The sequence below is a fragment of the Xanthomonas sp. Leaf148 genome (assembly GCF_001423585.1).
In the GTDB taxonomy this organism is placed as follows: Bacteria; Pseudomonadota; Gammaproteobacteria; order Xanthomonadales; family Xanthomonadaceae; genus Xanthomonas.
In genome coordinates this window covers 688981-746651 of the sequence record NZ_LMOP01000001.1, presented here as the reverse complement: position 1 = coordinate 746651, position 57671 = coordinate 688981, and the positions used below count along the sequence as shown (strand labels likewise).

The following is a 57671-nucleotide window of genomic DNA, read 5'->3' as shown; positions in this document are numbered from 1 at the left end:
TGCGCCGCGGTGCCAAGGAGGACGCCGAGGACCTGGTGCAGGAAACCTATCTACGCCTGTTGCGCGCGCAGCAGGATCAGGGCGAGGGCATCGCCAATCCGGAAGCCTATCTGTACACGGTGGCGCTGAATCTTGCGCGCGAGCAGGCGGTGCGCCGCAAGCAGGCGCCGTTGCAGATCGAAGAAATGGAACAGTTTTCGCAGTTGCTGGCCGCAGGCGAGGATGTGGAAGACGCCGCGCACCGTCAGCAGCGCCAACAACGATTGCAGGCCTTGCTGGCCACCTTGCCCGAGCGCACCTGCGCGGTGCTGGTGATGCAGTACCGCGATGGGCTCAGCTACAAGCAGATCGCCGAGCGCATGGGCGTGTCTGCACATATGGTCAAGAAACATGTGGTACGTGGTTTGTCGGCGTGCAGGCAGGCGGTTGCCGACAGCGGTGAGAGCTGGTGAGCACGCGTCTTTGGGCCACCCGCAGGGCTGCCAGCGAGGCCGCGCACTGGCATGCGCTGCAACGCATGCAGGCGCTGGACGCACAGCAGCAAGCAAGCTTCATGCAATGGCTGACCGCATCGCCACTGCATGTGCGCGAATACATGGCCGTGCTGCGCGTGGCCGGTGAGCTGGGCGATGCCTTGCGTGGCATGCAGCTGGATGTGGATGCCTTGCTCGATGGCGATCGCCGTACGCGTGCAGCTGCAGCCTCGCGCAATGTGATCGTGTTGCCGTTGCCGTCGCGATTACCGCAACCACAACCACAACAGCCTCGACATACGCCGCCGCCGGGCCGCGCCGATGGTCAGCGCAGTGCGCGCGTCCGCGGCTGGAGCCTGGGTTTGGCCGCAGCGGTGTGCGGTGTGGCGGTCTTGACCGGCTGGGCGTGGCCGCGCACGCAGACCTATGCCACCGCGCATGGCGAGCAGCGTCGCGTGCAATTGGCCGATCGCAGCGTAGTGCATCTGAACGCGCTCAGCAGCGTGCGCGCGACCATGACGCCGTGGAGTCGTCGCCTGCAATTGCTGCAGGGTCAGGCCAGCTTTGAAGTGGCCCAGGACCGCCGTCGGTTGCAGGTGTATGCGGGCCGTCTGCGTGTTGAAGATATCGGTACCACCTTCGATATTGCGTTGTATCGGCAGCAGGCGCGCATCGAAGTCACCGAGGGCCGCGTGCACGTGTGGCGCGATGACCGCAAGCAGCAGCCGATGCTGGCGAACCTGGGCGCCGGGCAGAGCGCACGAATCGACGCTGTGTCCGGCCGGGTCGACGTGTCCAACGAGGATGTCGCCGCGATGCATGCGTGGTGGCAGCGGCGCATCGTGTTCCGCGATGCACCGCTGACCACCGTTGCCGAGGATTTCAATCGGCTCAATCGCACCCGCTTGCTCATCGACGATGCCGCCGCCGGCGCGTTGCGGCTCACCGGTAACCTGCGCGGCGACGATGTCGCATCCCTGCGCGCGTTTCTCGACGACCAACCCAACCTGCGCGTGGTCGCTGCGCCGGGCGTGTTGCGCGTGAGCAGCCGACCAGCGCAGGGCGCCGCTGCGCACTGACGACAGCGGCGGGGAATGGCACCAATAGCACCGTCGTGGCCGACCTGACATACCCGAGCCAGGCGCGCCCGGCTGGGCGGCATCGTGTGTGTGCCGCGCTCTGACAGCAGCCATGTCCCTTTCAAGACTGGCCAGTCTGCGCACGCGCGCAGATGCACCCGCATCGCTCACTCAGCGTCGTGCACCTGCGTGCCTGCGCGCCGGCACCAAGTGCGTGTCACAGAAAATTCATCAAAAACCGGTGCCCGATCGTCGCTGTCGTCCCTCGTAGTCCGGGTACAACGCAGCATTCCCGCCTGTGCGTGGCGCTGCGCATTGCTTCCTCCCCTACTGGATTCTACGATGCGTCGTACGTTGGTTCTTTCGATTGCTCTCGCGTTGCATGCCGGTACTGCCGGTGCCCAGACCACGCCGGTGGCCGTGTCGGTCGATGCGATTCCCGCCCAGCCGTTGGCACGTGCACTCAATGCCTTGTCGCGTCAGACCGGCCTGCAATTCGTGTATGCCGCAGGCGTTGCCGGCAACCCGCAAACCCGTACCACCACTGCCGGCATCGCGCCGGAGCAGGCCTTGCAGCAATTACTTGCCGGTACCGGCCTGCGCTACCGCTATCTCAATCCGACCACGGTGACCATCGAAACAGCCCAGGACGCGCCTGGCGCGCAGACGCAGGTGTCCCCGACGTCGGCGGCAGTGGCGAACGCGCCAGTACCACGCGCAGACGCACCGGTGCAGGAGCTGGACAGCATCCAGGTACTAGGCAGTTATGCCGGCAGCCTCAGCGCCGCGTTGCGGCAGAAGCGCTATGCCGACAGCGTGGTGGATGTGATTGCGGCAGAGGACATCGGCAAGTTGCCGGCACAAAACGTGGCCGAAGCGCTGCAGCGGGTGCCTGGCGTATCGATCGTGCGTGACCGCGGCGAGGGCGTGTACGTGCGCGTGCGCGGCCTGGGCCCGAACTTTCAGGTCACCACGCTCAACGGCCAGACCATGGCGGTCAACGAAAACGTGCGCACCTCCGGCCAGACCGGTCGGCAGTTTCGCTACGACACGCTGCCGGCCGAACTGGTGTCCGGGCTGGACGTGATCAAGAGCCCCACTGCGGATCTGGATGAAGGCGCCATCGGCGGCATCGTTAACGTGCGCACGTTCCGCCCATTGGAACTGGGCAAGACGCTGGCCAATGTGTCGCTGGAATCGAGCCAGGCGCAACGCACCCATGCCAACGATCCGCGCGTGTCCGGCCTGTTCAACTGGGTCAATGCCGAAGGCACCTTCGGCATGTTGATCTCTGGCGCCTATGCGCAACGCACGCTGCGCCAGGACCGCGTCAACGAGGTGAGCTGGGACTACTACCGCAGCGGTGTGCCGGGCGTGCCTGGTGCCAATTACGTGCCGACCGGTCTGCGCCCGACGCTGGAGCTGGAAGAGCGCGAACGCACCGGCGTTGCGGCGTCGCTGCAATGGAAGCCCAGCGCGCAATGGGAAACCACGCTGGATCTGCTCTACGCCAAGCAGACCGTGCATTACGACGAATACAGCATGGGTGTCGGCTTCGACAACCTGTCCAGGATGAGCAGCCTGCGCGTGGAAAACGGCGGCATCACTGGCTTCGACTACCGCAATGGTCAGGTGCAGATCTCGCGCGAGACCTCCGGTATCACCGACGACAACCGCAGTGCGCGCCTGTCCAGCACCTGGAGCGGTGACCAATGGACGCTGGGCGCGGTGGCGTTCCACTCGCAGGCGCATAGCTACGATTCGGACCCGATCCGACGCACACGCCTGCGTAGCGGCACCAACCTGTCGATGCGCGTGGACATGCCGCAAGCCGACGGCGACAACGTGCCAGACTGGAGTTTCACCAACGGCTTTGATCCGACCAACCCGGCCACCGTGGCAGGACGCCGGCTGGAATGGCGGCAGATCGATGCGCGCGACAAGGAAGACGCACTGCAGTTCGATGCCAAACGTGTGCTCGACGGCAGCTTCTTCCGCGACATCAAGGTAGGCGCCAAATATCGGGAGCGCTCACGCACCTACGACCGTGCCGACCTGCTGCTCAATAGCATCGCCGGGGTGCGCTTCCCGGCCACTAACTTCACCGCGTTGCCGGTCAACGACATGCTGGCCGACGCTAACGGCAACCTGCCCCGGCAGTGGCTGGCACCGGTCGAGTCCGCGTTCTGGGGCAATTGGCCCACCAGCGCCGATCTGCGCAATACGCCCAACAGCGCGGATCTGCAGAATTCCTATGAGGTGCAGGAAGAGATCGCCTCGGCCTACGCGATGACCGATTTCGGCACCGATCTGGCCGGCCGCGAGCTGCGCGGCAACCTCGGTGCGCGCGTGGTGCGCACCGAGCAGGCCACCGATGGTCATGCCGACGTCAACGGCACGGCCCAGCCAGTGCATTTCGAACGCAGCTATACCAACGTGCTGCCGTCGTTCAACGCGGCCTGGGATGTGCGCGATGACATGGTGTTGCGCACCTCCGCAGCGAAGGTGATCACACGCCCGGATCTCACCGACCTGTCGTCCAAGCTCACCTTCAATTCCAGTGGCGAAATCCTCACCGCCAGTGGCGGCAATCCCGCGCTGCAGCCGTTCGAGGCATGGCAGTACGACCTGACCTTCGAGTGGTATATCGATGGGACCTCGGCGCTGACCGGCGGGCTGTTCTACAAGGATATTTCCAGCTTCATCCAGACCCAGATGTCCAACCTGGTCTACGAAGGCCAGACCTATCTGCTGTCGTCCAAGACCAACGGCAGCAAGGCGATGGTGCAGGGTGCGGAAGTGGCGTATCAGCAGGTGTTTACCGGCTTGCCGTCGCCGCTGGATGGCCTGGGCATGCAGCTCAACTACACCTGGACCGACAGCAAGGCGACCTATCACGACGGTAGCAGCAGCTTTACCGACAGCCTGGAAGGCGTGGCCAAGAATACCTACAACGCCGTGCTGTTCTACGAGAAAGGCCCGTTGATGGCGCGTGTCAGTTACAGCTGGAGCGACGAGATTCTCAATGCCGTCGGCACCGCCAATGTGGCCACGCTCAACAGCGACAAGTTCGGCAGCCTGGATGCCAACGTGGCTTACAAGGTCAACGACACGCTGTCGGTGTTCGTCAACGCGATCAACCTCACCGGGGAAGTGCAGCGTCAGTTTGTCGGCGATCACCTGTTCGGTGGCTATACCGACTACGGCCGCACCTGGTCGTTGGGGCTGCGCGCGCGTTTCTGAGTGTGGCCAAGGCAGGCCGGTGAGCTGGAATAAATTGGGCGAGGACGCTTCGCTCGATCTGGCACGGGTGCAGCGCGACATGCTGCAGCCGCCGTCTGGTGGCGCAGCCGTTCCGATCGCCGATCCAGCGTTGCCGGCAACGACTGAGGCCACAACCGGGTGTCTTCCAGCAAGGCGTCCTCTGCACCTGCAACGGCGCCCGCTGTGGCGTTGTTGCCACTGCACGCCGCGCCCTATCGCGTCATACGGGGCGCGCCACGATCGAGATCGAATGCATGTCATCACTGCCGCGTCTGTGTTTCGGATTCTTTGCTGCTGTCGTTGCTGCGCTGGTTCCACTGGGAATCGTGCACGCCGCTGCAGTGCCGGACACGCTTGAAAAAGTCGTCATCCTCAAACGCCATGGCGTGCGTGCGGCGATGTCCAGCCCGGAAGCATTGGGCCGGTATTCCGCACATCCCTGGCCACGCTTCGGCGTGCCGGCCGGTCACCTGACCGAGAACGGCGCACGTCTGGAAGCATTGTTCGGTAGCTACTATCGCGCGCATTACGCACCGCTCGGCCTGTTCGATGGCGATGGCTGCGACAGCGTGTATTACTGGGCAAATCGCACCCAGCGCACCATCGCCTCGGCACAGGCGCTGGCACGTACGCTCACGCCGGGGTGCACGAACACGGTGCACCACGTTGCCGATGGTGCGTCCGACCCGTTGTTCGATGGCGCGCCGGCGGTGCGCCAGCCCGCTGCCGCCGACCTGATGCGCGCTGCCATCGCCGGCCGCGTCGGTGGCGATGTCGCGGGCTGGAATGCGGCCCAGCACGATGCGATCGACACCTTGCAACAACTGCTATTGCAGTGCGCGCAACGGCCGTGCCCGGCGCAGGCCGGTGCCGGCAAGCGACGCCTGGATGCAGTGCCCGCACGCATGGGCGATGCACATGACGGCATTGCCGGAGTCGAAGGCCCGGCACCGGCCGCATCGGGTATCAGCGAGAGTCTGTTGATGGGCTGGGCCGACGGCCAGGACTTTGCCGCACTGGGTTGGCAAGGCCTGGACGAAGCCAGCCTGCTGCGCGCATTTGCACCGCATCAGTCCGAGTTCGCGTTGCGCCTGCGTGCGCCGACGGTAGCGCGTATGGCCAGTTCGCCATTGGCGGCGCGGCTACTGGCAACCCTGCAGCAAGGCAGCGAAACCAAGCGCAGCGCACACACCAATACCGCGCATGCCACGCCGATTGGTGGGGATGCACGGCTGGTGGTGCTGTCCGGTCACGACGGCACGCTGACCTTGCTGTCCGGCATGTTGGATCTGCATTGGCAGCTGCCGGGGTATCAGCCCGACCAGACCGTGCCCGGTGGTGCGTTGGTGTTTGAGCGTTGGCGGCGTGCCGACGGGCAACGCGTGATCCGCGTGCGCTACACCGCGCAGACCCTGGCGCAACTGCGCGAACGCCGCGCGCTCACAGCGCAGGCGCCACCGCCGTCTTCGCCGGTCTTCATTCCCGGCTGCAGCAATGCCACGCCGGAGTACGACTGCCCGCTACCGACCTTGGCGACATTGATCGACGCGGCGATCGACCCGCAGTACCTGAGCGAATGACGCTGCGCGCACCGGCCGATGGCCGTCGCACGTGGTCGCATCGGCGTCGTTGACGCCGCTTTTCTGGCCGCCGTGCCAGCCGTTTTTCCTTTCTGCAAGAGGTGATCCATGCTCCAGCATTTAGGCACACTCGTCAGTCTCGGAATCGCTCTAAGCCTTGCCTGCGCCAGCACTGCCCAGGCACAAACAACCGTCGGCGTGCTCGACGTGCTGACCTACAACGTCGCCGGTCTGCCCGAAGGGCTGTCCAGCGGAACGCCGGCCACCAACACCGCATTGCTGGCACCAAAACTGGCGCCTTACGGCCTGGTCCATGTGCAGGAAGACTTCAACTACCATGCCGCGCTGTACGCCGGCGATGCGCATCCGTATCGCACCGCCACCAGTGGTGGCGCCGCGTTGGGCGACGGGCTCAATACGCTCAGTAACTATCCCTTCAGCGACTTCACGCGGGTCAAGTGGAAGCAGTGCAACGGCACCGACTGCCTGACCCCGAAAGGTTTCAGCTATATGCGCGTCCGCCTGGCCGATGGCGTGTTGCTGGACGTCTACAACGCGCACCCCAATGCCGGTGTCGAAGCGGGCGATCTGTCCGCACGTCGCGCCAATATCGGCCAGCTCTCGCAGTTCATCCAGACCTGGTCGGCCGGTAACGCGGTGTTGGTGATGATGGATTCCAATACGCGCTACACCCGCAGCGACGACAATATCCGCGAGCTGATCGCCTCCAACGGGCTCACCGATGCGTGGGTGGAATTGATCAAGGGCAGCGCACCGGCGGCCGGCGCCACGCCGTTGCTCTGCGGCACGCCGCCCACCAATAGCTGCGAGGTGGTCGACAAGATGTTGTACCGCGATGCACCGCAACTGACCCTGGTGGCCAATCGCTATCAGCTCGATGCTGGCGGCTTCTACGACAGCGCCGGCAAGCCCTTGTCCGATCATTACCCGGTGTATACGCAGTTCGGTTGGGCGGTAGGCGATCAACTGCGTACCAGCGATCAGTTCGGTGGCCCGCACGGCATTCCGTTCAACGACCTGGCCGGCAATCCCGGCGCTCGCCGACTCAGTGGCGTGACCTTGCGCGGCGGTGAGCGCCTGGATGGCGTGGGTGTGATCCTGGACAGCGGCAAACTGCTGGCGCATGGCGGCAGTGGCGGGCAGGCAACGACCTTGTCGCTGGGTGCCAACGAAACGCTGTCTTCGGCCACCTTCAGCGTGGGCAAGTACAACGACAGCACCCGCGTGTTTTCGCTGAGCCTGCGCACCAACACCGGCCGCAGCGTACAGGTGGGTACCCCGAGCAACGAGCGCTATACGCTGACCGCTCCCAACGGCTGGCACATCGCCGGTTTCACCGGCCGTGCCGGCGACGAGATCGATCAGTTGGGTGTGGTGTATGCGAAAGATTGAGTAGCCAACAGAACGACTGTGCTCACCGCCAGGCGGGCCTGGCCGGTGCTTGGTGCGGCATGTACCACGCGTACACGCCGCTTCTGAGCGCGCTGTCCACGCCCACCTGGCGACTGCTCGCTACGTTTTTTGAGCCGCTCTTCGGCGCGTTGTCAGGCAGACATCACGCAGCTGCAACTTAGCGATGCACGGCCATGGAGGGCCACGATGCTCAAGCTGCCAAGCGATGCCGCAGGCGATGGGTCGCGGCGTCGCTGTTGTTGTGTAGAGAGATACAGTTGTGCATGCAAGACGTCGCAGCTGTAGGGAAGGTCAGTACACCCATCGCATGCGACCCGCATGGCGCCGACAACGCATCAACCGTACTGACCCTGCGGCTCATGCACCTGCGTGTCCGCGCGCAAGCGCACACGTGGGCGCAACCAGTGGGCAAATTCGGCCTCGCTCCACGCACCATCTGCTAATCCCATCATGGCGACATACTTCTCTTCCTGCGACGCCATGAGCTCGGCACCATTGAGCATCAGGAACACGCGATAGCAGACATGGGCAGTGCGCTTGTTGCCATCGACGAACGGGTGATTGCGCGCCAGCCCATAGGCCAGGCTTGCGGTCAACTCCACCAGGTCCGGTGGCGGATCGCCGTAGGAAAATAGCTGTTGCGGACGTGCTAGTGCCGAATCCAGTAATGCCTCGTCGCGCACGCCAGCAGCGCCTCCGTGTTCGCTCAATTGACGCTCATGGATGGCCGAGGCAAGTCCGCGCGTGATCCACACGACCATGCGCGTGTTCATTTGGCCAGCTTGTTGAGCACCTGACGATCCTCGCGCATCACTTGCTCGGCCACTTCCATTTGCGCGGCCAGGGTGGGGTCGAAGGCGGTCAGCTTGATGCCGTCGGGCGTTTCCAGCGCATACAGCTCGTCGCCTTTGCCCAGGCGCAAACGCGCAAGCAGATCCTTGGGCAGGATGACGCCGGCGGAGTTGCCGATGGCAGTGATCTTGAGCTTCATGGCAGTCCTTTCGCGTTATTACGTAAGTTATAACTCCTTGATCGTACGCTCGCAAGCAGCCGTGCTGAGCGGCTCAGCAACCTGCACCAGCCAATCTCGCCTGCTGCGACCGATAAGTGTACAAATGTACACCTTGTCCCGCGCAGTCCTTGTTCTCCATGACGCTCTTGTCCCCCAAACGTGCTGCGGTGCTGGCCTTCCTGCAGCAGCAGGCCCAGGCCGGCGTGTCGCCCAGCCTGGCCGAGATCGCGCAGGCGTTCGGCTTTGCCTCGCGCAATGCCGCGCAAAAGCATGTGCAGGCACTGGCCGAGGCCGGGTTGATCGAATTGCTGCCCAACCAGAAGCGCGGCATCCGCGTGCCAGGCGGGGCCGGGCGCGATGCCTTGCTGGCCTTGCCGGTGCTGGGTCGGGTGGCGGCCGGTGTGCCGATCGGGGCGGATATCGGGCTGGAGCGGCAGCTGTGGCTGGACCGCACGCTGTTTTCGCTGCGTCCGGATTACCTGCTGAAAGTGCAGGGCGACTCGATGATCGACGACGGCATCCTGGATGGCGACCTGGTCGGCGTGCATCGCAGTAACGACGCGCGCGATGGGCAGATCGTGGTGGCGCGGGTGGATGGCGAAATCACCATCAAACGCCTGGAGCGCGGCGCCGAGCGCATCCGGCTGCTGCCGCGCAACCGCGCGCATGCGCCGATCGTGGTGGCGGCCGACGCCGACTTCGCGATCGAAGGACTGTACTGCGGCCTGATCCGGCAGGGTTGAGATGAGCGAGCCCGTGCAGCTGCGACACCACGGCAATGCCGCGCTGGCCATGCCGCTGGATGCCTTGCTGGCCGCGCGCACGGTATGGCGTGCGGGCCACGGCACCGCCACGGCCAATGGCGGCGAATCCACCGGGCATGTCGCCCTGGATGCATTGCTGCCCGATGGCGGCTGGCCGCGGCGGGCGCTCACCGAGTTGCTGTTGCCCGCACATGGCATCGGCGAGATCGCCTTGTTGTTGCCCACGCTGGCGCGGATGACCGGCGCCAGCAGCCGGGTGGTGCTGGTGGCGCCGCCCTTCATCCCGTACGCGCCGGCCTGGCAGGCGGGCGGGGTGGTGCTGGAGCATCTGGAAGTGGTGCAGGCCGAGCCGCGCGACGCCTTGTGGGCATTTGAACAATGCCTGCGCAGCGGCGCCTGCGCGGCGGTGTTGGGCTGGCCGCAGACCGGCGATGCGCGCGCCTTGCGGCGGCTGCAGGTCGCGGCCGACAGCGGCAATTGCTGCGCGTTTGCGTTGCGCGATCGTCGCCACGCGGTCAATGCATCGCCGGCGGCCTTGCGGCTGGAATTTCTGCCTGAGCGCGATGCCTGGCAGGTGCGCAAGTGCCGCGGCGGCCAAGTGCCTTCGCAGCCGTTGCGGCTGGCGCATTGAGCCGCGCGCATGTTGTGGGCCTGCATCTTATTGCCGCAGCTGGCACTGGACGCCGTTCTACGGCGGCTTGAAGAGCCGCAGGCGCCGCTGGTGCTGGTGCAGGGGCCGGCGCAGCTGCGCAGCTTGCATTCGGTCAATGCCGCCGCTGCCGCTGCGGGATTGAAACCGGGCATGCGCCTGTCTGCGGCGCACGCCTTGATGGCGCAGGTGCGCACGATCGATTACGACGCGCAGAACGAAGCGCGCACGCAACGCTTTCTTGCGGCCTGGGCGTACCGGCACAGTTCGTTGGTGAGCCAGCAATGGTCGCGCGCCATCGTGCTGGAGGCGGGCGCGAGTTTTCGCTTGTTCGGCCCGTGGCCACGTTTCGAGCGCCGCCTGCGCGACGAGTTGCAGGCATTGGGATTCCAGCACCGGCTTGCGCTGGCACCCACGCCACGCGCGGCGCGCGTGCTGGCCGGGTTGCGCGATGGCATGGTGGTGACCCAATTGCCGGACTTGCACAGCACCCTCGACAAGGTGCCGGTGCGCCGTGCCGCCTTGCCCGGCGATGCTGGCGAGCGCCTGCAGCATATGGGCGTGCGCACGCTCGCCGCAGTACGTGCCTTGCCGCGCGACGGGCTGCAGCGGCGTTTCGGTGCCAGCCTGCTCGATCATCTGGACCGGCTCTACGGCAACGCCGATGACACGCTGGAGTACTACGCGCCTCCGGACCACTTCGACCAGCGCGTGGAGCTGGGCTACGAGGTGGAAACCCATCTGGCGTTGCTGTTTCCGCTGCGCAGATTGATCGGCGATCTGTGCACCTATCTGTCCATTCGTGATGGCGGCGTGCAACGTTTTTTGCTGCGTCTGGAACACGAACAAGGTGCCACCGATGTCGAGATCGGTCTGCTGACACCGGAGCGTGCGCCCACGCTGTTGTTCGAGCTGGCCCGCAACCGGCTAGAGCGGGTGGAGATTCCGCGGCCGGTGGTGGCGATGCGGCTGTTGGCGCGCCAGTTGCCGCCGTTCGTGCCGGCGATGCGCGACTTGTTCGACCAGCGTGCGCAGCAGTCGGTGGACTGGCCGCAACTGCGCGAACGGCTGCGTGCGCGCCTGGGCGATGAGGCGGTGTACCGCGTGCTGCCGGCCGACGACCCGCGCCCGGAACGCGCCTGGCGCCGCGCCATCGGCGATGCGGTGCGCGAAACCGCCGCGCCGCCACGTCCGCCGCGGCCCACCTGGTTGCTGCCGCAGCCGGTGCCTCTGCACGATCCGCACCTGCGCATCGTCTCCGGCCCCGAGCGGCTGGAAAGCGGCTGGTGGGACGACGACGAGGCGCGTCGCGATTACTACGTGGTGGAGACCGCACGCGGCCGACGCGGCTGGGTCTTTGCCGCGCCTGGCCATGTCCAAGGCTGGATGTTGCATGGGTGGTTTGCGTGATCCGGCGCATGCCACTGCCAGAGCGCAGCGTGGGGTGCCTGGGGGGGTCATCGCAGCGCTACCGCAAGCGTCCGAGACAGCATGACGCGAAGGCGCTGTTGCAACCCAACGATCTGCCGCGCATTGCAAAGACGCTGCGCTGGCAGCGCGATGCTTGAAGGGATGCGCGCATGAGCTGGGATGACGCTGTCGATGGCGTGGACCGCGACACGCCGGGCGGGCGCATGCCGCGCGCCTGGAATGTCGCAGCACGGCTGCGCGCGGCCAACGACGACATTACCCATACGCATCTCGCCGATGGCCTGCCTGCCTATGCCGAGCTGCATTGTCTGTCGGACTTTTCGTTTTTACGTGGCGCCTCCAGTGCCGAACAGTTGTTCGTGCGCGCGCAACACTGCGGGTACAGCGCACTGGCCATCACCGACGAATGTTCGCTGGCCGGCATCGTGCGTGGCCTGGAAGCGGCGCGCGCCACCGGCGTGCGGCTGATCGTCGGCAGTGAATTCACCCTCGTCGATGGCACCCGCTTTGTGCTGTTGGTGGAGCATGCGCAGGGCTATCCGCAGTTGTGCAGCTTGATTACCACCGCACGACGCGCGGCGGGCAAGGGCGACTATCGTTTGGGGCGTGCGGAGGTGCAGGCGCAGTTCCACGATGTTGTGCCCGGTGTCTTTGCGCTGTGGTTGCCTGGCGTGCAGCCGCAGGCAGAGCAGGGCGCCTGGTTGCAACAGGTGTTCGGCGCGCGCGCGTTTCTGGCAGTGGAACTGCATCGCGAGCAGGACGACGCGGCGCGTCTGCTTGCCTTGCAACAGTTGGCGCAGCAACTGGGCATGACCGCGTTGGCCAGCGGCGATGTGCACATGGCGCAGCGCCGCGAGCGCATCGTGCAGGACACCTTGACCGCCATCCGCCACACCACACCGCTGGCCGAGTGCGGCGCGCATCTGTTCCGCAATGGCGAGCGCCACCTGCGCACGCGGCGCGCCTTGGGCAACATCTATCCGGATGCGTTGTTGCAAGCCACGGTGGAGTTGGCCGCACGCTGCACCTTCGATATTTCCACCATCAACTACGCTTATCCGCGCGAACTGGTGCCCGAAGGCCATACGCCCGCCAGTTATCTGCGCCAGCTTACCGAAGCCGGCATGCGTGAGCGGTGGCCGGAGGGAGTGTCGGCCAAGGTGCGCGAAGACATCGAAAAAGAACTGGCGCTGATCGCCAAGAAAAACTACGAGGCGTTTTTTCTTACCGTGCAGGATGTAGTGCGGTTTGCACGGTCAAAGCACATTCTTTGCCAGGGGCGTGGCTCCTCGGCCAATTCGGCGGTGTGCTATGCGCTGGGGATCACCGCAGTCAATCCCGACGAAACCCGTCTGCTGATGGCGCGCTTCCTCTCAGAAAAACGCGACGAGCCACCGGACATCGACGTGGACTTCGAGCACGAGCGCCGCGAAGAAGTGCTGCAATACGTCTACAGCAAATACGGCCGCGAGCGCGCCGCGCTTGCCGCCACGGTGATCTGCTACCGCGGCAAGAGCGCGGTGCGCGATGTGGCCAAGGCGTTCGGCCTGCCACCGGACCAGATTGCGTTGCTGGCCAATTGCTACGGATGGGGCAATGGGGAAACGCCGATGGAGCAGCGTGTTGAAGAAGCCGGGTTCGATCTTGCCAACCCGCTGATCAACAAGATTCTTGCGGTCACCGAGCACCTGCGCGATCACCCGCGTCATCTGTCGCAGCATGTCGGCGGCTTCGTGATTTCCGATGAGCCTTTATCGATGCTGGTGCCGGTGGAAAACGCCGCAATGGCCGACCGCACCATCATCCAGTGGGACAAGGACGATCTGGAAACCATGAAGCTGCTCAAGGTCGATTGCCTGGCGCTGGGCATGCTGACCTGCATCCGCAAGACGCTGGACCTGGTGCGCAGGCAGCGTGGGCGCGATTACAGCATCGCCACGCTACCGGGCGAGGATGCGCCCACCTACAAGATGATCCAGCGCGCCGATACCGTGGGCGTGTTCCAGATCGAATCGCGCGCGCAGATGGCGATGTTGCCGCGGCTCAAGCCTGCGGTGTTCTACGACCTGGTGATCGAAGTGGCGATCGTGCGGCCCGGGCCGATTCAGGGCGATATGGTGCATCCGTATCTGCGCCGGCGACAGGGCCGCGAAGAGGTCAACTATCCCTCGCCGGAGGTGGAAGACATCCTCAAGCCGACCCTCGGCGTGCCGCTGTTCCAGGAGCAGGTGATGGAGCTGCTGATGCATGCGGCCGATTACACCGAAAGCGAAGCCGATAATCTGCGCAGATCGATGGCCGCCTGGCGACGCGGTGGCGACATGGAACAGCATCGCGCGCGGGTGCGCGAGCGCATGCAGGGCAAAGGCTATGCCTCGACCTTCATCGACCAGATCTTCGAACAGATCAAAGGCTTCGGCTCCTACGGGTTTCCGCAAAGTCATGCCGCCTCGTTCGCCAAGCTTGTCTATGCCAGCTGTTGGCTCAAACGCCACGAACCGGCGGCATTTGCCTGCGGGCTGCTCAATGCGCAGCCGATGGGGTTTTATTCGGCCAGCCAGATCGTGCAGGACGCACGCCGCGGCAGCCCCGAGCGCGCGCGCGTGGAGGTCTTGCCGGTGGATGTGCTGCACAGCGACTGGGACAACACCTTGGTGGGCGGCCGGGCCTGGTGCAGCGATGCCGACCCCGGCGAACAACCGGCGATCCGGCTGGGCATGCGCCAGGTCAGTGGCGTGTCGGAAACGGTGGCCACCCGCATCGTGGCCGCACGCACGCAACGCGCCTTCACCGACATCGGCGACCTGTGCCTGCGCGCGGCACTCGACGAAAAGGCGCGCCTGGCCTTGGCCGAAGCCGGTGCCTTGCAAAGCCTGGTCGGCAATCGCAATGCCGCGCGCTGGGCGATGGCTGGCGTGGAAGCGCGCCGGCCCTTGCTGCCCGGCAGTCCGGAAGAACGCGCGGTGGAGTTTGAGGCGCCACGGATGGGCGAAGAGATCCTGGCCGACTACCGCTCGGTCGGCCTGAGCCTGCGCCTGCATCCGATGGCGCTGCTGCGCACGCAGATGCAGCAACGGCGCATCCTGGGACTGCGCGACCTGCAGGGCCGTCGCCACGGCAGCGGCGTGCATGTGGCTGGGCTGGTCACCCAGCGGCAGCGCCCGGCCACTGCCAAGGGCACCATCTTCGTCACCCTCGAAGACGAGCACGGCATGATCAACGTCATCGTCTGGTCGCATCTGGCGCTGCGCCGACGCCGTGCATTGCTCGAATCGCGCCTGCTCGCCGTGCGTGGCCGCTGGGAGCGCGTGGACGACGTGGAGCATCTGATTGCCGGCGACGTGTACGACCTCAGCGATCTGCTCGGCGAGATGCAGCTGCCATCGCGCGACTTTCATTAGCGGCGCCGAAGCAAGCACGCAGCGACAATGCAACGATGCGTCATGTCCATGCGCCTGATGCGGCTGCGCGCAGTACAACCGTGCAGCGCCGCGCGCCTGTCACCCCCACTGATCCACAGCCAAACCGCATCCCGACTGGCATCTGCGCAATCGCCTGCGCATCACTGTCGAGTTCGCTGGCGGCCATGATCATCGCCCGGCGGCGTGCGGGATGTCGCCTCAAGCGCAAAAATCCACACGCATGCATAAATAAGCCCGGCCTCGGTCACCGACAGCCAACCGGTCTGTGCTACACCATGCAGGTCTGCGCAACCGCGCTGGCTTATCCGTTCACCCACGAGGCGATCATGAAGTTGGAGGCGTTGTTCGACCAGTTGCACACCTTGCCCACCGTGCCCAAGGTGGCGCAGGACCTGATCCGTCAATTCGACGATCCGCAAACCGATATCGATGCACTAGCGCACACCATCGAGCGCGATCCGGTGATCGCTGCCAAGGTGTTGCGCCTGGCCAATTCGGCGCGATTCCACGGCTTGCGCGATTCCACCAGCGTGGAAGACGCCGCGATGCGCCTGGGCTTCAACACGCTGCGCACCCTGGTGCTGGCCTCGGCGATGACCGGTGCCTTCCGCGCTGGCCCGGGCTTCGATCTCAAGGCCTTCTGGCGGCACAGTTTCGAGGTGGCCGGCATCTGCCGCCTGCTGGCGCGCCAGCACGGCCTGGACCCGGAAACCGCCTTCACCTGCGGGATGATGCACAACATCGGCGAACTGCTGATCCAGTCCGGCGCACCGGATTACGCCAGTCGCATCAATCACGACACCTCATCGGCCGGCCATGCCGCCGAAGAAACCCTGCAACTGGGCTTCGGCTACCCGGAAGTGGGCGCCGAGCTGGTGCGTCGCTGGCAATTGCCGGTGGTGATCCAGGAAGCCATCGCCTACCAGGTTCGCCCGGCCGCCGCGCCCGAAGGCGCACGGATGCCGTTGCTGGTGGCCCAGGCGGTGCAGGTTTCCGACGCGCTCCACGCGCACGGCGGTGCCACCCCGCAGGCATTGGACGCGCTGCGCGCACCACTGATGGACGGCGTCGACCTGGAAGGCTTGTTCGCCACCTTGCCGGACGTCATCGAGGCCGATCGCGCATTCGCCGAACTGCTGCACTGACGCTAGACAGTGCGTGCCGCTGCGTCATTCCTCCAGACGCAGCGGTTCGAACGCGCAGTCCTCTGCACTCCGAGTGCATGTGTAGAACTGGACCGTTCCTGCTACCGGCGGCTGATCGAGTTGCCAGTGCGTAGGGTGTCTGGGGGTGACGAACAGGTTGCGTTGCATCTGTGGCGTGCGACTGTCGAAATACGCCAGGTCCACTTCCTTGCCGCCGCGCATGGAGTAAGTGCAGTTGACCAGCACGCCCATGCTGGACGCTGTCTCGGGTGACTCGCCGTAATAGAGCACCGAGGCCAGGTGCCGCGGCTTGCCATTGTTGGCTTGTAGTGTGCTGGACCAGGCCCCGCTTCCTGACGCCACCCCGAGTCGTACGTTGGCGCGATAGCGGCCCGCCTCGTAACGCACCTCTGCTGGGTCAGGGCATTGCGCGCCGTGCTCGGCGGGTGGTGTGGCGAATGTGGCGGCTGACGATAACGACAGCAGCATGCCGGCCATCAGGGCGGCGGTCAGTGGATGTTGCATGGTCTGCACCTCTGGTTACATGGCGGTCTTAGAGCAGCTAACAAAACGACTGTGCGGCTGCCAGGCGGGCGTGGTGGGTGCTCGGTGCGGCATGGTCCCCTCGTACACGCCGGTTCCTCCGCGCCGTCCACACCCACCTGACGCCTGCTCGCTAGGTGTTGTTAGCCGCTCTTGTGTGTGTATGGCGCTTGCCCATGGGCTTTACTCAGTACAGACAAAAAGACTGAACACGGGAACGCGTTCCCCGCAGTGCGCGGCGATGTGACAAGGATGCGTGGTCGTCGCGGTCTTGGTGAGGTTTAAAGCGCATTGATGCTTACGTAAACGCACCGATGGAGCCGCACCGCGGTCAAACCGTCGCACCACAGGCCATGGCAGCCGCACTGTCACGCCGCGCCGCAGCTGGACTCGCATCGGCGCAGGCGCTAGCGTGGTACGGATTTTTTGCCTACAGGGGAATGCCCAATGAGCCAAGACGCGCAACCGCGCCAGCTCACCTTTCGCGCCATCGTGCTGGCCATCGTGCTGGCGGTGGTGCTTTCGGCCGCCAACGCCTACCTCGGCCTGTTTGCCGGTTTGACCATCGCCACGGCCATCCCGGCAGCGGTGGTGTCGATGGGCGTGCTGCGCTTGTTGGGGGGCGGCACCATTCTGGAGAACAACATCGTCCAGACCGGCGCCTCGGCCGGTTCGTCGATCGCCGCCGGGGTGATCTTCACCATCCCCGCGCTGGTGATCATGGGCTACTGGCCGGACTTCAAGTACTGGTGGGTGCTGGGCATCGCCGGCATGGGCGGGCTGCTCGGGGTGCTGTTCTCGGTGCCGCTGCGGCGCTCGATGATCGTCGAAGACCCGCTGCCGTTCCCCGAAGGCAAGGCCGCCGCCGAAGTGCTCAAGGCCGGCGAAAACCCCGGCCCGGGCCTGAAAATCCTGGCCGCCTCCGGTGCCATCGGCGCGCTGGTCAAACTCGCTGCCGCCAGCGGCTTGCGGGTGATCCCGGACACCTGGGCGCAGGCCACCTACCTGGGCAGCAGCCGCCTGGTGGGGTATCTGGGCACCAACCTGTCGCCGGCATTGCTGGGCGTGGGCTACATCGTCGGCTTGAACGTCGGCATCGTGGTGTTGTCCGGTTCCATCCTGTCCTGGCACATCGCCATCCCGCTGTATCAGCAGTTCTTCATGGGCTCGGACCCGGCCCTGGCGCAGAGCCTGGTCGGTGCGCCGGCGGCCGATGCGGCCTTCGGCATCTGGGGCGCGAAGATCCGCTACCTCGGCGTCGGTGCGATGCTGATCGGCGGCGTGTGGACCTTGTTCTCGCTGCGCAAATCGCTGTTTTCCGGCGTCAAGAGCGGCTTTGCCGCCGCGCGCAAGAGCGGGGGCGGCGTGGTCGCCGAAACCGAGCGCGATCTGCCGATGAAGTGGATGCTGGTGGCGCTGGTGCTGTGCACCTTGCCGCTGCTTGGCCTGTATCAGGCCATCGTGCAGCAGTGGCATGTGTCGATCCCGATGACCATCATCATGATCGTGGCCGGCTTTCTGTTCGTGTCGGTGTCCGGGTATCTGGCTGGCTTGATCGGCTCGTCCAACAACCCGGTATCGGGCATCACCATCTCCACCATCCTGTTCGCCTCGGCGGTGCTGGTGCTGTTGCTGGGTAAGGACGGGCTGGTGCCGGTGGGCATCGGTGCCGCACCGCTGGGCGCGGTGGCGGCGATCATGATCGGTGCGGTGGTGTGCTGCGCGGCGGCGGTGGGTGGCGACAATCTGCAGGATCTCAAGGCCGGTTATCTGGTCGGCGCCACGCCGTGGAAGCAGCAGCTGATGCTTGGCATCGGTGCGTTCTCGTGTGCGTTGATCATGGCGCCGGTGCTGAACTTGCTGGCGCAGGCGTATGGCATCGGCCCGGCCACCCCGCAGCATCCCAACTCGCTGGGCGCGCCGCAGGCCACCTTGATGGCCTCGGTGGCCAAGGGCCTGTTCGGCGGCCAGTTGCCGTGGACCATGATCGCCATCGGAGCGGTGGTGGGCGCGGCGATCATCGCATTGGACGAATGGTTAAAGGCCACCGGCAAGCGCTTCCGCGTGCCGGTGCTGGCCGCGGCGATCGGTATCTACCTGCCGCTGGAGCTGATGGTGCCGATCTTCATTGGTGGCCTGATCGCGCATCTGGTCGAGCGCTTCCACAACATCCGCGCCGATGACGAAGACGGCCGCGACCGGGTGCATCGTCCGGGCGTGCTGTTTGCCGCCGGCCTGATCACCGGCGAAGCGCTGATGGGTATCGCCATCGCGGTGCCGATCGTGCTGTCCAGCCGCGCCGATGTGCTGGCATTGCCAGCTGCCTTGCAACTCAATCAGTGGGTTGGCCTGGCCATCCTCGCCGTGGTCGGCTGGCTGCTGTATCGCGTCGGCAAGCGCGGCGAACAGGCGGCCTGAGCCTGGCGACAGACACGGCGCATGCGATGCATGCGCCGTTCTGGCAGGCGCGCAAGGCGACCTGCCCGCAGCGCATGCCGCTGCCATCTGCACCATCCACACGCATCGCCGCTGCAGACCCCGTCGACCGTCCGTGACGGCACTTCCTTGTCTGCCCGTCTTTGCGCCGGCTTTATGCCAGGTCCAGCGCTCATGCATAGCGCCTTTATGCCGCCGCTCCGTATCGTGCCGTCTCCCGCACGGATGATGCGTTACGGCTGCCGCATGCCTCGATCGACCCTGCTGATCTCCGCGCCCTAGGCCATCGCGCCGCCGCTGCTGCCGACAAAAACGTTAGCCCAATCACACTGCGCCGCTTCCACGGTGCGGTTGCGGTCGCTTTTTGTCTGGCGAGCTCGACAGTTCGATAGGATCGAGCAGACGCCGATGTTTCAGCGTCATGCAGTCGATCCACCTCTCCACGCGCATTCCCCCTCCCTCACTGCTGGCCTGTCGTGTCATCGGTCCAGCGCTCTGCCATGGAGTTACTGCAATGCTGACTGTTATTCCCCGTTTCCCATCCCGTGTACGGCGTATCCCCCTGCTGACCATCGCCATGGCCGGCGTGCTGTGCGGCCTGGCGACGCAAGCGCAGGCACAAGACGCCACCGAACCGGCGCTGTGCACCGATCGGCCGACCAAGGCCAATTCCACCTGTACCGTGCCGACCGGCGCCTGGCAGCTGGAAACCGACATCGGTAGCTATACCCGCGACAGCCAGCCCGGCACACGCATCGAAACCTCGGTGTTCACCAATCCCACGCTCAAATACGGCGTCAGCGACCGCATCGATCTGCAGCTCAACTGGGCGCCGCAGCTGCAGGTCAAAACCACCGATCGCGCTACTGGCGCACGCAGCAGCCTGAGCGGCGGTGGCGACATCTATCTGCGCATGAAGGCGCGTTTCTACGAAAGCGACACCGCCACCGTCGCGGTGCTGCCGTTCGTCAAGGCGCCGACTGCCCGCACCGGTCTGGGCAACGACGAGTGGGAAGGTGGCGTCGCGTTGCCGATCAATTTCGTATTGCCCAATAGTTTCTCGCTGACCTTCGGCCCGGAGGTGGATTGGCTGGCCGACAGCGATGGCAGCGGCAAGCATGTCGCCATCGTCAATGCGATCAACCTGGCACGTCCGCTGACGCCGAAGTTGTCGATGGCAGTGGAAGTGTGGTCTTCGATCAATCGCGACCCGGCCGAGACCATCGAACAGTATTCGGCCGATATCGCGGCTGCGTATCTGATCAATCCGCTATTGCAACTGGACGTGGGCGCCAACTTTGGGCTCAACGACCGTACCCCGGACGCGCAGGTGTATGTGGGCATGGCGCACCGCTTCTAAGTTGTGTGGTGAGCCAAGGGCAGGGTGTGCTGTCGTACATGCACGCCCCGCCTTGCAGAGAGTGGTCAAGGTTGTGAGGCGCCAGGTCGACTGGCGCCTCGCAACGCCCGTCCGCGACACACCAAGCGTGGCGGATACGTGAGCAACGCTGAGCTGCTGTCGCCGCATGGGAAGCTCGCCTCGGCGTAGCGACGACCAGTAGGCACACTGTCGCAATCATCTGTCCAAGGCAGCGCGCATTCCTCAAGCGGACCTGGGCGGTGTGATCCGCCTTGTTGGCCGCATGAGCCATGCCGCCACACGCGCCGGCCATCCGCGTTTGACAGTACGTGCCTCAGGTTCTGGTCGCCGTATTGCGACGCGCAATTCCATCCACGAGGCGACGCCCACGCAACCGCGCAGGCAGGCGCAAGCGCAAGCCTTTGCGCGTGCGCTGCAGCAACGCCTACCATCGACGTTTTGCCGTTGCAGGAACTCTCGATGAAGCTGCGTCACGCCGTGCTGCCCCTGTGTCTATTGGCCGCCTTGCCAACCCTTGCCGCCGCGCGCGGTTTCGATGTGCGCGATATGGTCGCGCTGGATCGAGTGTCCTCGCCCACGCTCAGCCCCGATGGCGGCGTGGTGATCTTCGCCAAGCGCCAGGCCAAGACCGCCAATGGCAAGCCGGCCACCGGCCTGTGGATGCGCAACCTGCGCACCCGTGATTTGTCGCCGCCCAAGCGGCTCACCCCGGAAGGCTGGAACGTCAACAGCCCGGCGCTGTCGCCCGATGGCAAAACGGTGTACTTCCTCAGCAGCAAATCCGGTATCCAGCAGCTGTACGCGCAGCCGCTGGCCGGCGGCACTCCGCAGCAGCTCACCGCGTTCGCGGTGGACCTGGACAGCTACAAGCTCTCGCCAGACGGCAAGCGCATCGCCTTCAGTGCGGGCGTGTTTCAGGACTGCGGTTCTGACCTGGACTGCACCAAGAAAAAGCTCGCCAGCGTGAAGAATGCCAAGGCCAGCGGCGTGGTGTACGACCAGCTGTTCGTGCGCCATTGGGACACCTGGAACGATGGCCGTCGCAACACCTTGTTCGTCTCCGAGCTGCCCGCAACCGGCGCCAAACCGGTAGTCGGCGCCTCGGCGATCAGTGCCACGTTGGCCGGCGATGCGCCGTCCAAGCCGTTCGGTGGCAACGACGATTACACCTGGTCGCCCGATGGTGCCAGCGTGGTCGCCAGCGTGCGTATCCCGCAACCGCATGGCCCAGAGGCCGGTAAGAACGCCAAGGCCGCCACCAAGCCGACCGGCAACGACGAGCCGTGGCAGACCAACTTCGACCTGTATCGCCTGGATGCGGCCGGCAAATCCGCGCCGGTCAATCTGACCGCCGCCAACCCGGCCTGGGATGCCGGCCCGGTGTTCAGTGCCGATGGCAAGACGCTGTACTACCGCGCGATGAAACGCCCCGGCTTCGAGGCCGACCGCTTCGGCCTGATGGCGATGGACGTGGCCAGCGGCAAGACGCGCGAGATCGCGCCGAAGTGGGATCGCTCCGCCGGCGAAATCGTGCTGGGCGATAACGGCAGTAGCATCTACACCAGTGCCGACGACCTGGGCGAGCACCCGCTGTTCAAGATCGACATCGCCAGTGGCGACGCGACCAAGCTGGTGGGCGAGGGCAGCGTGCATGCACCGACGCTGGCTGGCAGCACGCTGGCGTTTACCCGCAACTCGCTCAAGAGCGGCGATCAGATCTTCGTCAGCGATGTGCAGGGCCAGAACCTGCGTGCCATCACCCAGACCGCTGGCGAGCAATTGCCCGACGTGCAGTTTGGCGATTACGAGCAGTTCCAGTTCAAGGGCTGGAACAACGACACCGTGCACGGCTATGTGGTCAAGCCGTACAACTATCAGGAAGGCAAGACCTACCCGGTGGCGTTCCTGATCCACGGCGGCCCGCAGGGCAGCTTCGGCAATGGCTGGAGCAACCGCTGGAACCCACAGACCTACGCCGGCCAGGGCTATGCGGTGGTGATGATCGACTTCCACGGCTCCACCGGTTACGGCCAGGAATTTACCGATGCGATCAGCCAGCATTGGGGCGACCGACCGCTGGAAGATCTGCAAAAAGGCTGGGCTGCCGCGCAGAAGCAGTACGGCTTCCTCAACGGCGACAAGGCCTGTGCGCTAGGTGCCAGCTATGGCGGCTACATGGTCTATTGGATGGCAGGCAACTGGAATCAGCCGTGGAAATGCCTGGTCGATCACGACGGCGTATTCGACAACCGCACCATGGGCTACGCCACCGAAGAGTTGTGGTTTTCCGAGTGGGAAAACGGCGGCACGCCATGGCAGAACCCGGCCGGCTACGAGAAGTTCAATCCGGTGCTGCACGTGGACAAGTGGAAGGTGCCGATGCTGGTAATCCATGGCCAGCAGGACTTCCGCATCCCGGTCGAACAAGGCCTGGCTGCCTTCACCGCGCTACAGCGCAAGGGTATCGATTCCAAGTTCCTGTACTTCCCGGACGAGAACCACTGGGTGCTCAAGCCGGACAACAGCATCCTGTGGCACGACACCGTCAACGGCTGGTTGAAGCAGCATATCGGGCAGTAATGCATTAGAAAAAACGGCACGCCGCCTTGCAGCGGCGTGCCGTTTTTTTTGTGTGGCGTTCTTCGGTCGGCAGCAGGCGCGTGCTGAGGGCGATCGAAGATTCGGCAATTGCACATCGCGCGGAGACGCATGGTATTGCGCAAGACAACTGGAAATGCGCGTTGTTGTCGCGCTCGCTCAAGTAACGCGGTGTGCCGCCGATAAGCACGTAGTCGAGTGCGCTTGCGGTGTACCGTTGGATAACCGGCGATGAAATGGCGGCTGATCGGGCGCCGGCATCATCGCCCGGGCGTCATGTCGACGTGTCAAAATAGCGCTTCTTTAACTTTCCCAATCCCTGCCAGGATCGCAAGGATCTTTCGCATGCGCACGTTCGTCCGCCCGGCCTTGCTTGGGCTTGCCCTCATTTTCAGCCCTGCCTGGAGCGCCGCGCCGCGGCCCACGGCGGCTGTGCCTGCACGTGCGCCGGTGGCCACTGCGCCTGTGACTGCCAGCACGACAGACCCCGCCAATAGCGAGCTGCTGGTGCCGTTGCCGGCGACCCTCAAGCCTGGCATGAGCTATCGCGCGTTTTCGCAGGCGATCGCCGAGCAGGGCTGGCAGCCGGTCGACCCGCTGGCAGCGGACAGCTGCATGGCCGCAGGCGATTGCGAAATCGAATTCGTGGCGCCCACAGCCGGTGCGCGTCTGCGCGTACAGGTGGGGTCGCAATCGGGTGCGGCAGTGGTGCAGACCTGGGCAGCGCGGCGCACGCCGGCCGATCGCATGGGCGCCACCAGTGCTTCCATCGACGCTCCCAAGGACGGCCGGGCGGCAGTCACCGCCACCGTGGCCGAACAGCCGCGCTGAGCGCCTGCAAACCGAGCGACAGGCGCGGCGTATCATGACGTTGCGCAGCGGTGGTGTGTGCAGACGCTGATGCGTCACTGCACCGCTGCGCCTCTCCTGGCCCCGAGTCCCTCGCACTGCATGAATCCTCTCGCATGAAGAGCATCGACCCTGCCGATCTGGAAGCGTTGTTCGATGCCGTGCCGGACGTGCTGTTTTTCGTCAAGGACCGCGAGGGTCGCTACACCCACGTCAACCAGACCATGCTGCGGCGCCTCGGCCTGAAATCGCGCAAGGAACTGATCGGCAAGCGTGTCGCCGAGGTCTACCCGAGCGGTCTTGGCGCCAACTACGCCAATCAGGACGAACAGGTGCTGGCCGGTGAGGTGATCGACAACCTGCTGGAACTGCATCTGTTCGCCAACCGCGAGCCGGGCTGGTGCCTCACCTGCAAACGTCCGCTGCTGGTCGACGGCAAGGTACAGGGCATCATCGGTATCTCGCGCGATCTCGGCCCGCAGGACGGGCACCAATCGCAGTACGAAAAACTCAGGCTTGCGCTGGCGTACCTCAATGCCAATTACGCGCAAAACGTGCGCATGCAGGCATTGGTGGAGATCACCGGGTTTTCGATGTCCAAGCTTCAACGCTCGTTCCGCAAGGTGTTCCAGCTCACCCCGCAGCAGGTGCTGGCCAAGTTGCGTTTGCAGATGGCCATGCATTTGCTGCACGGAAAAAAGAGCCTGACCGAAATCGGCCATGCCTGCGGCTTCAGCGATCAGAGCGCGTTTGCCCGGCAGTTCAAGCAAGCGGTGGGTATGACGCCTCGCGAGTACCGAGCGCTGGCGAGCACGACGCCGTTTCCTGCCGAACCGTCTTAGAGCAGCTAGCAACACTACTGTGCAGCCGCCAGGCGGGCGCGGCCGGTGCTCGGTGCGGCATGTACCACTCGTACACTCCGGTTCTGAGCGCGCCGTCCACACCCACCTGACGACTGCTCGCTACGTTTTGTTAGCCACTCTTAGCGCATCTGAGAAAACGACTGCTCAACAGCGGGCTTGGTAGAGCACGCGCTTGTCTTGCCGCTTGCGGGGAGCTGCGTGAGTCTATCGAGCTCGAATTTCGCTGTCGTTTAGTGGAGACGGGTAACAGCCGTGTAAGTCGAGCGCGCGGTGCCCTCACCGCTTGCGGGACACGCCGTGAATCCGTCCATTGAGGCTCCTTGGAGGCATCCATGCCGCCAAGGGTCCCGCAACCGGCGAGGGCAGCGCACCAGGAGGTTTGCAGGTGGCTTTGTTGAAAGCCCGCCTGCTGGTCGGCTTGCAACGGGAGACGGTTGTCGGGCGCTCCATTATCCGAACAGCACGCATCATGATCTTCTCTTGACCATGCACACCGACCATCTCGACGGGTCCTTGCCCGCTTACCGTCGCGGGACCTTATGCGGCATGGACGCCGCATAAGAGCCTCCAGGGATGGATTCACGGCGTGTCCCACGATGGTGGGCGGGCAAGGGCCTTGCAGCCGAGCCGCAGATCAGCCGCTTTGCGCCTGATCTATCCGCAGTTTCTAGAACCCAGGGCAACACGCTCGACGCAATCGAGACTTCAAGCCATGCAGCGCTTGGGCGCGATCAGATACCTAAGCCAAATTTCTCAGTGAGTCGAGCTCACTGTGCGCTCACCGCTTGCAGGACATGCCATGAATCCGTTCCTGCAGGCTCCTTGGCGGCAAGACCTGCAAGCGACGAGGGCACTGCGCCAGCACGTTGGTGGGTGGCTGAATCAAAAGCTGGCTGCCCTGCCGGAGACGTTGGTTTACTACTGGGGAAAAATTGCTGCGTGCATACGCAACTTGGGCGCGAAACGACGTAAACGTCGCTCGCGCCCAAGCCTGCGCAGGCTGTGCGAATGCGCTTACGCCAACATGCGCACCTTCGGCTCGCGTGCCCACTGGCGGGTCTTTGCTGCGGCGATGAAGGCCTTGGTATCGGCTGCGGGGACAATGCCTGCATCCTTGCCGACATTGCCTGCCTTGAGCAGCAGTTGCGCGCCGTCGTCGAAAGCAATCGCTTTCAGATGCGCCCAGGCGTTGCTGACGAAGTCCAGTGCTGCAGATTCGTTGGTCAGCAATTTTGCCGCTTCCGACGACAGCAGCACGGCCACGGCATCGAACACGATCGATGGCGTGCCGGCCAGCTGGCCATCGGCGGCCAACTGCTTGCCATCGCTGAGCTTGGCGCCGCCGCGTTTGGGCGCGACGATTTTTACTGTGGCGCCGGCTGCTTCAGCGGCCTTGCGCACGGCCTTGATCGCTGCTGCATCCGAGCCGTCATGAATCAGAATGCCCACCGTGCGGCCCTGCAAGGTGTCCTTCATCTTGCCGATCAATTGCAGCGCGGGCGACAACGGCATGTCGGTGGGCGCAACCGCTGCCGGAGGTGCGGGCGGCAGTTTGCTCATGCCCATGCCGTCGGCCACGCGCTGCGCCAGTGCCGGATCGACATGACGTAGATGACCCACGATGGCCTCGCGCACATGCGCGGTGTCGACCTTGGACAGTTCAAACACCAGCGCCGATGCCAGATGCGCCTGTTCCGGTGCGCTCTGGCTGCGGTAGAACAAGCGTGCCTGGCTGTAATGATCGGCAAAACTTTCTGCGCGCACGCGGCCCTTTGCGCCATCTTCGGCAGGCGTTGCGTGGCTGGGGAATCCACGCAGCGCTTCGCGCGGCGCATCGGCCTGCAGCGAACTGGGTTCGTAGGCGACGCGGCCCTTCGGCACGCCCATTTGCATATGCCCATCGCGCTGATTGTTGGCGAACGGACACTTGGGTGCATTGATCGGGATCTGATGGAAATTCGGCCCGCCCAGACGGCTCAGCTGCGTATCCAGGTACGAGAACAGACGTCCTTGCAGTAGCGGGTCGTTGCTGAAATCGATGCCCGGAACGATGTTGGCCGGGCAGTACGCCACCTGTTCGGTTTCGGCAAAGAAATTGTCCGGCCAGCGGTCCAGCACCATGCGGCCGACGATCTGCAGCGGCACCAGTTCTTCCGGAATGACCTTGGTCGAATCCAGATGGTCGAACGGAAACGCCTCGGCCTCCGCGTCGGTAAACAGCTGCACGCCAAGCTCCCACTCGGGGAAGTCGCCGTTTTGAATCGACTCGAACAGATCGCGCCGTTGAAAATCCGGGTCGGCACCGGCCAGCTTCACGGCCTCGTCCCAGATGGTCGATTGCAGGCCCAGCTTCGGGCGCCAATGAAATTTGACGAAGGTGCTGTCGCCGGCCGCGTTGAGGAAGCGGAAGCTGTGAATGCCGAAGCCTTCGATCATGCGCAGCGAGCGTGGGATGGTGCGGTCGCTCATCGCCCACATGATCATGTGCATCGATTCGGGGGTGAGCGAGATGAAATCCCAGAACGTGTCATGCGCGCTGGCAGCCTGCGGAAAGCCGCGGTCCGGCTCCATCTTCACCGCATGGATCAGGTCCGGGAACTTCATCGCGTCCTGGATGAAGAACACCGGGATATTGTTGCCCACCAGATCCCAGTTGCCTTCCTTGGTGTAGAACTTCACCGCAAACCCACGCACATCGCGCGGGGTGTCCACCGAGCCGGCACCGCCTGCAACCGTGGAAAAACGCGTAAACAACGGCGTCTTTTCGCCCACTTCGGTGAAGATCTTGGCGGTGGTGTACTGACTCAGCGATTTGGTCAACTCGAAATAGCCATGCGCGGCGCTGCCGCGTGCATGCACGATGCGCTCGGGGATGCGCTCGTGATCGAAGTGGGTGATCTTCTCGCGCAGGATGAAGTCTTCCAGCAACGTCGGCCCGCGCGGCGTGGCGCGTAGCGAGTTCTGGTTGTCGCCAACCGGGATGCCCTGGTTGGTGGTCAATTGCGGATGCGAGCCGCCGGCTTTCTGATGCAGTTCGTCACCAGTGCCGCGCAGTTCCTGCGCGCTGGCGGAACTGCCGACAGAAGGAACCTGTGCGGCTTTACTTGGGGACTTGGCCATGGGGGACTCCACGTTGGCGGGCTGGGATGCTAGCGATCCAACCGAGCCTGGGAGTGGCGCTGTTAAACGAGTGTGTCTACATGCGAACGAACACTCACACACACACGGCGCACAACGCAAAGCGTGCGCTACCGCGCGCTGTGCAATGCCAAACACACCACGCGCGTGCTGCGAACATCGCCACATCCGCGATGTGCATTAGGCCGCGTGTGGTGTTTGATCTACAGCAGATCCAGCGGCTGTTTGCGCTTGGGCGGCGGGAACGCGCTATCCAGTGCGGCAAGATCCTGCGCATCCAATTGCAAAGTGCACGCGGCCGCGTTCGCGCTCACATGCGCGGGCGTACCCGATTCGGGAATGGCGATGACCTGGCCGCTGCGGATCGCCCACGCCAAAGCCACCGCGGTGGCGGCCACGCCACGTCGTGCACCGATGGCATGCAACACCGGGTGATCGAGCAATGCGCGGCTACCCAGTGGCGAGTACGCCATGACCGTGACCTCATGCTCGGCGCACCACGGCAGCAGATCGAATTCGATCCCGCGGCTGCCGGCGTGATACAGCACTTGATTGACCAGGCAGCGCTGCCCGCCATCGATACGCCACAGATCCTGCATGTCGTCCACATCGAAATTCGACACGCCCCAATCGCGGATCTTGCCGGCGTCGCGCAAAGCTTCGAACGCAGCGACTACTTCGGCAAGATCGCTCCCGCCGCGCCAGTGCAGCAGATACAGATCCAGGGTGCGCACGCCAAGCCGCTGCAGGCTGGCTTCGCAGGCGCGTGCGATGCCGCGCGCGCTTGCATTGCTCGGCAACACCTTCGACACCAGATACGGCGGTTGTGCACTGTCGATGGCCTGGCCGATCAACTGCTCGGAACGGCCGTTGCCGTACATTTCGGCGGTGTCGATCAGCCGCATGCCCAGTTGCTGGCCGGTCTGCAGTGCTTCGATCTCTTGCTGCGGCGGATGCCGGCCCTGGCCCAGGTTCCAGGAGCCCAGGCCAAGCGCTGCGACGCGACGCCCGGTGCGCAGCAGCACCTCGGGGCAGGGGGATGACGTGGATGTGGACATGGAGCACTCCCGTAACGGTGATTGCATGTAACTGAGCGAAGGCCGGCACGTGGGGCCAGCGACATCTGCGTCATCGGCGTGTCTGGATGCAGCTGCGGCCTCGTCTAGGACACGCTCATCGTTGACCATCGCGTGTGAGGTCCGGCTGATGCTGTTGCAAACGCGCAGGGAGCGGAGCTGCAGCGGCCTGCGCCTGTGCATCCCAGAACGTGCAGCGATGGCGCTGTACGAAGTCGGGCGTTGCGCCGATCCCGTGTGGCGACACCGTCAACGGTGTGTCGCCATCGAAGCGCGGCCACGGCGGTCGCCCGCCACCATTGGGGTCGCCAATACGGGCAAACGCGCCCCAATAGTCCTGCAAAGTGTCGGAAAACGCCTGTTGCGCGGCACTGAATTGCGGGTCGCCACTGAGCACCCAGGCGCGTTGAAACAGATACGCCAGTTCGGAGGCGTGAAACGCGCCCAATGGCCGCGAGAACGGCAAGCGCCACAGGCCGTACGGCGCCTGCGGGTCGTCGAACTCATAGGCATACACCGCAGCATGCGTGCGCAGCGCTTGCCCAAGCCGGCGCGTGGGGCAGGCGAAGCCGCCGTCGGTGACGATGTCGGCAAACGCTTCCCAGCGCGACTGCGCCGCGACATCTGCGTAGTGCGCCATGATCGGTGCTGGCCCCGCATACATGCGCTGGATGCGTGCTTCATAACCGCTGCGCAGCGTGAGCTTGCCGATGTAGGACAGCAGTTGGGCAAACAAGCGCCCTTCATCGCGGTTGTTGCCGATCAGGACCGGGACTTGCGCATGCTGCGCGTTGGCAATCGCTTCGGCGGGCATTACCGGCAGTACATCGCCGCCGGCCATCGGCGCCCACGCATCGCTGCCGGTCAAGCCGCGGCGCTGCGGTGTTGCATCGGCCAACGCCTCGGCAGGAAGGTCGCGCAGGCACGCGGCCACATCGCTTGCCCGCTCGCAGCCAAGCGTCTGTGCCATGCGCGTACCGCCGCGCTCGGCCTCGGCGCGCGTCACGCTAGAATCGGATGCAAGACAGCTACCGCTCTGCAGAATCGCGCGCTGAAACAGGCCGCGCGCGCCTGGCGACGCGAGCTGGTAACAGATGCTCCACGCGCCGGCGGATTCACCGAACACGGTGAGGTTGTGCGCATCGCCGCCGAATGCAGCGATATTGCGGTGTACCCAGCGCAATGCGGCCTGTTGATCCAGTAGCGCATACGCGCCTTCTCCTTCGCCACGCAGACTCGGGTGCGCGAAGAATCCGAAGACCCCCAGCCGATAGTTGGGTGCCACCACGATGACATTCTGCCGCGCCGCCAATGCACTCAGGTCGTAGTCGGCATTGCTGCCCAGCTCCAATGCTCCACCGTAGGTCCACACCATGACCGCGCGCGGGTGTGCCGGCGCAGGGCCGGGCGGTGCGTAGATGTTCAGCGTAAGGCAGTCTTCGGAGACCTGCTTTTGCCCGAAGCGATACCGCGGCAGGCAGGCGGGCCCGGCCTGCGTTGCATCGCGAACATCCTTCCAGGCCGCTGCCGGTTGCGGTGCATGGAAGCGCAGCGCGCCCACCGGCGGCGCGGCGAACGGCACGCCCAAAAACGCCTTACCGTGTGCGCTGGCCACACCGCGCACCACGCCCGCATCGGTCCGCACCAGCTCGGCACGCGCATCGGGCGCATGCACCAGCGCCGGTACCTCGCCGGGGCGACGTGGCGCGCAGCCGAGTAGCAGGGTGGCTGCCAACAAAAAGGTGCCGAGATGTTTCAGTGCAAGCATGCGCAAGGTTCTGCCATAAGGGGAGGCGTTCGCCATCATGCCCAGCGCATGTGTAGGCGAGGCAAACGCGCGCGCAGTGCGTGCGTGGCATCCGTTGGTAGCTGCGATCGGCGATGGCTCTGAAGCAAAACAATGCAGACGCACACTCTCTACGAGGGCAGTTTCAATAAAGGGCGGTAGCTCCAGCAGCGGCTCTGGTAGCGAGCGTGTCGCTGCCAGCATGTGGATACCGCGCGCTCACTGGTCGTGCTGCAACCGGCGTGCAGTCGCGATGAATGTTGCCCCTCTCGCGCATCTGGCTCGCATCGCATGACGCAACAAAAAACCCGGCTGTTTCACCAGCCGGGTTTGATGGTTACCGCGTCTGTCATGCCACTCAGACCTCGGCGTCTTCCTTGTACGCATCCACCGGGATGCAGGCGCACATCACGTTCTTGTCGCCATAGACGTTGTCCACGCGTGCCACCGGCGGCCAGTACTTCTGCTGCTTGAGGCTCGGCAGCGGGAAGGCGGCCAGCTCGCGCGGGTAGGCATGGGTCCACTCGCTGGCCGACACCTGCGTGGCGGTGTGCGGTGCGTGCTTGAGCGGGTTGTCGTCGCGGTCCAGGCGGCCGTCTTCGATGGCGCTGATCTCTTCGCGGATCTGGATCATCGCGTCGATGAAACGGTCCAGCTCATGCTGCGATTCGCTTTCGGTCGGCTCCACCATCAAGGTGCCGGCGACCGGGAAGCTCAACGTCGGCGCGTGGAAGCCGAAGTCGATCAAACGCTTGGCGATGTCTTCGGCGCCGATGCCGCTGGTCTTTTCCAGCGGCCGCACATCCAGGATGCACTCGTGCGCCACCAGGCCATTACGGCCGGTGTACAGCGTCTTGTAATGCGGTACCAGCCGCTTGGCGATGTAGTTGGCGTTGAGCAATGCCACCTGCGTGGCCTTGCGCAAACCGCCACTGCCCATCATGGTCACGTACATCCAGCTGATCGGCAGGATAGAGGCCGAGCCATAGCTGGCCGCGCTGACCATGCCCACATCGCCTTCGCCGCCCAGGGTGCGCGGCAAAAACGGCGCCAGATGCGATTTGACCGCACACGGGCCCACGCCCGGGCCGCCGCCGCCGTGCGGGATGCAGAAGGTCTTGTGCAGGTTGAGGTGCGACACATCCGAGCCCCACTTGCCGGGCTTGGCCACGCCGACCAGGGCATTCATGTTGGCGCCGTCGGTGTAGACCTGGCCGCCATGCGCATGCACCGCTTCGCAGATCGCCACCACGTCTTCTTCGAACACGCCATGCGTGGACGGGTAGGTGATCATCAGCGCGGCCAGACGATCGGAATACTTCTCCGCCTTGGCGCGGATGTCTTCGACATCGACATTGCCGTTGGCATCGCACTTGGTGACTACGACCGTCATACCGCACATCTGTGCAGAGGCCGGGTTGGTGCCATGCGCCGATTCGGGAATCAGGCAGATGTCGCGATGCGCCTCGCCACGCGAACGGTGATAGGCGCGGATCGCCAGCAGGCCCGCGTATTCGCCCTGCGCGCCGGAATTAGGCTGCAGGCTCACCGCGTCGTAGCCGGTGCACTCGACCAGCATCGCTTCGAGTTCTTCGATCAGCTGCGCATAGCCGGCCGACTGTTCTGCCGGCGCCAGCGGATGGATCGCGCCGAATTCCGGCCAGGTCACCGGGATCATTTCAGCGGTGGCGTTGAGCTTCATGGTGCAGCTGCCCAGCGGGATCATGGTGCGATCCATCGCCAGATCCTTATCGGCCAGCGAGCGCATGTAGCGCAGCAGTTCGTGTTCGCTGTGGTGGGTGTTGAATACCGGGTGTGTCATGAACGGGCTGGTGCGTAGCAGGCCTTGCGGCAATGCATCGGCGGTGGCCGCATCCAGCGCATCGATGTCCGCCTGGGCACCGAACAACTGCGCCAGCGCCACCACATCGGCGCGCGTGCTGGTTTCGTCCAGGCTGATGCCCACCGCTTCGCTGTCGATGGCACGCAGGTTGATGCCGGCCGCACGCGCACGTGCATGGATGGCATCGGCATCGATCGCCTTGACGTGCAGCGTGTCGAAGAAATGCTCGCCGACGCTCACGCCAGCGCTACGCAGCGCGGCAGCCAGGATCGCGGCCAGGCGATGGGTGCGACGGGCAATGCGGGTCAGACCATCGGGGCCGTGGTAGACGGCGTACATCGAGGCCATCACTGCCAGCAGCACCTGCGCGGTGCAGATGTTGGAAGTGGCCTTTTCGCGGCGGATATGTTGCTCGCGCGTCTGCAGGGTCAAGCGATATGCGGGGTTGCCGGCGGCATCGATCGACACGCCGATCAAGCGGCCCGGCATCGAGCGCTTGTAGGCGTCGCGGCAAGCCATGAAGGCCGCATGCGGGCCGCCAAATCCGAACGGCACGCCAAAACGCTGCGAATTGCCGACCACGATGTCCGCACCCCACTCGCCGGGCGCAGCGATCAGAGTCAGGGCGAGCAGATCGGTGGCCACCGCCACCAGGCCGCCCTGCGCATGCACCGCATCGGCCAGCGCGGCGTGGCCGCCGATCGTATCGAAGTGAAGCCGGCCAAAGCTGTCCGGGTATTGCAGCAGCACGCCGAAGCATTCGGCCTGCAGCGCTTCGTCCAAGGTGCCGACGCGCAGCACGATGCCCAGCGGCTCGGCGCGCGTGCGCAACAGTTCCAGCGTCTGCGGATGCACCGCGTCGTGCACGAAGAAGATGTCGGACTTGGATTTGGCCGAACGCTTGGCCAGGGTCATCGCTTCGGCCGCAGCGGTGGCTTCGTCCAGCAGCGAGGCGTTGGCGATTTGCATGCCGGTCAGATCCGCGCACAGGGTCTGGAAGTTGATCAACGCTTCCATGCGGCCCTGCGAAATCTCTGCCTGGTACGGCGTGTACGCGGTGTACCAGGCCGGGTTTTCCAGGATGTTGCGCAGAATGACCTTGGGCGTATGCGTGCCGTAATAGCCCTGGCCGATAAAGGTGCGCTGCACCTGATTCTTGCTGGCGATGGCGCGAATCTTGGCCAGCGCTTCTTCTTCGGTGATCGACTCGGGCAGCGCCAACGCAGCCGGCGACTTGATATTGCCCGGCACGATGGCGTCGGTCAGCGCATCCAGCGAGGCGTGGCCGACCACGTCCAGCATCTGCGCGATTTCTGCGTCATTGGGGCCGATGTGGCGTTCGACGAACGCGCTGTGGTGTTCGAGGTCGCGCAGGGAAGACGAGGTCTGGGACATGGCGGGCATCCGGGTCAGGGGGCAGACGAATGGTCGACACGTCTCCTGGCTGGCCCGGCGCGCACAGCGCACCACGACCCGCCGCAGCGACGGTCTTCCTCGCGCCCCTCTGTCCTTTTGCCTGAGAGTTTAAAAACGCGGCCTGGCCATTGGCCTGCCTGCGTTCCGTGCCCCTTCGGCGCCGGCATCGGCCGGTCTCTCCAGAGTTGTACTGCGGATGGTATCGGGCCTGAGCGATTACGGGCTGTTGCGCCTTCGGCAGCGGCAGTGCCGCTTCTCCCACCGTGTTGCCGGGCCGATTATAGCGTGGGCCTGCGCCACCTGGCGCAACCCCCGGGCCGATCGCACCTTGGTTGCCGCACTTGCGTCTGCTTAACCTTGCAACGGCGAGCGCCTATCATCTTCTCCCTTGTGCTCATCCCGGCGCCGCAACTCGCGGATGCCGGCGTGCGTCCCCCGATGCACCACGTTTCGGATTCCTGCATGACCCCCACCACGCCCTCCACCCGTCGCATGGCGCTGCTGCTCGCCGGGCTGGCGATGTTCGGCCCGTTCTCCATCGACACCATCTTCCCGGCGTTCTCGCGGCTCAGCCGCAGCCTGGCGGTGGACCAGGTGGCGATCCAGCAGACCATCAGCGTCTACCTGCTGGCTTACGGCGTGATGAGCATCGCGCATGGGCCGCTCTCAGACGCCTGGGGCCGCAAGCGGGTGATCCTGGGCGGGCTGGTGCTGTTCATCGCCGGCTCGATCGGCTGCGCGCTGTCGCAGGATCTGCCCACGCTGCTGGCCTTCCGCGCGTTGCAGGGCCTGTCGGCCGGCGTGGGCATGATCGTTGGCCGTGCGGTGATCCGCGACCTGTTCCATGGCCCGGACGCGCAACGGCTGATGAGCCAGGTGTCGATGATCTTCGGCATCGCGCCGGCCATCGCGCCGATCATCGGCGGCTGGATCCTGCTCAGCGGCGCCGGCTGGCCACTGATCTTCTGGTTTCTGATGGTATTCGGGCTGGTGCTGCTGATCGCGACGATGCTCTGGCTGCCGGAAACCCACCCGGTGGAAGCGCGTACGCCGCTGCAGCTCAAGCGCTTGCTGCACGACTACGTGCGGATCGGCTTCAACCCGCGCTTCCAGCGCCTGGCGGCTGCCGGTGCGTTCAACTTCGCCGGGATTTTTTTGTACATCGCTTCGGCGCCGGTGCTGATCATGCAGCACCTGCATCTGGGCGAAGGCGACTTTGCCTGGTTGTTCATTCCCACCATCGGCGGCATGACGCTGGGCTCGTTTTTGTCCGGGCGCATGGCCGGCCAGATGAACCCGGTGCGGCAGATCCGCATCGGCTTCATCTGCTGCGGCGTGGCCGCGCTCGCCAACCTGGGCTACACCTTGTCGGTGGCGCAGATCGCGCTGCCATGGGCGGTGCTGCCGATCTTCCTGGCCGGTGTCGGCATGGCGTTGATCTTCCCGATCCTGGCGCTGGCGGTGCTGGACATGTACCCGCAGCAGCGCGGCCTGGCCTCGTCGCTGCAGGCCTTCACCCAGCTGATGACCAACACGGTGGTGGCCGGCGTGTTGTCGCCGCTGCTCAGTGAACACCCCCGGCATCTGGCGATCGGCATGACCGGTTTTTTCCTGCTGGGCTGGCTATTCTGGCGCTGGGAGCGCCGCAGCGGCCGCCGTCTGCGGCACCGCCAGGCCACCGAGGCAGTGCCTCTGGAGCCGGCCAACCATCTTTGACCCTACAGGAGCCTGCATGTCCACCGATTCCAAGTTGCGCCGCGATGCCCGCAAGCGTGCAACCGAGCGCCAGCGCAACCAGGCCGCCGCCAAGGCCACGGCCGAATCGCCGATCGAAGCGCATGCCGAACTGCGCGACCAGCAACGCACGCTGCTGGCCGGCATCGTCCGCCGCGACGGCGAATGGGTGCTGGGCATGGACGGCCGCATCGCTGGCGAAAGCACCAGCGCCGCGCAGGTGTTGACGCTGATCATGCGCGCCGCCGAACTGCACGAACGCCAGGGCACCCCCGTGCGCCTGACCTACTCGGACGCGCTGAAAGATGCCGCGCATGCCGAGGCCCAGGCCGACGGCATGGAATTCGAGCAGTTCAAGGCCCGGTTGAGCGAGCGCTTGCAGGGTGGCGCGAAGCTCAACTGAAGTACCTTCGCTGTGCGCCTTCCTTGGCGCGTGGAGTTGCGAAGAACGGATCACTCGCCTGCGGTGCCCACTGCACGGGCGCGAGCGTCACCCCCGTCGCTCGTCTGCTGCTTAGAGTGGCTAACAGAACATGGCAAGCAGTCGTCAGGTGAGTGTGGACGGCGCGCTCAGAATCGGTGTGTACGCGTGGCACATGCCGCACTGAGCACCGGCTGCGCGCGCCTGGCGGCTGTGGAGTCATTTTGTTAGCTGCTCTTGGGCGCCGCGCCGCAGTAGGCGGCAAAGCATCCAGCCGCAGGCGAGCAGCACGGTCACCATCGTCATCACCACCAGTGTGGTGTCAGTGGTCAGGCGCCAACGCGCGATGCAGGTAAAAGAACGATGCAAGTAAGTGCTGATGGCCGAGGCGGTCAGCCCAGGCGCGTCCCAGCAAAACGCGATCACCAGGTGCCGCAGGAACAGCAGCAGCGCCGCAGCCGCCGCGATGCATCCGCTCGCACTGGCGCAGATCGCCATCCATCGAAAACGCTGCAGGGCGATCATTGGCGCCACAGATGGCCCATCACGTGGCGCGCAGCATCAGTGTGGCGGCGAGCCGGCGGTAACTCCCGATCCAGCACGCTGCGCCGACGCGGCGGCTGGCCGCGCGTGATCGAAGTCTGTCGACCTGCGCAATCACGTGCGACCGACCAGCGCGCGCTCTCAGCGCGCCTGCGCCTGTCGCTGCGTTTCCTGCTGCAACACCTGCGCCTGCGCAGCGGCATCGCGCTCCGTGCCTGGTTCCAGTGCCTGCAGGCGTTGCAGGCTGGCGGCCACGGGCTCTTCCTGCGCGGCCTTGGCGTCGAAGCTGCCGCGTAGATGCGCTGGCGAGTCGAGTGCTCCCTGCACCACGAAGCCACGCGCCGGATCGTTGCCGAGCACCACGTGATCGACCCGCTGCAAGCCATTCTCGCGTGCGGCCACCACCGCCCCTAAGGCCAGGCGTTCGCTGTCCATTCCTGCGGCTGGGCCGGGTGCGGCTTGCAAGCGCTCCACTGCCGCGGTGGATTGCTGCAGCAGGGCATGATCCGCATGCGCTGGATCGCGTGGATCCGGCAGCGCCTGGGCGACGTCCGCCGGCCGCGGCAGCACGGTGGCATCGACACGCTGCAGCTGGCCGTCGTATTTCCCGTCGGCGCCGTCGGCGATACGCTGCAGCCGCTCGGCGAACCCATAAGGCGATCCACCCACATTGCGGGCCATCGCGATCGCAAACTGCTCAGGCGACTGCGCCGGGGCGTTGCGGTCGCCGACCAGTGAGGTCAGCGCGCTGCCGCCGATCTTGCTGGCGTCGGCGCTGGTGCGCGTCTGTTCCAGCAGCGCCTGCATCTGCGCCTCGCTGAATTCCAGCGTGGTCTTCTGCCCTGGCGCGATCGCGCCGGTGCCCGTCATCTCGCCGCTCAACGCGCTGTTAAGCGTCTGCGCGATCGCCTTTTCCTCACTGGCCTCGTTGCGCCCGCCCAGGCGCTGCAACAAGCCCGGCGCCGCCACGTCGCCATCGATCTCGAAACGGTAGCTGCGCTGCTCCACGCGTTCGGCAGCGTTGCCGTCGTAGTGGCGCACGATCGTCAGCGGCACGTTGTCGCCGTATTGCAGCTGCTGCACCAGGGTGTAGCCGTCCTGGCCCGGTGTGCTGATGCGCACCTGGCTGCCTTGGTTGCGGTTGCCGGCAACATCGGCGCTGAGCGGGCCCAGTTCCAGCTGCAGACGCTGCTGCGAGCTGAAATTGATGCGCTCCAGCGTCTGCATCTCATCGACGCCGGGCACGCCCGGTGCAAGCTTGCCTTCGTGTACGAACTCGCCCATGGCTGCGCGCGCACGCGGATCGGCCAGGTCGAACTGCGCGCTGTTCACTTGCGACTGGCCCAGGGAGTCGGCGCGCCCGAGCAGGACCTGCGCCGGTCCTGCTTTGACGCCAAGTGCATTCACCGCCTCGATGGCCGCATTCGGCCCGGTCACCACGCGCACGTGACGCTCGTCGACGCGTTCGATCATGTAGCTGCGACCACTGGCTTCGGTGATCTTGCTCTGCGTGGTGAGCCCTCGCAGACTCGCCGAAGATTCGCTCTGCACAAAGGTTTGGGTGTCCATCACCGCGCGCGCGCCGATCGGAAGGCTCTCCGGCTGCAGCGGATTCACCTGTCTGGCGGCCTCCAGCGGCTGGTCCACACCCGGCAGCGTCAGTGCGTAGCGCATGCGCTGCCCGGCACTGGCGCCGGCCTCGATGCTCAGCTTGCTGTCGCCAAGCGTGGATTGCAGGCGCTGTTGCTGGCCGGTCTGCGCGTCGGCCTCAAGGCTGAAAGTGGTGGTCTTTGCGTCGGCATCGCTGAGACTGCCTGCGCTCAGCGAGCCACCGCCACGCAGGCTGGTCTGGCCTAACGGCTGCGTCGGGCTGCCGCTGCTCTGCTCGCTGCTCTGCGCATACTTGGCCGACTGTTCTGCCGGGTTGACCGAGACGGTGCTGCTCCCAACTTTCGCCGCGTATTCGCTGTTGGAGCTGCTATAGGTCGGGTTGAATGCACGATCGTTCGCGTCGTCGATGACCTGCTTGTTGCGGTCCACATCGCGCGCGTCCGGGCCGGTGGAGGCGTTGCTCATTGGGATGCTTCCTGCATGCTGCGCCTGTGCAGCGGGCGCGCAGTATATCGGCAGCGTTTCAGGCGTTTATCAAAGGAATGTTATGCGGCGGCCTGGGTGATGGCCGCCGCATGCCGCAGGCAAAGTGGCGCGTCAGCGCAATGCGGCAGGCGCAGGCGCGTTGCTCGCGGCAGCAGGCGCGGTTGCCTGCCAGCCGCACAATTGGCCCTGATTCTGCTGCTTGAGCCATTCGCTCATCGGTGCGAAGTACTCCAGCATCGGGCCGGCGTCGAGTTTCTCGCTGCCGGTGAGTTCCTTCAGCGTGGTCTGCCAGGGTTGGCTCGATCCACGTTGCAACATCGACCAGAATTTCTGCCCTGCATCCTTGTTGCCGTAGAAGCTGCACTCGTACAGCGGGCCTTGATGCCCGGCCGCATCGCACAGGCCCTTGTAGAACTGAAACTGCAGGATATGCGCCAGAAAATAGCGCGTGTACGGCGTATTGCCCGGCACGTGATATTTGGCGCCGGCATCGAAGAAGTCTTCGCCGCGTGCGGTCACCGGCGCCACGCCCTGGTACTTGGCTTTGAGTTCCCACCAGGCCTGGTTGTAGCGCTCCGGCGGAATCGAGCCATCGAACACGCCCCAGCGCCAGCGGTCGATCATCAAGCCGAACGGCAGGAAGGCGACCTTGCTCAAGGCCATGCGCATCTGCGAGTTGATCAACGCTTCGCGCCCGGCCTGCTGTTCGCCGACCATGCCGATCGACTGCAGATACTTCGGCGTCATCGCCAGCACGATAGTGTCGCCGATCGCTTCGTGGAAGCCGTCGTTGGCGCCGTTCTGAAACAGCGGCGGCAGCGGGTTGTAGGCCAGGTCGTAATAGATGTGGCCGAGCTCGTGATAGATGGTGGTGAAGTCTTCTTCGGTGGGCTTGATGCACATCTTGGTGCGCACATCGGCGCCGATGTTCTGGGTCGGCTCGCCGCCCATGTTCATGTCCCACGCGCTGGCATGACAGACCACATCGCGGTCCAGCGGTTTGATGAACTGCGAGCGTTGCCAATAGGTCTCGGGAAGCTTGGGCATACCCAGCGAGGTGTAGAAATCCTGCGCGCGCTCGGTCATCTGTTTGGCGGTACGCAGTTGCGCCTCGCGCTCGGCATTGAAGCGTGCTGCCGTCCCGCCGTCGCCGCCGGTGTTACGCGCCAGTACCGCGCTCAGATTGCCCTGGTACTGCTTTTCCAGCGCGGAGGTGATGTCCAGATCGCCGGCGCCGGGGTAGGGCTGCAGCAGATCCCACAGATTGCTCCAGTCCTGCTGCCACATATTGCCCATCAAATGCGCCGGCAACAGACCGCCGGCCACTTCGCCCTTGTCCTTGCCGTACTGCGTATCGAGCTTGCCGCGCGCGTAGCACTGCAGCTGCGCATACAGCGGTTTGACTTGCTCCCACAACCGGTCGGTCTCGCTGGCTAACTGCGCCGGCGGCATGTCGTAGCCGCTGCGCCACATCACTCCGACATCGGCAAAGCCGTTGCCGCGCGCGCCTTCGTTGGCCAGCTCGACAAAGCGCTGGTAGTCCTTGCGCATCGGCTGCGCGGTGCTATGCCAGCCCTGCCAGGCATCGAGTTGTTCGGTGTAGTCGCGGCTGCTGGCCAGCACTTGTTCCAGCTCACCGAGCTGGCGGCAGCGGCGTTGTTCGCCATCGCCCACGCAGTAACTCCCGGCGCCGTAGTCGCCTTCCATCTTGGCGGCGATGCGGGTGAGTTCGGCCAGTTTGGCCGGGTCGCGCGGCGCGGGCAGGGCGCTCATCAGTTTGAGCAGCTGCAGTGCGCGTGCGCTGTCTGCCGACATCGGCGTACCGACGTAGTGCTTGGATTGTTCGATCCAGCGATCCAGCTGCGCCAGCGAACGCTCGTTGGCCTTGGCGGCCAGCAGCTGCGAATCGCCGTTGATGTAGGTCGACGACAGCCACTGCGCGGCAGTGACTTCCGGGTAGGCGGCCTTGTACTCGGCGCTGATGCGCGCGACGAACTGGTCGGCGCTTTCGGCAGGCGCGGTGTTGGTCGCGGCCGGTTTGGCTGGCGGCGGGGCATCCTTGCGGCAGGCCGACAGCGATAACGTGCCGGCGGCCACAGCCAATGCCAGCAACAGCAGACGAGGATTCACGGGTGGTCCTTGCAGTGAAGTCCGGCGAAGGCTAGAGCGCGCGAGGCTTCAGGGCAAGCGATGCTTCAGGGCAAGCGGTGCTTCATGGGCAAGCGGTGCCGGTGCGGATGCCACGCAGCGGCAATGGATCCCGCCGTTGGCGGTGCGGAACGCTCAGCCTTTCCCCGTGCACTGCGCAAACACGTCGCGTTCGCGTGCATATACGCTGGTCTTGACCTGCATCAGGCCCAGCACCGAGGGGAACAGCGCGTCCTGATCGGTGTATTGCCCGGCGCGATGGCGCAGGCAGGCCTCATCCAGGCCACGGTCGCGCGCAAACTCCGGCGAGAACCACATCACCATTGGCACGTGGGTCTGCTCTTTCGGTGCGATGGCATACGGCACGCCATGCAGATACAGGCCCTTCTCGCCCAGCGATTCACCGTGATCGGAGAGATAGATCATCGCGGTGTCGTAGTCGGACAAGCCACGCAATGTATGGATGGCCTGATTGAGGAAATGATCGGTATAGCCGATGGAGTTGTCGTAGGCGTTGACGATGCTCTGGCGGCTGCAGCTGCCCAGGTCGGCGGTCTTGCACACCGGCTTGAAGCGCTCGAACTGCGCCGGGTAGCGTTCGAAATAGCTGGGGCCGTGGCTGCCGAGTTGATGCAACACCACCACGCGGTCGCCGGGCTTGGCACGCACTTGCGCCGCCAGATCGCGCAGCAGGATTTCGTCCATGCAACGGCCGTCGGCGCACAGCTCCGGCGTGGTGGCATCGTCCAGCTTCTGGATCTCCAGCCCCTCGCACACGCCCTTGCAGCCAGACTGGTTGTCGCGCCACAGCGTGGAGATGCCGGCGTGTTCAAGCACGTGCAGGAACGACTGGTGGCCGCGGATCATGTCTTCGTTGTAATCGCGGCGGCCGAACGGCGAGAACATGCAGGGCACCGACACTTCGGTACTGGTGCCGCACGAATGCATGTCCGGGAAATTGATCACGCCCGCCTGCGCCAGCTCCGGCGTGGTCTGGCGCGCATAGCCGCTGAGGCCCCAATTCTGCGCACGTGCGGTCTCGCCCAGCACCAACAGCAACAGACGCGGGCGGCTGCCAGCAGCGCGCGGCGTGGCGATCGCATCGTGTTCGATCGGCTGCTTGGGCGCATGCTTGATCGGCGAATCGGACTTGAGGTTCTGCCGCAGAGCGACGATGTAGTTGATCGGCGTGGCCAGGTAGCGCACTTCGCGGTGATTGCGCATCAACGCCGAGATATCCTGCGATGACAGCATGGTGCCGGCGGCACCCACCACCGCCACCGCCAGCAAGAAGCCGACCCGCACCAGCAGCGACTTGCCCGTGCTGCGTACACGCAAGCGCGTACGCCACAGCAGCACGGTGGGAATCAGGAAGTAGCACACCAGTGGAAAAATCAGCCCCGGCGTGAGCAGCTCGCGCGACTCCTTGTGGTCGGTATGCAGCACGTTGCGCAGCATGTCCGCATCCAGATAGACGTTGTAGCTGTCCATGTAGTGCGCAGCCAGCGCAGTGGTGAACAGCAGCAGGGTCAACAGCGGTTTGGCGTTCCAGCGCCACACCAGCAGACCCAACAACAGCGCGTGTACGGCAACCAGCAGCGCCATCAACGAAATGGCAAACCCGATACTTCCCGGGTGCGTGGCCATTGCCGTGCGCCAGAACAGCTGATTGCATACCAACGCGAAAAACACGCTCGACAGCAACACCAGCGCTTCGGTCGACACGGTCGGCCGGGTACTCCATGTCAGCGCGCGAATGCTGGTGCGCCCGCGCGGTTCCGGTAACCAGGTGCTCATGCTGCATCCCCCGATGGCAACATCGAATCAGACGTGCGATGTGGCCGAGCCAGCATCACGCAGTACAACCCCAATGCTGTCAGCCAGCACACTGCCAGCGACCATACATCGTGCGAGAGGAAATGCGCGCCGCGCAGTTGCTGCGCAACGCCGAAAATGAGACCTGCCACCAACCCTATAAACAAACCTGGGAAGCGCCACGCAGGACGCAGCGACAACGCACAGAAATACACTGCGACCCACGCATACCCGGCACTGGCATGGCCCGCCGGAAAACAACCGGACGCGGCAATGCCCTGGCGCGATTCGAACAAGCCGATCATCGCCTGCGTGCCGCCATATCGGCTCAGATCCCACGGGCAATCCATTGCGGTCCACGACTTGAGCAACGACACCAGCGAGGTCGACAACGCGATCGATGCGGCAAGATAGGTGAGTGGCCAGCGCAGCACGCGCAAACGCGGCCTGCACCAGGCAGCCACCGCCAGAATCACGACGCTGACACCCGCAGCGGTACTCAACCCTCTGCCGATGCGATGAATCACGCCACTGGTAAACCAGTGGTCCTTGAGCAGCCAGTGCCCGCCTTCCAGCCGATACAACGCATCGGCAACCCACTGGTCGCCGCCTGCGCCCATCAACAACGCGCTGACCAACAGCACAGCCGCCAGCGGCATCCACAGATGGCGAACGAAGAAGCGCGCCTGCACATCACGGGCGGTGCGCGCCAAAACTGGCGCGTGGACGGGAAGCGTGCTCATCGAGATGTCGGTCTGTGTCATTGCCCGGCATCTTCGAAACCCGGATGTCGGAGAGCGGTCGGACTGAAGTTGCCCAGCCGTTAACCCGACACCAAGCGTTCAGTCTGTGTCGCCGTCGCTACCGGTTTGTTCGCTGTCGGACGCCGTGGTGATGCAACCGGCGTGCCACGCGGTGCCTGGCACCAATTGCCATTGATTGCGATTGGATTCGCCGATATCGATGCGTTGCGCCGGATCGATGCACGCCGGTACAGCCTGCTTGAGCACGAACAACCAACGTTTTTCTGGCGCCTGCGCAAGCCACGGGCCTGCCTTGTCCCACTGCTGCTGCCAACTCGCCTTGAAGCCGAAATCGGTCACTGAACGATCGGCTTGCAGCAGGTTCTGTTCGCGCCAGGCCAGCATGCCCAGCTCCGCATCCGGACCGATACGCTGGCCGACGCGCTGCATCAGCCGCGCAGACGAACTGTAAGGGTCCAGCGCGGGCATCAAGCCCAGACCGTACACGCTCCACAGCGCCGCCGTCATGACCACCACCGCGGTGCCAGCGCGACGACCGCGCGACCACGCCAGCGCCGCCACGCCGACGATGCCAAGACCGATCAGCCAGAAACCCACCGACTGCAACGACGCCAGCTCCATGCCGCGCTTCAGCGCGGTGTTTTCGGCCCAGTGCAGATGCAGCGCAATGCCGGCACCCAGGACCAGGCCGGCAAGTGCGAGCAGCAGCACATAGCCGGTGAGCAGCACGCGGACACCGCGACGGCGCAGCAGCTCGGCCAGCAACGGCGCCGCTGCCACGCACAGCGCGGGCAGCATTGGAAAGATGTAGACCTCGCGCTTGCCCGGACTGGCACTGAAGAACAGCAGCACCAGCACGCTCCACGCCAGCAGCAGCACATAGCGCGGGTCGCCGCGACGCAGCCGCCGCCACCACGCCGGCAGCAGCCACGGCAACAACAGGCAGCCCGGCAGCCACAGCGTGGCGATCACTTGCAGGTAGTACCAGAACGGTTTGACGTGATGCCAGGCGTGCGCGTAGCGCGTGCCGGTTTGTTTGAACAGCAGCTCATGCGCGTAAGCGTGCAATTGCGGGTCGTCGCTGTGCAGCAGCGCGATGCCCAGCGGCCCCAACCAAACTGCGGTGCCAGCCAAAAACGCCGGCAGTACCAGCAGCCAGCTACGGCCGGCCTGCGCCCGTGCCGGCAGCACGCTCCAATGCCGGCGCGGCAACGCCATCCACGGCAGCAACAGCAGCAGCGGCAGGAAGCCGACGCCCTTGGTCACCGTGCCGACGCCGGCGGCAAACAACCCCAGCGTCCACGCGCGCCAGTCCGGCCCGCGCAGCACATGCCGCAGCAACCCCCACAGCGACAGCGTGGTCAGCGCCACCAGCACCATGTCGATCTGCGCGCGCTTGGCCATCAGGCCGAATTGCAGCACCGCAAACAACGCCAGCACCGCGTAGCCGGCCACGCGCCGGTTCCACAGCCGGCGCGTCATGTCCCAGGTCAGCCACAGCGTTGCCAGCGCGGCCAGCAGCGAGGGCAACAGAAATGCGACCGGCCAGCGCGGCACCAGCTCATAACTCGCCGCCTGCAGCCACATGAACACCGGCGGCTTTTCCGCGTACAGCTCGCTGCCACGGTGCGGCAGCAGCCAATGGCCGCTTTCGACCATGGTGCGTGCGGCCAGCACAAAGCGCGGCTCGTCCGGCGGATTGGGTTGGCGTAGCCCGAGCCCGGCCAGCAGGCTGACGACGATCAGCAGCAACGCGGCAAGCAACGCACGCCGACGAGGGAGAGAGGCAGAGCTGGCAGGCGACACGTGCATGCCCCGATTAAAAGGGGCCGAACGATAGCTGGCAAGCAGGTCGGAGTTTTGTCGGAGCGCGCGCCGAGCCGCCTGGAGCGGTCGGGTTCGGCTCGGCTCGGTTAGGATGCGCACACCGTCCCTGTCGGGCTGTTCTGGAAACCGCCATGCGGCTGCTGGTCATCGAAGACAACCGCAACATGGTTGCCAACCTGTTCGACTATTTCGAAGCGCGCGGGCATACCCTGGACGCAGCGCCCGATGGCGTCACCGGCCTGCATCTGGCCACCACCCAGCAGTACGACGTGCTGGTGCTGGACTGGATGATGCCGCGCATGGACGGGCCGGAGGTGTTGCGCCGCCTGCGCGAGCAGCATCAGTCCGAACTGCCGGTGATCATGCTGACCGCACGCGACGAATTACCGGACAAGATCGCCGGCTTCCGCGCCGGGGCGGACGATTACCTGACCAAGCCGTTCGCGCTGCCCGAGCTCGAGGTGCGCATCGAGGCCTTGCTTGCGCGTGCACATGGCCGTCGTCGCGGCAAGCTGTTGCAGGTGGCCGATCTGCGTCTGGATCTTGCCACCCTGGAGGCCACCCGCGACGGGCAGGTGCTGCACCTGTACCCGGCCTGCCGCAAATTGCTGGAAGTGTTGATGCAGGCCAGCCCGGCCGCCGTCACCCGGCAGCGCCTGGAACAATCGTTGTGGGGCGACGACCCGCCCGACGGCGACATGCTGCGCTCGCATATCTACGAATTGCGCCGCAGCGTGGACGGACCGTTCGCGCAGAAGCTGATCCATACCCTGCCACGGCTTGGCTACCGTTTGGCAGAACTCGATGGCGCCAGCGAACCGACGAGCAGCGATCGCGCCGATGGCTAAGCCGCGCCCGTTGGGACGTCGGGTCATGGTGTGGTTGTTCGGCTACACCTTGCTGATGACGTTGGCGGTGTTCGGCACCGCGCAATACCTGCACGAGCGCGCCGAGCATGGCGTGTGGCGCTCGCTGCTCAACTCGGAACTGGACAGCATCCTGGACAGCAGCGCGCAAAGTCCCGGTTATCACTGGCAGGATTCGGACACCTTGCGGTTGTATCGCCTCGATGGCAGCAAGCCCGTGCCGCCGGTGTTACGCACCTTGCATCCCGGCCTGCACGAGCGTGACATCGATGGCCGCCCGAGCGCGTTGATGGTGCGCGACACGCCGCATGCCGGTCGCCTCGTGCTGGTGCTGGATATCACCGATTTCGAAGCGCTGGAAAAATTCCTCACCCGCTGGATGCTGGCCGCCGGTATCGCGCTGATCGGCATCACCTTGCTGATGGGCGCTTACGCAATGGCCCGATTGGTGAGCCCGTTGGTGAAGCTGGCCCGCGACATCGGTGCGCTGCGTCCGGAACGCCGTGCGCAACAGATTGCCGTGGGCGCGCAGGGCAGCGCCGAGTTGTACGTCATCGCCGATGCGCTCAACGATTATCTGGAGCGCAACGGCCAATTCGTCGAGCGCGAACGCGCCTTCATCGACAGCGCCAGCCACGAGCTGCGCACGCCGATCGCGGTGATTGGCAATGCGGTGGAACTGGCCTTGGAGCAACCCGGCACGCCGCCGGCGGTGCGCCATCAGTTGCAGCGCATCGCGCAGACCAGCGCATCGGTAGAGCAACTGATCACCTTGTTGCTGGTGCTGGCGAAAGACCCGAGCCGGCTGGTGGGTAGCAGCGATACGTTGCGGCTGGATCATCTGATTCCGGACATCGTCGCCGACCACGCGCATCTGTGCGCAGACAAGGATCTGCAGCTGGTCATCGACCCGCTGCCGCCGTGCAGCCTCACCGCCCCGGTCGCCATCGTGCAGACCGCCATCGGCAATCTGCTACGCAATGCGATCGAAAACAGCGACCGCGGCATTATCCGCATCACCCTATCGGCGCCCGGCATGGTACGCATCGCCGACCCGGGCCACGGCATGACGCCGGAAGAAATCAGCGCGATCTACGCACGCCTGGCGCGCGGCAATGCACGGCAGGGCAACGGCATCGGTCTGGAACTGATCGGGCGGCTGTGCGAGCACCTGGGCTGGAAACTGAGCCTGGAATCCGATGCAGGGCAGGGCACTGTCGCGACGCTGGATCTGTTCGGTGCCGTGGCCGCGATCGAGCCCACACACGCATAGCCTCAGCGTGCGCACTGCCTGCATCGCAAGACGGTGCAGTGCACGGCGCACGCTGCGACGGCATGTTGATCGCGCACGGTGATCTGCAGGCACAGGCAATAGTCCTCAGCCTGCACCCCAAGCCATGCAAGCATCTTGTCCCTTGGTGGGCGCCACAGCGCGCACCGCACCATCATGCAGCCAGCTCAGACCGGCAGCAGCCCGCGTTCGTGCAACCAGCTGCGCGCGTTCTCCGCATCCTGCTCGAACCAGGCGCGGGTGGACCCCAGTCGATAGGTATAGCCCCAGGCATCCATGTCGGCCATCAGCCGCGCACTGCCCACACCCGGTAACTGGGCGGCCAGCAGAATCTGCAGGTAGCAGGTGGCGTCTTCCTCATCCACCGAATCGGTGGCATCGGTATGTACGGCGGCGCGTTTGTCGGCAGGCAGCACGATCAGGTGCCCGGCTTCATGCAGCATCGAATGCACCGGCGTGTCGTCGCGCACATAGACATCGCAGCCGATGATGCCCGCTTCCGGTTCGCCCCAGAAACTGCCAGGAATCGGCGCGTCAGCGTCCACGCGATGCAGGCGCAGGCCATACCGGCCCAGCAAGGCTGCCGGTGCGTCCAGGCCGATATCGGCCACGCACAGCACAGCGGAAGCATCGGATGCGGAAGCAGGATGTGGAATCACGCGCAGTGGCTCGCGGTCGGGCGCGCCGCAATGGCGCGTAGTGGGGCAGAAACCAAAACGGCACCGTGCGAACACGGTACCGTCAGGAGGACAATGCGGCGACCGCCACACAGCGCGCAAGCGTCTACGGGCTGCACGCCGGCGGCAATGACCGCGTTACTTGTCGCCGTCTTCCGGCAAGGCGACTGAAATATCCAGCACGTCGTGCTCGCCGTCCTTGACCAGATCCACCCGCACCGCATCGGCGTCGATGTTGACGTACTTCTTGATCACTTCCAGCAATTCGCGCTGCAGCAGCGGCAGGTAATCCGGCCCGCCACGGTGGTTGCGCTCCTGCGCAATGATGATCTGCAGGCGGTTCTTGGCCGTCTCGGCGGTGTTCTTCTTGCTCTTGAGAAAATCGAGCAGGCCCATGCTTAGCCTCCGAACAGCTTGCTGAAGAAGCCTTTCTTCTCCACGGATATGAATCGCATCGGGCGCTCTTCGCCCATGATGCGGGCGACCGCGTCGTCGTAGGCCTGGCCGGCCGGGGACTCGCCGTCCAGGATCACCGGCTCGCCCTTGTTGGAGGCGTTGAGCACGTCGCCGGATTCGGGAATCACGCCGATGGCCTTGAGCCCCAGCACTTCTTCCACGTCGGTGATGCTGAGCATCTCGCCACCTTCCACGCGGCCCGGGCTGTAGCGGGTCAGCAACAGGAACGCCGGCACCGTCTTGCCTTCTTCGGCCTTGCGGGTCTTGGAATCGAGCAGGCCGATGATGCGGTCGGAGTCGCGCACCGAGGACACTTCCGGGTTCACCACCACTACGGCGCGGTCGGCGAAATACATCGACAGGAACGCGCCTTTTTCGATACCGGCCGGCGAATCGCAGACGATGTACTCGAAGCCGTCGGCGGCCAGGTCCTTGAGCACCTTCTCCACGCCGTCCTGGGTCAGTGCATCCTTGTCGCGGGTCTGTGAGGCAGCCAGCACGTACAGGTTGTCGAACCGCTTGTCCTTGATCAGCGACTGCTTGAGCGTGGCTTCGCCATGCACGACGTTGACGAAGTCGTACACCACGCGCCGCTCGCAGCCCATGATCAGGTCCAGGTTGCGCAAACCGACGTCGAAGTCGATGACGGCGACCTTCTTGCCGCGCCGTGCCAGCCCGCAGGCCAGGCTCGCGCTGGTGGTGGTCTTGCCGACGCCGCCCTTGCCGGAGGTGACTACGATGATTTCAGCCAAAGGATTTCTCCGAATATTTCTGTGGTTGGGCCGCGTCAATCAAGCGCAGCGATCTTGATCTGATCCTGCTCCAGCCAGACCTGGACGGCCTTGCCACGCAGGTCCATGGGAACATCGTCCAGCACCTTGTAGTGGCCAGCGATGGCGACCAGTTCGGCGTGGAAGTCGCGGCAGAAGATGCGCGCGTCCGGGTTGCCCTGCGCGCCGGCCAGAGCGCGGCCACGCAGGGTACCGTAGATATGGATGCTGCCGTCGGCGATGACCTCCGCCCCGGCGCCGACCGTATTGAGTACGGTCAGGTCGCAGTTTTCCGCGTACAGCTGCTGGCCCGAACGCACCGCATTACGTTGCATGCGGCCCGGCGCCGGGCGCGCGGCCGGCGCTGCGGGTTCGGCGCGTGCCGCCGGCGGTGGTGGAGGCGGTGGGCTGACCGCGGTCGGCTCGTATTGCGCGCGGAACTTTGCCAACAGCGGCACGCCGAGTTGCTGCGACAGCAGGTCGATCTCGCTGGTGCCGTAAGCCAGCGCCACCGGCAGCACGCCGGCATCGCGCAGCCCATCCAGCAGCGCCTTGGCGGTGGCCACGTCCGGCACCTGCGACAGGCCGCCGAAATCCAGGATCACCGCCGCCCGCCCGAACAGCTTGGGTGCGCGGGTCACGCGCTCGCGCATTTCCTGCACCAGGCGCGGCACATCCAGCGTCCGCACGCGCAGGTTGGCAATGCCCACCTGGCCAATCTTGAGTTCGCCGGCCTGTTCAAAATCCACATTCACACTCGACACGCTCAGCTCCCCGTCGATGGGTTGTCGGTGGCGGCGGCATGCCGCGGCCGGCCGACCCACGGCAATTCTTCGGGCAACTTGCCGCCATAGGTCTCCTTGACCCACGGATAGCTGCTCATGTCTTTCATCAGCATGCTCGCGCGCACTTCCACGTCGGGCATGGTGTTCTGGCCGACCTCGCGGAAGCCGAAGCTGCCATGGAACAGCAACGCCGCATCGGCGCCGTGGTCCAAGAACACCTCGCAAGCCAGCTGCGGGTAGCGCAGCTCGGTGTAGCTCTGCACATCGGCATAGAACGCCCGCCCGACGCCACCGCCGCGACGGCGGCTGGCGACCACGATGCGGTCGATATAGAAAAATTCCGGATGACGGTCCCGGAACCAGGCGAAGTTGCTGCTGTCATGGGCACTGCCGCTACCGAACCCGACCAGGAAACCGGCCAGGTTGCCGTCGCGCTCGGCGACGCGGAAATATTCGGCCTGTTCGTAGAAGCGTTGCAGCTTGTTTGAATCCAGCGGCAGGATCGCCAGTCCGGCATTGTTGTTCAGGGCCAGGACGGAATCGAGCTCGTGCTCGCGCACGTCGCGGATGACGATCGACATTGGGACTCCGTGGGGTAACGCTCTCGATCCGAAATCGGATCTGCGTCGGATTATTACATGCGTGGCCTGAAGCGGCGACCCGCCGCGTGCGCCCCGGCGCGCAAGTCGCCTTCGCGCAGGGCACCGCGCATGCGCAAACCCGGCCCTGCTGCCAGGTGCTTGCAGGCGAACACGTGCATGCATGACTTCCGGCAAGAGGGCAGCGGCGGCGCTTGGGCCTAAGATGCCAGCATGTTGGGATACCTCAGTCATACGCGCGTCCTGCGCTTCGCCGGCCTGTTCACCTGGGCGATGATCGCCATGCCTTTGGTGTTCATCTACTGGGCGCCTGCAGAAGATGGCGACCACCGCAGCGTGCTGGAGGCCGCCACGATGTCGGCGTTCTTCATCGGCTTCGGTGTCAGCTATTTCTGGTTGACGCGCGGCTTGAACAGTGGCGGTCACGCGCATTGGTACGATCGCCTTATCCTGCTACTGCTCACGATCTGCGCGCTGGCGGTCAGCTATCTCACCCGAACCGGCCTCGGCAGCATTTTGATGATGGTGGCGGCCGGGGTGATCCCCTGGCTGTTGCCGCTACGTGTTGGCGTGGTGTGGCTGGTGCTGAGCCAGCTGGCGGTGCTGCCGGTCTACCATCTGCTGCTGGGGTTCCCGGTCTCCGGCGCATTGATGCAATCGCTGCTTTACGGCGGCTTTTCGATGTTCATCTTCGTCACCAGCCTGGTCGCCCGGCAGCAGACCGAGGCGCGCGAAGAGCAGCGCCGGCTCAACGCCGAACTGCGCGCCACCCGCGCGCTGCTGGCCGAAAGCGCACGCATCAACGAGCGCACCCGCATCTCGCGCGAGCTGCACGATCTGCTCGGTCACCATCTCACCGCGCTCAGCCTCAACCTGGAAGTGGCCGGCCACATCACCGAGGGCCAGGCGCAGGAACACGTGCGTCAGGCGCACACCCTGGCCAAGCTGCTGCTCACCGATGTGCGCGAGGCGGTCAGCCATTTGCGCGACAGCGGCGCCATCGATCTGGAAGCGGCGCTGCGCCCCCTGGTGACCCAGGTCCCGTCGCTGGACATCCATCTGGATATCGCCCAGCCGCTGACCCTGGATGACCCCGAGCGGGCGCACGTGCTGCTGCGCTGCACCCAGGAAATCATCACCAACGCGGTGCGCCACGCTGGCGCGCGCAATCTGTGGATCCAGGTGCGGCGCGATGCGGATACCGTGCTGATCGACGCCCGCGACGACGGCCATGGCGCCGATGCGGTGGCGCCCGGCAACGGACTGCGCGGCATGCGTGAACGGCTCAACCAGTATGGTGGCAAGCTGGAAATCCAAACCCGGCGCGGCGACGGCTTCGGCCTGCGCATCTGCGTTCCAGGCGCGCCGGCACTGATGCCTGCGGCCGTTACTCAAGGAGTGTTCTGATGATCCGTGTGTGCCTGGTCGACGACCAAACCCTGGTGCGCCAGGGGATCCGCTCGCTGCTGGCTCTGGACAACGGCATCGAGGTGGTGGCCGAGGCCTCGGACGGCAAGCAGGCGGTGGAGCAAATTCCGCAGATCCAGCCGGACGTGGTGCTGATGGACATGCGCATGCCGGTGATGTCCGGCCTGGAAGCCCTGCAGATGCTCTCGCGCAACGGCACCCTGCCGCCGACCATCATCCTGACCACCTTCGACGACGACCAACTGGTGCTGGCCGGGCTCAAGGCTGGCGCCAAGGGCTATCTGCTCAAGGACGTGTCGCTGGAACAGCTGGTCGGCGCGATCCGCACCGTGGCCGACGGCGGCTCGCTGGTGCAGCCGGCGGTCACCCAGCGCCTGCTCTCGGGCCTGGAGCACATGCGTAACGAGTTCGTCAGCCTGGACCGGCCCGATCCGCTCACCGATCGCGAGACCGAGATCCTGCGGTTGATGGCGAGCGGCTTTTCCAACAAGGAGATTGCCAATTCGCTGGGCGTGGCGGAGGGCACCATCAAGAATCACGTGTCCAACATCCTGTCCAAGTTGGGCGTGCGCGACCGCACCCGCGCGGTACTCAAGGCATTCGAGCTGCAGCTGGTCTGACAGCAGGATGTCCCGCCCGGCGCAGCGCGCCGGGCGTTCGCGGGCGCGCAAGCCTGCGGCTTGCAGGCAGCGCCTGCTCACCCTGTCCAAATTGCGCGTGCGCGACCGCACCCGCGCGTTACTTAAGGCATTCGAGCTGCAGCTGGTCTGACGGCAGTGCCGTCGTAACTCAATGCCGCCCTGCACGGCGATCGCTGCGCGATGCGGCATCGCCGGCCTGCATGCATCTTTATGCGGTTGCGTTGCGCCGAGTGGTGCGGTGACACGCCCCCAAATGCCTTTGGCTAATGCGGCATCACACGCACGCAGCGCGCGATGTGCATGATGACTGCGCGCAATTGGCGCAAACCCTTGTACAGACTGGGATTGCGCAGTTCCGCAGCAGCGCCGCGTGCGCTAAATGACACCGCAAGACCGCGCTACCCGTCGCACAACTGAACATCTTTCTCGAAGCCTGCTAGGATGGTGGCTTCGCTTCACTCAACCCGGCCGTGGGATCGGCCCCGGAGACCTCCTGAATGACCCGTATTATCGAGTTCCTGATCGCCTTGGGGATCGTGGCTGGCTTGTTTGTCGTGGTGGGCTTGGTGTTGCCCTCGGAGCGGCAGATGTCCGAGAGTGTTGAGACCAACCGCAGAATGACGATTGTTTACGACACCGTGAACAGCTTCCGTCGTTTCAAGGATTGGAACCCGCTTGTGCTGCGTGACCCGAAGATCCAGCTGAAGCTGGCCGGCCCGGAAGAGGGCAAGGGTGCACGCGTCGAATACAGCTCCACCGAGGGCTATATCGGCAGCGGCAGCTGGGAAATTAAAAACACCGTCAAGAACGAGCGTGTTGAGATCGCGATCGAAGATCCCACCAAGGGCTACGACAAGGTCACCAATTTCACTCTGGCTCCGACCGGCAAGAACAACAAGAACGTCAAGATCACCCAGGATTACAGCGTCAAGTACGGCTGGAACCTGTTTGGTCGTTATGCGGGCTTGTATGTCAGCCGCCACGTGGGCGACGACCTGAAGCTGGGCCTGTCGCGTCTGGCAACCGCATTGGCCACCGTGCCGAACTTCGACTACCGCGCGCAGCTGGACGGCAAGCCGGTGTTGAGCGATCTCAAGATCGTCGATGTGCCGGCCGAGGACCTGTTGGTCGTCACCGCGGGCAACATCGATCGTGATAACGAGACGATCAAGAAGTCGATCAAGGACAACCAGGAGTGGATCAAGCGCGTGATGGACGCCAATGGTCTGGAAGCTGCTGGTCCGGTTCGGATCGTCACCACCGACTTTGCCAGCGACAAGTACGCGTTCGACGTCGTGCAGCCGGTCCGCAAGCGTGCCGGTGGCGCGCCGAAGGCCGATGCCAAGACCGACACCGCCAAGACCGACGCCAAGAAGGACGACGCCGCAGCAGCTGCTGCACCTGTCGATGCGACACCGGTTGCCGCAACGGGTGAAGAGCTGAAGCTCAACATCCCGTCCGAAGCTCCGGTGAAGTACGAGCGCACCAAGGCACACCGTTCGGCATTTGCTACCTACGCAGGCCATATGGCCGGCCTGGATGCCGTCCGCAGCTCGCTGCGTGCCTGGTCTGCCACCGGCGGCAACGACGTGACCGAACGTCCGTACGAGTCCTGGAAGGGCGGCGTGGACAAGTCGTTTACGCAGGACGGTACCTATGACGTCTACTGGGCCATCAAGTAATCGTTTCACCACGATGATCTGATCCAGACGAAAACGCGCCGCAGTCTTGCGGCGCGTTTTTTTTTGCGCCACGGCGCCGCAACGGAAACTGCCCGCATGTCTTTAATCGAACGTCGCAAGAAACATCCCTCGTTGCTGGCCTTTTGCGGCGGCTTGCTGGCCGCCATCGCGGTGGGGCTGTCGGCCTACGCCTCGCACGGCGTGACCGACGCGCTGGTGCAGTCGCGGCTGCAGTTGGCATCGCTGTACGCATTTGGGCACGGCGCCGTACTGGTCGTGCTGGGCGCCACCGAAACGCGTGCGCTCGCGCGCGTCGGGTTGTATCTGTTGTTGCTCGGCACGTTGCTGTTTGCCGGCAGCCTGGTTGGCGGCGCCTTGCTGCACTGGCCGACCAGCCTTGCACCGATCGGCGGGGTCGGCCTGATGCTGGGCTGGGTGGTGTTGGCGATCGGCGCGTTGAGGCGCTGAGATGCCACGGCATGCCCGCGGGTTCGATGTGGAGGCGGCGTTCGCGCAGTTAAGCCGGCGCGACCGCGCGTTGGGCGCGTGGATGAAGCGCATCGGCCCCATCGCTCCGCAGCCAGGTTGGCGCAAACCGTTCGACCCGGTGGACGCGTTGGCGCGTGCGATCTTGTTTCAGCAACTCAGCGGCAAGGCCGCATCCACGATCGTGGCGCGGGTGGAGGTGGCGATCGGATCGAGCCGTCTGCATGCCGACACCCTGGGGCGAGTGGACGATGCGGCGCTGCGCGCCTGCGGTGTCTCTGGCAACAAGGCGCTGGCATTGCGCGATCTGGCGCGGCGTGAGCTGGATGGAGAAATCCCCTCGTTACGCAGACTCGCCTTCATGGAAGACGACGCCATCGTCGAAGCACTGGTGCCGGTACGCGGCATTGGCCGCTGGACGGTGGAGATGATGCTGATGTTCCGCCTGGGCCGCCCGGACCTGCTGCCCATCGACGACCTGGGTGTGCGCAAGGGCGCCCAGCGCGTAGACAAACAAGCGCAGATGCCCACGCCGAAGGAACTTGCCGAGCGCGGGCAACGCTGGGGCCCATACCGCACTTATGCCGCGTTCTATCTATGGAAGATCGCCGACTTCAGCGTCGCGGCGAAAGTGCCGACCCCGCGCTCGCAGGAATAGGCGCGCTCGGTGCGCGCCGGATTGCGGCACGCATCAGGCCGCGTGCCAACGCCAATGCCAGGGTTCGTAGACGATGCCGTGCGGGTTGTCGCGCGGATAACTCAGGCGGTAGCCGAAGTGCGGCGCGTGACTGCGCAGCCACGCAAACGCGGTGGTGGCCTCGAACGATTCTTCTGCCGGTGGTTCGCCCGGAGTGCCGATGTCGAGCGCATCGCCGCTGTGATGTTCGCTGAAGCCCGGTGCGGCATTGACCGCCAGAATCTGGTCCAGCGTCAGCCCGCGTGCGAACTTGCGTTCGAAGATGCCCAGTTGGTAATCGTGGCTGCGGTAGCCGGAGATCGCATCGAGCACGATGTCCGCACGCAGCGCCGCCGTACGCATCTGCTGCCACGCACGCACCGCACCTGCGCTGAGCCAGAGCGGCCGGCCGAAGCGATCGCGCCCGGCGAACTGCAACGTTGCCGGTTCGGCGATCAGGCGCAGGCCGGTCTGTTCTACATAGTCATCTGCAACAAGCCCGAGCTGTGTGAGGCGATGTTGCAAGCCGTCGACCGCCAGGACGCCCGCGTGGCCTTGGCTGGAACGCGCAGTGGCGCCCTGCAGCCGGTCCAGTGCCTCGTCCAGGCCAGGTTCGCGCGCCAGTCGCGGCACCAGCGGCATTAGCCCGTGCGGCAGCTGCGCGGCCAGATAGCGCCCATCGCGTTTGCGTCGCAGTAGCCAGTCGGCCTGCGTCAGTACGCGTGCATCGGCATTGCTGCGCGCGCGCAAGAGGGCAGCTGGCACCAGTTCGATGGCGGTGGTGTTGAGCAGCAGGGACAGTCTTGGGCGCATCGCGACAGGGTAGGGCTAAGCGCGTTGCGCGGCCAGTTGCTGTAGATCCTGCAGCAGCTGGCGCGGCTGTTCGGGACTGAGCACGACTACGCTGCCGTCCTTGAGTGGGAGGGTCAGCACGCGGGCCGCTTGGGTGATCAGATAGAACCCCGGGCCTGCCTGTCTGCTGCGGTAGTACCCGGAATGGAAACCCGGATAGCCAAAGCCCAACGACTTTCGGCCTGGCTTGAAGGCAGGGTGCTCTGCCAGATCGACCACGCGGGCCATGTCCAGCCGCATCTGGTAGACAGGTACCTGCTTGGTGAACAGTGTCGAGCGCACGATCAAGCGGTCGTCCTGCAGCCGGATACCGCGTCGCGCATGCGCGGCGGTGCAGCTCACTGCGATTGCCAGCAGCAATGCCAGGTGGGTGTACAGGGCGGCAGGATGCCCATGACGGACATTGTCCGCATGTACCACGACGATCACGCACGCGACAGCCAGCAACGGAAGCCACAGCCACAGCGCAAGCCCCCAGGGCGCGACCGGCGCGACGGCGTACTGGCGCCGGTGCGGTGGCTGGCGGTGACCGGTGTGTGCCGTGTGCTGTGCAACGGTGCCGTGGCGTTGACCGGATCGCGTCGTCATCGGGCGTCCTTGATCGTCACCTGTGGCGTGACGCTTGGCGATACGTGTGGGTGCACGACAGCGAGCATGCCGGGGTTGTTCGGTATGGCCGCCGCGACCTGGATGTCATCGCCGTCGACGGCGTGGAGACATGATAGCGATGCGGCGATGCTTCGCCCGTTGCAGCGCCTGCTCATGTCTGCGGCTCCTTGTCGCCCTGCGGCTTCGGCAAGCGCCCTGCCTTGCGTAGCGCATCGCGCAGCACGTATTCGATCTGCGCGTTGAGGCTGCGTAGTTCGTCGTCGGACCAGCGCTGCACGGCAGCCAGTACATCGGCGTTGATGCGCAGCGGATAGGCCTTCTT

Annotated in this window: 45 protein-coding genes, 4 other RNA genes, 1 pseudogene and 1 riboswitch (2 of these 51 only partly in view); of the genes and pseudogenes, 28 read left to right on the top strand and 22 right to left on the bottom strand. The window is 64.9% G+C overall.

The window, feature by feature from the left end; translation table 11 throughout:
* The 6 genes from ASF90_RS03075 to ASF90_RS21265 all read left to right on the top strand — a co-directional run.
* A protein-coding gene (locus ASF90_RS03075; protein ID WP_055845680.1) for an RNA polymerase sigma factor crosses the window boundary here: on the top strand, window positions 1-452 show its 3' portion. Its footprint begins 73 nt before the window's first position; only the last 452 of its 525 coding nucleotides appear in the window; its start codon lies off the left edge, out of view; the stop codon is at window positions 450-452.
* Entirely contained in the window at window positions 449-1552 is a 1104-nt protein-coding gene (locus ASF90_RS03070; RefSeq protein WP_269079381.1) for a FecR domain-containing protein, read from the top strand. Before ASF90_RS03075 ends, ASF90_RS03070 begins: the two co-directional genes overlap by 4 nt.
* A gap of 342 nt (window positions 1553-1894) precedes the next feature.
* The gene (locus tag ASF90_RS03065) at window positions 1895-4795 is read left to right on the top strand and encodes a TonB-dependent receptor (protein ID WP_055845677.1); all 2901 of its coding nucleotides are present in this window, start codon (window positions 1895-1897) and stop codon (window positions 4793-4795) included.
* Between the two features lie 275 nt (window positions 4796-5070).
* The gene (locus tag ASF90_RS03060; protein ID WP_055845674.1) at window positions 5071-6396 is read left to right on the top strand and encodes a histidine-type phosphatase; all 1326 of its coding nucleotides are present in this window, start codon (window positions 5071-5073) and stop codon (window positions 6394-6396) included.
* A gap of 108 nt (window positions 6397-6504) precedes the next feature.
* Window positions 6505-7809 carry a jacalin-like lectin gene (locus tag ASF90_RS03055; protein ID WP_055845671.1) on the top strand — a complete coding sequence of 435 codons (1305 nt, stop codon included), beginning with the start codon at window positions 6505-6507 and terminating at the stop codon, window positions 7807-7809.
* A gap of 59 nt (window positions 7810-7868) precedes the next feature.
* Window positions 7869-7945, top strand: a non-coding RNA gene (locus tag ASF90_RS21265) — sX9 sRNA.
* A 220-nt stretch (window positions 7946-8165) separates the two neighbouring features.
* Here the strand turns inward: ASF90_RS21265 and ASF90_RS03050 are convergent.
* Together ASF90_RS03050 and ASF90_RS03045 are read right to left on the bottom strand one after the other, a co-directional pair.
* Entirely contained in the window at window positions 8166-8591 is a 426-nt protein-coding gene (locus ASF90_RS03050) for a type II toxin-antitoxin system death-on-curing family toxin (protein WP_055846280.1), read from the bottom strand.
* Between the two features lie 8 nt (window positions 8592-8599).
* Window positions 8600-8821 (bottom strand): AbrB/MazE/SpoVT family DNA-binding domain-containing protein, encoded by a 222-nt coding sequence (locus ASF90_RS03045; protein ID WP_055845667.1) that lies wholly within the window; start codon window positions 8819-8821, stop codon window positions 8600-8602.
* Between the two features lie 158 nt (window positions 8822-8979).
* Here ASF90_RS03045 and lexA point away from each other — a divergent pair, with 158 nt between their 5' ends.
* The 5 genes from lexA to ASF90_RS03020 all read left to right on the top strand — a co-directional run bounded on the left by lexA (window position 8980) and on the right by ASF90_RS03020 (window position 16253).
* Window positions 8980-9585: a transcriptional repressor LexA gene (lexA, locus tag ASF90_RS03040; protein WP_055845664.1), complete on the top strand. Its 606-nt coding sequence runs from the start codon at window positions 8980-8982 to the stop codon at window positions 9583-9585.
* Window position 9586: 1 nt separating this feature from the next.
* The gene (imuA, locus tag ASF90_RS03035) at window positions 9587-10237 is read left to right on the top strand and encodes a translesion DNA synthesis-associated protein ImuA (RefSeq protein WP_055845661.1); all 651 of its coding nucleotides are present in this window, start codon (window positions 9587-9589) and stop codon (window positions 10235-10237) included.
* Window positions 10238-10246: 9 nt separating this feature from the next.
* Entirely contained in the window at window positions 10247-11665 is a 1419-nt protein-coding gene (locus tag ASF90_RS03030) for a DNA polymerase Y family protein (protein WP_055845658.1), read from the top strand.
* 170 nt (window positions 11666-11835) lie between these two features.
* Window positions 11836-15087 (top strand): error-prone DNA polymerase, encoded by a 3252-nt coding sequence (locus ASF90_RS03025; RefSeq protein WP_055845655.1) that lies wholly within the window; start codon window positions 11836-11838, stop codon window positions 15085-15087.
* Between the two features lie 347 nt (window positions 15088-15434).
* Window positions 15435-16253 (top strand): HDOD domain-containing protein, encoded by an 819-nt coding sequence (locus ASF90_RS03020; protein ID WP_055846276.1) that lies wholly within the window; start codon window positions 15435-15437, stop codon window positions 16251-16253.
* Between the two features lie 24 nt (window positions 16254-16277).
* On the opposite strand, the gene ASF90_RS03015 is transcribed toward ASF90_RS03020, so the two are convergent.
* Window positions 16278-16778: a DUF3757 domain-containing protein gene (locus ASF90_RS03015; RefSeq protein WP_055846273.1), complete on the bottom strand. Its 501-nt coding sequence runs from the start codon at window positions 16776-16778 to the stop codon at window positions 16278-16280.
* A 91-nt stretch (window positions 16779-16869) separates the two neighbouring features.
* Here ASF90_RS03015 and ASF90_RS21260 point away from each other — a divergent pair.
* From ASF90_RS21260 to ASF90_RS21255, 7 genes are all read left to right on the top strand, one after another.
* A non-coding RNA gene (locus tag ASF90_RS21260) (sX9 sRNA) lies at window positions 16870-16945 on the top strand.
* Between the two features lie 298 nt (window positions 16946-17243).
* Window positions 17244-19214, top strand: a complete 1971-nt coding sequence (locus ASF90_RS03010) for an oligopeptide transporter, OPT family (RefSeq protein ID WP_055845653.1) — start codon at window positions 17244-17246, stop codon at window positions 19212-19214.
* A gap of 595 nt (window positions 19215-19809) precedes the next feature.
* Complete coding sequence (locus ASF90_RS03005) at window positions 19810-20592, top strand: transporter (protein WP_236699193.1); 783 nt, start codon at window positions 19810-19812, stop codon at window positions 20590-20592.
* 480 nt (window positions 20593-21072) lie between these two features.
* Window positions 21073-23193 carry a S9 family peptidase gene (locus tag ASF90_RS03000; RefSeq protein ID WP_055845648.1) on the top strand — a complete coding sequence of 707 codons (2121 nt, stop codon included), beginning with the start codon at window positions 21073-21075 and terminating at the stop codon, window positions 23191-23193.
* Between the two features lie 363 nt (window positions 23194-23556).
* Entirely contained in the window at window positions 23557-24042 is a 486-nt protein-coding gene (locus ASF90_RS02995) for a hypothetical protein (RefSeq protein ID WP_055845646.1), read from the top strand.
* Window positions 24043-24176: 134 nt separating this feature from the next.
* The gene (locus tag ASF90_RS02990; RefSeq protein ID WP_055845643.1) at window positions 24177-24902 is read left to right on the top strand and encodes an AraC family transcriptional regulator; all 726 of its coding nucleotides are present in this window, start codon (window positions 24177-24179) and stop codon (window positions 24900-24902) included.
* Between the two features lie 59 nt (window positions 24903-24961).
* Window positions 24962-25038: non-coding RNA, sX9 sRNA (locus ASF90_RS21255), on the top strand.
* Between the two features lie 899 nt (window positions 25039-25937).
* Here ASF90_RS21255 and ASF90_RS02985 read toward each other — a convergent pair.
* The 4 genes from ASF90_RS02985 to gcvP form a co-directional block, all read right to left on the bottom strand.
* A complete protein-coding gene (locus ASF90_RS02985) occupies window positions 25938-28043 on the bottom strand; it encodes a catalase (RefSeq protein ID WP_055845640.1) in 2106 nt (701 codons plus the stop codon).
* Between the two features lie 221 nt (window positions 28044-28264).
* On the bottom strand, window positions 28265-29119 hold the full coding sequence (locus ASF90_RS02980; protein ID WP_055845639.1) for an aldo/keto reductase: 855 nt from the start codon (window positions 29117-29119) through the stop codon (window positions 28265-28267).
* Between the two features lie 115 nt (window positions 29120-29234).
* Window positions 29235-30905: a carboxylesterase family protein gene (locus ASF90_RS02975; RefSeq protein WP_055845636.1), complete on the bottom strand. Its 1671-nt coding sequence runs from the start codon at window positions 30903-30905 to the stop codon at window positions 29235-29237.
* A 376-nt stretch (window positions 30906-31281) separates the two neighbouring features.
* Window positions 31282-34170, bottom strand: coding sequence for an aminomethyl-transferring glycine dehydrogenase (gcvP, locus tag ASF90_RS02970; RefSeq protein ID WP_193552561.1), 2889 nt, complete (start codon window positions 34168-34170; stop codon window positions 31282-31284).
* Window positions 34171-34260: 90 nt separating this feature from the next.
* A riboswitch (glycine riboswitch) is annotated at window positions 34261-34375 on the bottom strand.
* Window positions 34376-34644: 269 nt separating this feature from the next.
* Here gcvP and ASF90_RS02965 point away from each other — a divergent pair.
* Together ASF90_RS02965 and ASF90_RS02960 are read left to right on the top strand one after the other, a co-directional pair.
* A complete protein-coding gene (locus ASF90_RS02965; protein ID WP_055845634.1) occupies window positions 34645-35898 on the top strand; it encodes a multidrug effflux MFS transporter in 1254 nt (417 codons plus the stop codon).
* A 16-nt stretch (window positions 35899-35914) separates the two neighbouring features.
* Window positions 35915-36319 carry a hypothetical protein gene (locus ASF90_RS02960; RefSeq protein ID WP_055845632.1) on the top strand — a complete coding sequence of 135 codons (405 nt, stop codon included), beginning with the start codon at window positions 35915-35917 and terminating at the stop codon, window positions 36317-36319.
* 118 nt (window positions 36320-36437) lie between these two features.
* On the opposite strand, the gene ASF90_RS21245 is transcribed toward ASF90_RS02960, so the two are convergent.
* The 7 genes from ASF90_RS21245 to ASF90_RS02930 all read right to left on the bottom strand — a co-directional run bounded on the left by ASF90_RS21245 (window position 36438) and on the right by ASF90_RS02930 (window position 45516).
* A non-coding RNA gene (locus ASF90_RS21245) (sX9 sRNA) lies at window positions 36438-36514 on the bottom strand.
* A gap of 42 nt (window positions 36515-36556) precedes the next feature.
* Window positions 36557-36862, bottom strand: coding sequence for a hypothetical protein (locus tag ASF90_RS02955; RefSeq protein WP_055845631.1), 306 nt, complete (start codon window positions 36860-36862; stop codon window positions 36557-36559).
* Between the two features lie 159 nt (window positions 36863-37021).
* On the bottom strand, window positions 37022-38956 hold the full coding sequence (locus ASF90_RS02950) for an XVIPCD domain-containing protein (protein ID WP_055845628.1): 1935 nt from the start codon (window positions 38954-38956) through the stop codon (window positions 37022-37024).
* A gap of 132 nt (window positions 38957-39088) precedes the next feature.
* Entirely contained in the window at window positions 39089-41107 is a 2019-nt protein-coding gene (locus tag ASF90_RS02945) for a M2 family metallopeptidase (RefSeq protein ID WP_055845625.1), read from the bottom strand.
* A gap of 153 nt (window positions 41108-41260) precedes the next feature.
* On the bottom strand, window positions 41261-42922 hold the full coding sequence (locus ASF90_RS02940) for a phosphoethanolamine--lipid A transferase (protein ID WP_055845622.1): 1662 nt from the start codon (window positions 42920-42922) through the stop codon (window positions 41261-41263).
* A complete protein-coding gene (locus tag ASF90_RS02935; RefSeq protein ID WP_055846268.1) occupies window positions 42919-43683 on the bottom strand; it encodes a phosphatase PAP2 family protein in 765 nt (254 codons plus the stop codon). The genes ASF90_RS02940 and ASF90_RS02935 overlap by 4 nt, the downstream gene beginning before the upstream one ends.
* A 99-nt stretch (window positions 43684-43782) precedes the next feature.
* Window positions 43783-45516, bottom strand: coding sequence for a glycosyltransferase family 39 protein (locus ASF90_RS02930; protein ID WP_055845619.1), 1734 nt, complete (start codon window positions 45514-45516; stop codon window positions 43783-43785).
* Window positions 45517-45662: 146 nt separating this feature from the next.
* Here ASF90_RS02930 and ASF90_RS02925 point away from each other — a divergent pair, with 146 nt between their 5' ends.
* Window positions 45663-46379: a response regulator transcription factor gene (locus ASF90_RS02925; RefSeq protein ID WP_055845616.1), complete on the top strand. Its 717-nt coding sequence runs from the start codon at window positions 45663-45665 to the stop codon at window positions 46377-46379.
* The gene (locus ASF90_RS02920; protein WP_055845613.1) at window positions 46372-47670 is read left to right on the top strand and encodes a HAMP domain-containing sensor histidine kinase; all 1299 of its coding nucleotides are present in this window, start codon (window positions 46372-46374) and stop codon (window positions 47668-47670) included. Before ASF90_RS02925 ends, ASF90_RS02920 begins: the two co-directional genes overlap by 8 nt.
* A gap of 185 nt (window positions 47671-47855) precedes the next feature.
* Here ASF90_RS02920 and ASF90_RS02915 read toward each other — a convergent pair whose 3' ends face one another.
* The 5 genes from ASF90_RS02915 to ASF90_RS02895 form a co-directional block, all read right to left on the bottom strand.
* Window positions 47856-48353 carry a hypothetical protein gene (locus tag ASF90_RS02915; RefSeq protein WP_055846266.1) on the bottom strand — a complete coding sequence of 166 codons (498 nt, stop codon included), beginning with the start codon at window positions 48351-48353 and terminating at the stop codon, window positions 47856-47858.
* 150 nt (window positions 48354-48503) lie between these two features.
* Window positions 48504-48761 carry a cell division topological specificity factor MinE gene (gene minE / locus ASF90_RS02910; RefSeq protein ID WP_005994583.1) on the bottom strand — a complete coding sequence of 86 codons (258 nt, stop codon included), beginning with the start codon at window positions 48759-48761 and terminating at the stop codon, window positions 48504-48506.
* A 2-nt stretch (window positions 48762-48763) separates the two neighbouring features.
* Window positions 48764-49573 (bottom strand): septum site-determining protein MinD, encoded by an 810-nt coding sequence (gene minD, locus ASF90_RS02905; RefSeq protein WP_055845610.1) that lies wholly within the window; start codon window positions 49571-49573, stop codon window positions 48764-48766.
* 35 nt (window positions 49574-49608) lie between these two features.
* Entirely contained in the window at window positions 49609-50355 is a 747-nt protein-coding gene (minC, locus tag ASF90_RS02900; protein WP_055845608.1) for a septum site-determining protein MinC, read from the bottom strand.
* Window positions 50356-50357: 2 nt separating this feature from the next.
* Window positions 50358-50957 (bottom strand): GNAT family N-acetyltransferase, encoded by a 600-nt coding sequence (locus ASF90_RS02895; RefSeq protein ID WP_055845605.1) that lies wholly within the window; start codon window positions 50955-50957, stop codon window positions 50358-50360.
* 231 nt (window positions 50958-51188) lie between these two features.
* Here ASF90_RS02895 and ASF90_RS02890 point away from each other — a divergent pair, with 231 nt between their 5' ends.
* The 6 genes and pseudogenes from ASF90_RS02890 (at window position 51189) to ASF90_RS02865 (ending at window position 55870) form a co-directional block, all read left to right on the top strand.
* Window positions 51189-52382 carry a sensor histidine kinase gene (locus ASF90_RS02890; protein WP_055845602.1) on the top strand — a complete coding sequence of 398 codons (1194 nt, stop codon included), beginning with the start codon at window positions 51189-51191 and terminating at the stop codon, window positions 52380-52382.
* Complete coding sequence (locus tag ASF90_RS02885) at window positions 52382-53023, top strand: response regulator transcription factor (protein WP_005990002.1); 642 nt, start codon at window positions 52382-52384, stop codon at window positions 53021-53023. Before ASF90_RS02890 ends, ASF90_RS02885 begins: the two co-directional genes overlap by 1 nt.
* An 82-nt stretch (window positions 53024-53105) precedes the next feature.
* Window positions 53106-53174: pseudogene (locus tag ASF90_RS24050) on the top strand (DNA-binding response regulator); the annotation flags it as partial.
* 367 nt (window positions 53175-53541) lie between these two features.
* The gene (locus ASF90_RS02875; protein ID WP_055845596.1) at window positions 53542-54726 is read left to right on the top strand and encodes an SRPBCC family protein; all 1185 of its coding nucleotides are present in this window, start codon (window positions 53542-53544) and stop codon (window positions 54724-54726) included.
* Window positions 54727-54822: 96 nt separating this feature from the next.
* Window positions 54823-55194, top strand: coding sequence for a DUF423 domain-containing protein (locus ASF90_RS02870; RefSeq protein ID WP_055845594.1), 372 nt, complete (start codon window positions 54823-54825; stop codon window positions 55192-55194).
* Between the two features lies 1 nt (window position 55195).
* Complete coding sequence (locus tag ASF90_RS02865; protein ID WP_055845592.1) at window positions 55196-55870, top strand: DNA-3-methyladenine glycosylase; 675 nt, start codon at window positions 55196-55198, stop codon at window positions 55868-55870.
* 33 nt (window positions 55871-55903) lie between these two features.
* On the opposite strand, the gene ASF90_RS02860 is transcribed toward ASF90_RS02865, so the two are convergent.
* The 3 genes from ASF90_RS02860 to ASF90_RS02850 all read right to left on the bottom strand — a co-directional run.
* Window positions 55904-56701, bottom strand: a complete 798-nt coding sequence (locus ASF90_RS02860; RefSeq protein WP_055845590.1) for a M15 family metallopeptidase — start codon at window positions 56699-56701, stop codon at window positions 55904-55906.
* Window positions 56702-56716: 15 nt separating this feature from the next.
* A complete protein-coding gene (locus tag ASF90_RS02855; protein WP_055845584.1) occupies window positions 56717-57328 on the bottom strand; it encodes a PH domain-containing protein in 612 nt (203 codons plus the stop codon).
* 172 nt (window positions 57329-57500) lie between these two features.
* Window positions 57501-57671, bottom strand: the 3' portion of a protein-coding gene (locus tag ASF90_RS02850) for a hypothetical protein (RefSeq protein ID WP_055845582.1). 9 nt of this gene lie beyond the right edge of the window; only the last 171 of its 180 coding nucleotides appear in the window; its start codon lies off the right edge, out of view; its stop codon occupies window positions 57501-57503.

Excerpts from the sequence above, each read along its gene's own strand:
- ASF90_RS02855 (WP_055845584.1), bottom strand. The coding sequence starts at position 57,328 with ATGACGACGCGATCCGGTCAACGCCACGGCACCGTTGCACAGCACACG.
- ASF90_RS02980 (WP_055845639.1), bottom strand. The coding sequence starts at position 29,119 with ATGTCCACATCCACGTCATCCCCCTGCCCCGAGGTGCTGCTGCGCACC.
- ASF90_RS02875 (WP_055845596.1), top strand. The coding sequence starts at position 53,542 with ATGACCCGTATTATCGAGTTCCTGATCGCCTTGGGGATCGTGGCTGGC.
- ASF90_RS02995 (WP_055845646.1), top strand. The coding sequence starts at position 23,557 with ATGCGCACGTTCGTCCGCCCGGCCTTGCTTGGGCTTGCCCTCATTTTC.
- minE (WP_005994583.1), bottom strand. The coding sequence starts at position 48,761 with ATGGGCCTGCTCGATTTTCTCAAGAGCAAGAAGAACACCGCCGAGACG.
- ASF90_RS02935 (WP_055846268.1), bottom strand. The coding sequence starts at position 43,683 with ATGAGCACGCTTCCCGTCCACGCGCCAGTTTTGGCGCGCACCGCCCGT.
- ASF90_RS02895 (WP_055845605.1), bottom strand. The coding sequence starts at position 50,957 with ATGTCGATCGTCATCCGCGACGTGCGCGAGCACGAGCTCGATTCCGTC.
- ASF90_RS02985 (WP_055845640.1), bottom strand. The coding sequence starts at position 28,043 with ATGGCCAAGTCCCCAAGTAAAGCCGCACAGGTTCCTTCTGTCGGCAGT.
- ASF90_RS03000 (WP_055845648.1), top strand. The coding sequence starts at position 21,073 with ATGAAGCTGCGTCACGCCGTGCTGCCCCTGTGTCTATTGGCCGCCTTG.
- ASF90_RS02920 (WP_055845613.1), top strand. The coding sequence starts at position 46,372 with ATGGCTAAGCCGCGCCCGTTGGGACGTCGGGTCATGGTGTGGTTGTTC.
- ASF90_RS03020 (WP_055846276.1), top strand. The coding sequence starts at position 15,435 with ATGAAGTTGGAGGCGTTGTTCGACCAGTTGCACACCTTGCCCACCGTG.
- ASF90_RS02870 (WP_055845594.1), top strand. The coding sequence starts at position 54,823 with ATGTCTTTAATCGAACGTCGCAAGAAACATCCCTCGTTGCTGGCCTTT.
- ASF90_RS03065 (WP_055845677.1), top strand. The coding sequence starts at position 1,895 with ATGCGTCGTACGTTGGTTCTTTCGATTGCTCTCGCGTTGCATGCCGGT.
- ASF90_RS03010 (WP_055845653.1), top strand. The coding sequence starts at position 17,244 with ATGAGCCAAGACGCGCAACCGCGCCAGCTCACCTTTCGCGCCATCGTG.
- lexA (WP_055845664.1), top strand. The coding sequence starts at position 8,980 with ATGACGCTCTTGTCCCCCAAACGTGCTGCGGTGCTGGCCTTCCTGCAG.
- ASF90_RS03050 (WP_055846280.1), bottom strand. The coding sequence starts at position 8,591 with ATGGTCGTGTGGATCACGCGCGGACTTGCCTCGGCCATCCATGAGCGT.
- ASF90_RS02865 (WP_055845592.1), top strand. The coding sequence starts at position 55,196 with ATGCCACGGCATGCCCGCGGGTTCGATGTGGAGGCGGCGTTCGCGCAG.
- ASF90_RS02930 (WP_055845619.1), bottom strand. The coding sequence starts at position 45,516 with ATGCACGTGTCGCCTGCCAGCTCTGCCTCTCTCCCTCGTCGGCGTGCG.
- ASF90_RS03025 (WP_055845655.1), top strand. The coding sequence starts at position 11,836 with ATGAGCTGGGATGACGCTGTCGATGGCGTGGACCGCGACACGCCGGGC.
- ASF90_RS02960 (WP_055845632.1), top strand. The coding sequence starts at position 35,915 with ATGTCCACCGATTCCAAGTTGCGCCGCGATGCCCGCAAGCGTGCAACC.
- ASF90_RS02965 (WP_055845634.1), top strand. The coding sequence starts at position 34,645 with ATGACCCCCACCACGCCCTCCACCCGTCGCATGGCGCTGCTGCTCGCC.
- imuA (WP_055845661.1), top strand. The coding sequence starts at position 9,587 with ATGAGCGAGCCCGTGCAGCTGCGACACCACGGCAATGCCGCGCTGGCC.
- ASF90_RS02990 (WP_055845643.1), top strand. The coding sequence starts at position 24,177 with ATGAAGAGCATCGACCCTGCCGATCTGGAAGCGTTGTTCGATGCCGTG.
- ASF90_RS03005 (WP_236699193.1), top strand. The coding sequence starts at position 19,810 with ATGGCCGGCGTGCTGTGCGGCCTGGCGACGCAAGCGCAGGCACAAGAC.
- ASF90_RS02925 (WP_055845616.1), top strand. The coding sequence starts at position 45,663 with ATGCGGCTGCTGGTCATCGAAGACAACCGCAACATGGTTGCCAACCTG.
- ASF90_RS02890 (WP_055845602.1), top strand. The coding sequence starts at position 51,189 with ATGTTGGGATACCTCAGTCATACGCGCGTCCTGCGCTTCGCCGGCCTG.
- ASF90_RS02975 (WP_055845636.1), bottom strand. The coding sequence starts at position 30,905 with ATGCTTGCACTGAAACATCTCGGCACCTTTTTGTTGGCAGCCACCCTG.
- ASF90_RS03045 (WP_055845667.1), bottom strand. The coding sequence starts at position 8,821 with ATGAAGCTCAAGATCACTGCCATCGGCAACTCCGCCGGCGTCATCCTG.
- ASF90_RS02950 (WP_055845628.1), bottom strand. The coding sequence starts at position 38,956 with ATGAGCAACGCCTCCACCGGCCCGGACGCGCGCGATGTGGACCGCAAC.
- ASF90_RS02940 (WP_055845622.1), bottom strand. The coding sequence starts at position 42,922 with ATGAGCACCTGGTTACCGGAACCGCGCGGGCGCACCAGCATTCGCGCG.
- ASF90_RS02955 (WP_055845631.1), bottom strand. The coding sequence starts at position 36,862 with ATGATCGCCCTGCAGCGTTTTCGATGGATGGCGATCTGCGCCAGTGCG.
- ASF90_RS03030 (WP_055845658.1), top strand. The coding sequence starts at position 10,247 with ATGTTGTGGGCCTGCATCTTATTGCCGCAGCTGGCACTGGACGCCGTT.
- ASF90_RS03060 (WP_055845674.1), top strand. The coding sequence starts at position 5,071 with ATGTCATCACTGCCGCGTCTGTGTTTCGGATTCTTTGCTGCTGTCGTT.
- ASF90_RS03055 (WP_055845671.1), top strand. The coding sequence starts at position 6,505 with ATGCTCCAGCATTTAGGCACACTCGTCAGTCTCGGAATCGCTCTAAGC.
- ASF90_RS02860 (WP_055845590.1), bottom strand. The coding sequence starts at position 56,701 with ATGCGCCCAAGACTGTCCCTGCTGCTCAACACCACCGCCATCGAACTG.
- gcvP (WP_193552561.1), bottom strand. The coding sequence starts at position 34,170 with ATGCCCGCCATGTCCCAGACCTCGTCTTCCCTGCGCGACCTCGAACAC.
- ASF90_RS02885 (WP_005990002.1), top strand. The coding sequence starts at position 52,382 with ATGATCCGTGTGTGCCTGGTCGACGACCAAACCCTGGTGCGCCAGGGG.
- ASF90_RS03015 (WP_055846273.1), bottom strand. The coding sequence starts at position 16,778 with ATGCAACATCCACTGACCGCCGCCCTGATGGCCGGCATGCTGCTGTCG.